The 56,099-nt window shown below is 65.2% G+C and carries 53 protein-coding genes (2 of these 53 running past the window's edge); 27 read left to right on the forward strand and 26 right to left on the reverse strand.

Translation table 11 applies throughout. The annotated features are described in order from the left end of the window. The 3 genes from FCT00_RS08620 to FCT00_RS08630 form a co-directional block, all read right to left on the reverse strand. Positions 1-309, reverse strand: partial view of a hypothetical protein gene (locus FCT00_RS08620; RefSeq protein ID WP_138422677.1) — the 5' portion only. It extends 66 nt beyond the left edge of the window; the window shows 309 of its 375 coding nt (coding positions 1-309); its start codon is at positions 307-309; the stop codon falls past the left edge of the window. A gap of 8 nt (positions 310-317) precedes the next feature. Further along, a complete protein-coding gene (locus FCT00_RS08625) occupies positions 318-815 on the reverse strand; it encodes a HugZ family pyridoxamine 5'-phosphate oxidase (RefSeq protein WP_138422678.1) in 498 nt (165 codons plus the stop codon). Between the two features lie 116 nt (positions 816-931). Further along, on the reverse strand, positions 932-1,264 hold the full coding sequence (locus FCT00_RS08630; protein ID WP_040885329.1) for a hypothetical protein: 333 nt from the start codon (positions 1,262-1,264) through the stop codon (positions 932-934). A gap of 180 nt (positions 1,265-1,444) precedes the next feature. Here FCT00_RS08630 and FCT00_RS08635 point away from each other — a divergent pair, with 180 nt between their 5' ends. Continuing rightward, positions 1,445-1,732 (forward strand): hypothetical protein, encoded by a 288-nt coding sequence (locus FCT00_RS08635; RefSeq protein ID WP_008335107.1) that lies wholly within the window; start codon positions 1,445-1,447, stop codon positions 1,730-1,732. 66 nt (positions 1,733-1,798) lie between these two features. On the opposite strand, the gene FCT00_RS08640 is transcribed toward FCT00_RS08635, so the two are convergent. The 4 genes from FCT00_RS08640 to uvrB all read right to left on the reverse strand — a co-directional run bounded on the left by FCT00_RS08640 (position 1,799) and on the right by uvrB (position 6,052). Then, positions 1,799-2,140: a hypothetical protein gene (locus tag FCT00_RS08640; RefSeq protein WP_138422679.1), complete on the reverse strand. Its 342-nt coding sequence runs from the start codon at positions 2,138-2,140 to the stop codon at positions 1,799-1,801. Between the two features lie 180 nt (positions 2,141-2,320). Further along, complete coding sequence (gene copM / locus FCT00_RS08645; protein ID WP_138422680.1) at positions 2,321-2,668, reverse strand: CopM family metallochaperone; 348 nt, start codon at positions 2,666-2,668, stop codon at positions 2,321-2,323. A 568-nt stretch (positions 2,669-3,236) separates the two neighbouring features. Then, the gene (locus FCT00_RS08650; RefSeq protein WP_138422681.1) at positions 3,237-3,887 is read right to left on the reverse strand and encodes a hypothetical protein; all 651 of its coding nucleotides are present in this window, start codon (positions 3,885-3,887) and stop codon (positions 3,237-3,239) included. Next, entirely contained in the window at positions 3,887-6,052 is a 2,166-nt protein-coding gene (uvrB, locus tag FCT00_RS08655) for an excinuclease ABC subunit UvrB (protein WP_138422682.1), read from the reverse strand. The genes FCT00_RS08650 and uvrB overlap by 1 nt, the downstream gene beginning before the upstream one ends. A 219-nt stretch (positions 6,053-6,271) precedes the next feature. Between uvrB and FCT00_RS08660 the strand changes: the two genes are divergently transcribed. The 4 genes from FCT00_RS08660 to FCT00_RS08675 all read left to right on the forward strand — a co-directional run bounded on the left by FCT00_RS08660 (position 6,272) and on the right by FCT00_RS08675 (position 9,450). Next, positions 6,272-6,784: a toxin-activating lysine-acyltransferase gene (locus FCT00_RS08660; RefSeq protein WP_138422683.1), complete on the forward strand. Its 513-nt coding sequence runs from the start codon at positions 6,272-6,274 to the stop codon at positions 6,782-6,784. Next, entirely contained in the window at positions 6,784-7,728 is a 945-nt protein-coding gene (locus FCT00_RS08665) for a Hint domain-containing protein (protein ID WP_138422684.1), read from the forward strand. Before FCT00_RS08660 ends, FCT00_RS08665 begins: the two co-directional genes overlap by 1 nt. Before the next feature lie 419 nt (positions 7,729-8,147). Further along, positions 8,148-8,459 (forward strand): ETC complex I subunit, encoded by a 312-nt coding sequence (locus tag FCT00_RS08670; RefSeq protein WP_008335118.1) that lies wholly within the window; start codon positions 8,148-8,150, stop codon positions 8,457-8,459. A 67-nt stretch (positions 8,460-8,526) separates the two neighbouring features. Continuing rightward, on the forward strand, positions 8,527-9,450 hold the full coding sequence (locus tag FCT00_RS08675) for an MYG1 family protein (RefSeq protein WP_138422685.1): 924 nt from the start codon (positions 8,527-8,529) through the stop codon (positions 9,448-9,450). On the opposite strand, the gene FCT00_RS08680 is transcribed toward FCT00_RS08675, so the two are convergent. Next, positions 9,447-10,205: an alpha/beta fold hydrolase gene (locus FCT00_RS08680; RefSeq protein ID WP_138422686.1), complete on the reverse strand. Its 759-nt coding sequence runs from the start codon at positions 10,203-10,205 to the stop codon at positions 9,447-9,449. The genes FCT00_RS08675 and FCT00_RS08680 overlap by 4 nt on opposite strands. Before the next feature lie 70 nt (positions 10,206-10,275). On the opposite strand from FCT00_RS08680, the gene FCT00_RS08685 reads away from it, so the two are divergent. Next, positions 10,276-10,638: a hypothetical protein gene (locus FCT00_RS08685; RefSeq protein ID WP_138422687.1), complete on the forward strand. Its 363-nt coding sequence runs from the start codon at positions 10,276-10,278 to the stop codon at positions 10,636-10,638. 130 nt (positions 10,639-10,768) lie between these two features. On the opposite strand, the gene glyA is transcribed toward FCT00_RS08685, so the two are convergent. Then, the gene (gene glyA / locus FCT00_RS08690; protein WP_138422688.1) at positions 10,769-12,061 is read right to left on the reverse strand and encodes a serine hydroxymethyltransferase; all 1,293 of its coding nucleotides are present in this window, start codon (positions 12,059-12,061) and stop codon (positions 10,769-10,771) included. A 180-nt stretch (positions 12,062-12,241) separates the two neighbouring features. Here glyA and FCT00_RS08695 point away from each other — a divergent pair, with 180 nt between their 5' ends. Beyond that, on the forward strand, positions 12,242-13,003 hold the full coding sequence (locus FCT00_RS08695) for an NAD kinase (protein ID WP_138422689.1): 762 nt from the start codon (positions 12,242-12,244) through the stop codon (positions 13,001-13,003). Positions 13,004-13,006: 3 nt separating this feature from the next. Here FCT00_RS08695 and FCT00_RS08700 read toward each other — a convergent pair whose 3' ends face one another. Next, positions 13,007-14,458 (reverse strand): sigma-54-dependent transcriptional regulator, encoded by a 1,452-nt coding sequence (locus tag FCT00_RS08700; protein ID WP_138422690.1) that lies wholly within the window; start codon positions 14,456-14,458, stop codon positions 13,007-13,009. A 134-nt stretch (positions 14,459-14,592) separates the two neighbouring features. Continuing rightward, positions 14,593-16,485 (reverse strand): propionyl-CoA synthetase, encoded by a 1,893-nt coding sequence (locus tag FCT00_RS08705; protein WP_138422691.1) that lies wholly within the window; start codon positions 16,483-16,485, stop codon positions 14,593-14,595. 287 nt (positions 16,486-16,772) lie between these two features. Between FCT00_RS08705 and FCT00_RS08710 the strand changes: the two genes are divergently transcribed. Further along, positions 16,773-17,693 (forward strand): hypothetical protein, encoded by a 921-nt coding sequence (locus tag FCT00_RS08710; RefSeq protein ID WP_138422692.1) that lies wholly within the window; start codon positions 16,773-16,775, stop codon positions 17,691-17,693. On the opposite strand, the gene FCT00_RS08715 is transcribed toward FCT00_RS08710, so the two are convergent. Then, complete coding sequence (locus FCT00_RS08715) at positions 17,690-18,595, reverse strand: hypothetical protein (RefSeq protein WP_138422693.1); 906 nt, start codon at positions 18,593-18,595, stop codon at positions 17,690-17,692. The genes FCT00_RS08710 and FCT00_RS08715 overlap by 4 nt on opposite strands. 538 nt (positions 18,596-19,133) lie before the next feature. Here FCT00_RS08715 and FCT00_RS08720 point away from each other — a divergent pair. Together FCT00_RS08720 and FCT00_RS08725 are read left to right on the forward strand one after the other, a co-directional pair. Further along, on the forward strand, positions 19,134-20,189 hold the full coding sequence (locus FCT00_RS08720; protein ID WP_171042946.1) for a Hint domain-containing protein: 1,056 nt from the start codon (positions 19,134-19,136) through the stop codon (positions 20,187-20,189). Positions 20,190-20,319: 130 nt separating this feature from the next. Continuing rightward, on the forward strand, positions 20,320-21,246 hold the full coding sequence (locus FCT00_RS08725; RefSeq protein WP_138422695.1) for a hypothetical protein: 927 nt from the start codon (positions 20,320-20,322) through the stop codon (positions 21,244-21,246). Positions 21,247-21,262: 16 nt separating this feature from the next. Here the strand turns inward: FCT00_RS08725 and FCT00_RS08730 are convergent, their stop codons facing one another. Then, positions 21,263-23,548, reverse strand: coding sequence for an NADP-dependent malic enzyme (locus FCT00_RS08730; RefSeq protein WP_138422696.1), 2,286 nt, complete (start codon positions 23,546-23,548; stop codon positions 21,263-21,265). Positions 23,549-23,701: 153 nt separating this feature from the next. Between FCT00_RS08730 and FCT00_RS08735 the strand changes: the two genes are divergently transcribed. The 5 genes from FCT00_RS08735 to FCT00_RS08755 all read left to right on the forward strand — a co-directional run bounded on the left by FCT00_RS08735 (position 23,702) and on the right by FCT00_RS08755 (position 28,464). Beyond that, positions 23,702-24,118, forward strand: coding sequence for a cytidine deaminase (locus tag FCT00_RS08735; protein ID WP_008335146.1), 417 nt, complete (start codon positions 23,702-23,704; stop codon positions 24,116-24,118). After that, entirely contained in the window at positions 24,115-25,326 is a 1,212-nt protein-coding gene (locus tag FCT00_RS08740) for a phosphopentomutase (RefSeq protein WP_138422697.1), read from the forward strand. Before FCT00_RS08735 ends, FCT00_RS08740 begins: the two co-directional genes overlap by 4 nt. Then, complete coding sequence (locus tag FCT00_RS08745; protein ID WP_138422698.1) at positions 25,323-26,330, forward strand: adenosine deaminase; 1,008 nt, start codon at positions 25,323-25,325, stop codon at positions 26,328-26,330. The genes FCT00_RS08740 and FCT00_RS08745 overlap by 4 nt, the downstream gene beginning before the upstream one ends. Continuing rightward, positions 26,323-26,955 carry a uracil phosphoribosyltransferase gene (gene upp / locus FCT00_RS08750; protein WP_008335151.1) on the forward strand — a complete coding sequence of 211 codons (633 nt, stop codon included), beginning with the start codon at positions 26,323-26,325 and terminating at the stop codon, positions 26,953-26,955. The genes FCT00_RS08745 and upp overlap by 8 nt, the downstream gene beginning before the upstream one ends. Before the next feature lie 102 nt (positions 26,956-27,057). Next, positions 27,058-28,464, forward strand: coding sequence for a hypothetical protein (locus FCT00_RS08755; RefSeq protein ID WP_138422699.1), 1,407 nt, complete (start codon positions 27,058-27,060; stop codon positions 28,462-28,464). Between the two features lie 48 nt (positions 28,465-28,512). Here the strand turns inward: FCT00_RS08755 and FCT00_RS08760 are convergent, their stop codons facing one another. Beyond that, positions 28,513-29,532 carry a hypothetical protein gene (locus FCT00_RS08760; protein WP_138422700.1) on the reverse strand — a complete coding sequence of 340 codons (1,020 nt, stop codon included), beginning with the start codon at positions 29,530-29,532 and terminating at the stop codon, positions 28,513-28,515. A 214-nt stretch (positions 29,533-29,746) separates the two neighbouring features. Then, entirely contained in the window at positions 29,747-30,712 is a 966-nt protein-coding gene (locus FCT00_RS08765; protein WP_138422701.1) for a hypothetical protein, read from the reverse strand. A 197-nt stretch (positions 30,713-30,909) separates the two neighbouring features. Here FCT00_RS08765 and FCT00_RS08770 point away from each other — a divergent pair, with 197 nt between their 5' ends. Both FCT00_RS08770 and FCT00_RS08775 read left to right on the forward strand, forming a co-directional pair. Beyond that, a complete protein-coding gene (locus FCT00_RS08770) occupies positions 30,910-32,187 on the forward strand; it encodes an MGH1-like glycoside hydrolase domain-containing protein (RefSeq protein WP_138422702.1) in 1,278 nt (425 codons plus the stop codon). Between the two features lie 80 nt (positions 32,188-32,267). Then, on the forward strand, positions 32,268-35,348 hold the full coding sequence (locus FCT00_RS08775) for a methyl-accepting chemotaxis protein (protein WP_138422703.1): 3,081 nt from the start codon (positions 32,268-32,270) through the stop codon (positions 35,346-35,348). 21 nt (positions 35,349-35,369) lie between these two features. Here FCT00_RS08775 and FCT00_RS08780 read toward each other — a convergent pair whose 3' ends face one another. Further along, complete coding sequence (locus FCT00_RS08780; RefSeq protein WP_138422704.1) at positions 35,370-36,335, reverse strand: zinc ABC transporter substrate-binding protein; 966 nt, start codon at positions 36,333-36,335, stop codon at positions 35,370-35,372. 71 nt (positions 36,336-36,406) lie between these two features. Here FCT00_RS08780 and FCT00_RS08785 point away from each other — a divergent pair, with 71 nt between their 5' ends. From FCT00_RS08785 to FCT00_RS08795, 3 genes are read left to right on the forward strand one after another with little or no spacing between them, the layout of a single operon-like run. Beyond that, on the forward strand, positions 36,407-36,895 hold the full coding sequence (locus FCT00_RS08785) for a transcriptional repressor (protein ID WP_138422705.1): 489 nt from the start codon (positions 36,407-36,409) through the stop codon (positions 36,893-36,895). Then, complete coding sequence (locus FCT00_RS08790) at positions 36,892-37,632, forward strand: metal ABC transporter ATP-binding protein (protein ID WP_138422706.1); 741 nt, start codon at positions 36,892-36,894, stop codon at positions 37,630-37,632. Before FCT00_RS08785 ends, FCT00_RS08790 begins: the two co-directional genes overlap by 4 nt. After that, positions 37,625-38,407: a metal ABC transporter permease gene (locus FCT00_RS08795; RefSeq protein ID WP_138422707.1), complete on the forward strand. Its 783-nt coding sequence runs from the start codon at positions 37,625-37,627 to the stop codon at positions 38,405-38,407. The genes FCT00_RS08790 and FCT00_RS08795 overlap by 8 nt, the downstream gene beginning before the upstream one ends. A 4-nt stretch (positions 38,408-38,411) precedes the next feature. Here the strand turns inward: FCT00_RS08795 and FCT00_RS08800 are convergent, their stop codons facing one another. Genes FCT00_RS08800 through FCT00_RS08820 form a run of 5 tightly spaced genes read right to left on the reverse strand, consistent with a single transcriptional unit; the run spans position 38,412 to position 42,942 of the window. Then, a complete protein-coding gene (locus FCT00_RS08800) occupies positions 38,412-39,341 on the reverse strand; it encodes an AEC family transporter (RefSeq protein WP_138422708.1) in 930 nt (309 codons plus the stop codon). Next, complete coding sequence (locus tag FCT00_RS08805; RefSeq protein WP_138422709.1) at positions 39,341-40,144, reverse strand: MBL fold metallo-hydrolase; 804 nt, start codon at positions 40,142-40,144, stop codon at positions 39,341-39,343. The genes FCT00_RS08800 and FCT00_RS08805 overlap by 1 nt, the downstream gene beginning before the upstream one ends. Next, positions 40,144-40,932, reverse strand: a complete 789-nt coding sequence (locus FCT00_RS08810) for a TatD family hydrolase (RefSeq protein ID WP_138422710.1) — start codon at positions 40,930-40,932, stop codon at positions 40,144-40,146. Before FCT00_RS08810 ends, FCT00_RS08805 begins: the two co-directional genes overlap by 1 nt. Beyond that, entirely contained in the window at positions 40,929-42,056 is a 1,128-nt protein-coding gene (locus tag FCT00_RS08815; protein ID WP_138422711.1) for a DNA polymerase III subunit delta', read from the reverse strand. Before FCT00_RS08815 ends, FCT00_RS08810 begins: the two co-directional genes overlap by 4 nt. 49 nt (positions 42,057-42,105) lie before the next feature. Continuing rightward, complete coding sequence (locus FCT00_RS08820; protein WP_138422712.1) at positions 42,106-42,942, reverse strand: class I SAM-dependent methyltransferase; 837 nt, start codon at positions 42,940-42,942, stop codon at positions 42,106-42,108. 69 nt (positions 42,943-43,011) lie between these two features. Between FCT00_RS08820 and FCT00_RS08825 the strand changes: the two genes are divergently transcribed. The 7 genes from FCT00_RS08825 (at position 43,012) to FCT00_RS08855 (ending at position 51,973) form a co-directional block, all read left to right on the forward strand. After that, positions 43,012-44,340, forward strand: coding sequence for a capsule biosynthesis protein (locus FCT00_RS08825; protein WP_171042947.1), 1,329 nt, complete (start codon positions 43,012-43,014; stop codon positions 44,338-44,340). Then, entirely contained in the window at positions 44,337-45,131 is a 795-nt protein-coding gene (locus FCT00_RS08830) for an SDR family NAD(P)-dependent oxidoreductase (protein ID WP_171042948.1), read from the forward strand. Before FCT00_RS08825 ends, FCT00_RS08830 begins: the two co-directional genes overlap by 4 nt. A 267-nt stretch (positions 45,132-45,398) precedes the next feature. Then, complete coding sequence (locus tag FCT00_RS08835) at positions 45,399-46,427, forward strand: BMP family lipoprotein (protein ID WP_008335175.1); 1,029 nt, start codon at positions 45,399-45,401, stop codon at positions 46,425-46,427. Between the two features lie 77 nt (positions 46,428-46,504). Continuing rightward, positions 46,505-48,028 (forward strand): ABC transporter ATP-binding protein, encoded by a 1,524-nt coding sequence (locus FCT00_RS08840; RefSeq protein WP_008335176.1) that lies wholly within the window; start codon positions 46,505-46,507, stop codon positions 48,026-48,028. Then, a complete protein-coding gene (locus FCT00_RS08845) occupies positions 48,025-49,176 on the forward strand; it encodes an ABC transporter permease (RefSeq protein WP_212748001.1) in 1,152 nt (383 codons plus the stop codon). Before FCT00_RS08840 ends, FCT00_RS08845 begins: the two co-directional genes overlap by 4 nt. Then, positions 49,173-50,447, forward strand: coding sequence for an ABC transporter permease (locus FCT00_RS08850; RefSeq protein WP_138422716.1), 1,275 nt, complete (start codon positions 49,173-49,175; stop codon positions 50,445-50,447). Before FCT00_RS08845 ends, FCT00_RS08850 begins: the two co-directional genes overlap by 4 nt. 257 nt (positions 50,448-50,704) lie before the next feature. Further along, positions 50,705-51,973 carry a glycerate kinase type-2 family protein gene (locus FCT00_RS08855; protein ID WP_138422717.1) on the forward strand — a complete coding sequence of 423 codons (1,269 nt, stop codon included), beginning with the start codon at positions 50,705-50,707 and terminating at the stop codon, positions 51,971-51,973. 199 nt (positions 51,974-52,172) lie between these two features. Here the strand turns inward: FCT00_RS08855 and FCT00_RS08860 are convergent, their stop codons facing one another. The 5 genes in view from FCT00_RS08860 to FCT00_RS08880 are tightly spaced (at most 55 nt apart) and all read right to left on the reverse strand, a layout consistent with a single transcriptional unit that may run on beyond the window. Further along, positions 52,173-53,117: a Gfo/Idh/MocA family oxidoreductase gene (locus FCT00_RS08860; RefSeq protein WP_138422718.1), complete on the reverse strand. Its 945-nt coding sequence runs from the start codon at positions 53,115-53,117 to the stop codon at positions 52,173-52,175. Between the two features lie 14 nt (positions 53,118-53,131). Beyond that, a complete protein-coding gene (locus FCT00_RS08865) occupies positions 53,132-53,983 on the reverse strand; it encodes a class III extradiol dioxygenase subunit beta (RefSeq protein ID WP_008335186.1) in 852 nt (283 codons plus the stop codon). Beyond that, positions 53,983-54,381, reverse strand: a complete 399-nt coding sequence (gene ligA, locus FCT00_RS08870; RefSeq protein WP_138422719.1) for a protocatechuate 4,5-dioxygenase subunit alpha — start codon at positions 54,379-54,381, stop codon at positions 53,983-53,985. Before ligA ends, FCT00_RS08865 begins: the two co-directional genes overlap by 1 nt. Then, positions 54,378-55,319 carry a DUF1932 domain-containing protein gene (locus tag FCT00_RS08875; RefSeq protein WP_138422720.1) on the reverse strand — a complete coding sequence of 314 codons (942 nt, stop codon included), beginning with the start codon at positions 55,317-55,319 and terminating at the stop codon, positions 54,378-54,380. The genes ligA and FCT00_RS08875 overlap by 4 nt, the downstream gene beginning before the upstream one ends. A 55-nt stretch (positions 55,320-55,374) precedes the next feature. Continuing rightward, positions 55,375-56,099, reverse strand: partial view of a LysR family transcriptional regulator gene (locus FCT00_RS08880; RefSeq protein ID WP_008335189.1) — the 3' portion only. Its footprint extends 514 nt past the window's final position; only the last 725 of its 1,239 coding nucleotides appear in the window; the start codon falls outside the window, past its right edge; it ends in the stop codon at positions 55,375-55,377.

The following is a 56,099-nucleotide window of genomic DNA, read 5'->3' on the forward strand; positions in this document are numbered from 1 at the left end:
CTGGGACCGCAACGCCGCGAGTTGCGCGCGCTGGTCCGCGATGTCGATGGACACGGGTTTCTCGACCGTGCGGAAATCCGTCTTGGTGCATTCATAGGGCTTGCCGTCCTTGTCGCGACATACCCCGGTATAGGTATAGGGCTCGGTCGTGCGATGGATGGCGTAGCCCCGCGCGACGTTGCCTTCGAGTTCCTGAATGCGGCTTTCCGCGGCGCGCAGATCCTGCGTGTTGCGGTAGATGCACATATCCTGCTCGGTGCAGGCGGACAGCACGACAAGGGCGGCGAGAGCGGCGAGAACTGGTTTCATGGGGCCGATCATGCGCCCGGCGCGGGGGGCTGTCCAGTGGGCGCGAGGTCGGCGGGCGTGAGGCGAAACGCTTTGCCGAAACCGCCGTTCAGATGGCCGGCCTCCACCTCGAACCCGACGAAGTTGAAGTCCGCGAAATCGATGTAGAGTTTCGCCTTGGGGTGGGTGGCCAGATAATGCGCGCGCAGGGCGTCGTCCTTGGCCAGAAACCGCGCGGTGCAGTCGAGCGTCAGGCGGGGATGGGTCAGCGGATCGCCCTTGTCGCCCGGCTCTCCGACCAGGAGCGAGGCCTGCGGTGCAGCACGCAGCGCCCGCGTGTGTGCCGAGAGGTCGGAGACGAGGGTCAGGGGCGCGCCGTCCGGGGTCGTGCCAAGGGCTACGCGGGTCACGAAGGGGCGTGCGTCTACGAGCACGGCGAGGGCCGCGAAACGGGCGCTGTCGATCAGATCGCGCGCCAGCCTGCGGGCCTCGTCATCGGTCGGGCGGATGGGATCGGTCTTTGTCATCAGGTCCTCGTGCGTGGATGCACGCGGGCGGGCGCGTCAGATCGACGTGCACTGGCTGGCGCACCAATGGTGTAGCGCGCAAGCCCCTGAAAGGAAAGCCGAAGGGTTGGTGGTGCCTACTGGCAGGACGAGATGGCGTCTTCGTGCTTTTCACCCACGCTCGCCATGTCGAGCAGCAGATCTTCGGTGGTCATGTTGTTCTGCGCGGCGACGGTCGAGAACGCGGTTTCCCAAGCCTCCGACACGTCGGACCCGCCGGATTTGGCGGACAGGAACGTGTCGCCCACCGAGTCGTAGAGCGCGCGTTCTTCCAGCGTGATGTTGCTGTTGAGCGTGGTGGTGGCACAGGAGCATTTGGACGAGCTTGCGCCCATGTCCATGCAGAGTTCCGTCGATCCGGCCTGCGCGGCGGCGGGCAGAAGAGCGATCAGGGCGATAGCGTATTTCATGGCAGCGAGACCTGTTTTCTGAGTGTCGGCGACAAGAATTGCACGGGAATCGGGTTTTTTTGTGGCGCGGGCCAGTGCGGGCCCGGCGGGGCTTTCGGCGAAGTTGGAACCTTTCAGCGGGGGATTTGGTTTGTGGGGCAGAACCATAGCAATGGAACAGAGACTGGAAGGATACGAACAATGGGTAAAGCAGGTGGAGTCATCCTGGGCCTCGTGGCCCTGGTCGCCATCGCATTCGCGGTGTTCATGGTGGATTTCGACGTGACCGAAGACGGCGCTCTGCCGGATGTCGACGTCTCGGTCGACGGCGGGGAACTGCCGGAAGTCGACGCCGAGGTGGGCGAGGTCGAAGTCGGCACCGCCACGGAAGAGGTCGAAGTGCCGGATGTCGACGTGGACGTCGACACGGAAAGCGCCGAGGTCGAAGTGCCGACCATCGACGTCAATCCGCCGGAAGACGACTCGTAAGACCGATTACGACGATTTCAGAGGCGAACCCCCGTGCCGGTCGGTGCGGGGGTTTTCCGTTTTACGTTACTTGCAGCTGTCGCCGAGCGCGCGGTGCAGATCGCCGATCCTGTCGAGCTGGCGTTTGAACGCGGTGAGTTCGATCCCGTTCTGCGCCGCGACCGACTTGACCGATGCGCGCCAGGCCGCAAGCCATGCTTGACCCGTCGAGCGGTTCCTGAGGTACCCCGTCGCGACCGCATCGTAGAGCGCGAAGTCCGAGGCCGAGGCCTGTGCCCTGAGCTTCTCGGTCGCGCAGGCGCATTGGTTGGCGTTGGTGCCGGGCAGCACCCGGCAGAACGCCGTGATGTCGGCGCTGGCGGTGAGCGGAGCGAAGGCGATGAGGGCGGCGAGCAGAAGTCGGGTCATTCCGATACGCTAGAAAAAGCGCGCCCGCGACGCCAGTCACATTCGGTAGATCGCGCGCGCTGCACAGGCGGGCTTTGGGCGGGTTTTCGCCGGGTCATTTGGCGTGGAGAGCGCGGACACGTTCGCCCTTGCGCGCCGGGTTCCCGTGGTTCGAAGAGATCTGGGGCGCGGGCGCGAGGCTCAACCACCGTTGGCGGCGAGCCAGTCGCGCATCCATAGGATTTCCGCCTCCTGCGCGGCGATGACGGCTTCGGCCAGTTTGCGGACCTCGGGATCGGTGCCGTGGGCGAGCACGGCCTGCGCCATCGCCACCGCGCCCTGATGATGCGGGATCATGCCCCGGATGAAATCCACATCGGCGTTGCCGGTGAATTCGATGGCCATGTCCCGGTGCATGGCGTCGTTCGCGGCCATATAGGCCGCCGTGGCGGGGTCGTCGGACCCGTGGGACATATGCGCGGAATGGTCCTGAGCGAAGGCCGGGACAACGGCGAGGACGAAGGCGAAGGGGGCGATCCGTGAGATCATCTGGCGGCTCGTTGCATGGGTTGAAACTGCGCCATTGGTGGTCGCGGCGGGGCGGCTGGCAAATCACGAATGCGTTTCGGGGGGGAGGCGCGAGCGGCGCCTGTCCGTCGCACCGGAGGTGCGCAGCGAGGTCGCACCGAAGGTGCGCAGCAAAAATGCGTGGGGCTTTCTGACGGTCGTGCCAGGGGCGGAGCCGTGCGCGCGCCTGTCCGTGGGGTGGCGCTTTTGTCGGTTGAGCGGGGCGCTTTATGGGGCCGTGTCATTGCCGGGGTCGGCGTGGGCGCAGGTGGTTGAGAAGCGCCAGCCCGTCACGCCATAGGGGTGCCGACTATTCTCGGCGCACCTTTGGTGCGACGGGACGGGCAGGCGCTCGCACGGCGGCCTTGCGGCCTTGATTCCGTGTGGGTGGCCTATCTCTGAAATCGGCCAAAACGTAAGACACGACTATGCCGCAGTTTACTTGGTCAACTTGGCCGGATGGAAATTGCATTAAGAAAAAACTACTTGGTCGATCTAGAATTCGGGCAGACCGTGCAGCAATCCTGTACAGCTGGTTCTAGCTCCATCACTAGGTCTTCTTAAACGCTTTCAAAGTTTTGCGGATTGAGCCGATTAAGGCTTCAATTTCAGTTTCGCTGAATCGATTGAACCTTTTGTAGGCTCGATGGCTTGAGATTTGCTCGATCTTCGAGATTGTGGTTTCAAGAATTGGAACTACGAATGCTACTTCGATTGACCAGCTCTGGGGTGGATAGTGAGTGAATTCGTCTCGCCAGCGGCTAAGGAGCGTGAGATGCTCATCCTCCTCGGATTCTGAACGTTCACCTGAATTTGCGACGTTGAAACGGACGTCATCCGGCAGACGCCTAGCAAGGTTTCTCAGGTTTGCCATCCGCGTTTCGGGGTACGCAGGCAACGGAATTGTAATGGGCTTCCCGCCGACCGCATTACGCATCGCTTCTTGAGATCTTGCTTCAAGATACTCCGAGAGTGCCTTCTCGGAATCCCTCGTCAGCGCGCCAAGACCGCGAGTGTCGGTCAGTATGCAAACGCAGGCACCCTGCAACGCACTGTGAGCCGCGAGAAAGGACCATTTCACCTCTAGCTTTGACGGATTGTCGCCCACGGCTGCTGCCAAAGCTTTCAGGGAACCAATAACGTCTTCGAACTCGTCAATTTCGTAGTATCCTTCCACTACGATGTCGTGATCCCTTTCCACTAATGCCTCTTCCCGCGTCCAGCCCGCTGCCCCGGTTTCCCAGCCGTCGACCGCCCCTTGACCGCCTTGTCGCCAGCGGCCTCCACCGCCGCCTGACGCGCCATCGGGTCGTCGGCGACGGCGAGGTCCACGGCTTCCAGACGTTTGACCTCGTCCCTCAGCCTTGCCGCTTCCTCGAACTCCAGGTTCTCCGCCGCCTTGCGCATGTCTTCCTTCAGGCCCTCCAGATGCGCCTGAAGGTTCTGGCCGATGCCGACCTTGTCGACCGTGGCCGTGACCCGGTTCATGTCGGTGTCGCCCGCGTAAAGCCCGGCGAGCACGTCTTCGACGTTCTTGCGCACGGTGGCGGGGGTGATGCCGTGTTCCTGGTTATAGGCGATCTGGCGGGCGCGGCGGCGGTCGGTTTCGGCCAGCGCGCGTTCCATCGAGCCGGTGATGCGGTCGGCGTACATGATGACGCGGCCATCGGCGTTGCGCGCGGCGCGGCCGATGGTCTGGATGAGGGAGGTTTCCGAGCGCAGGAAGCCCTCCTTATCCGCATCGAGGATCGCGACCAGCCCGCATTCTGGGATATCCAGCCCCTCGCGCAGGAGGTTGATGCCGATCAGTACGTCGAAGGCGCCCAAGCGCAGGTCGCGCAGGATTTCGATCCGTTCGATCGTGTCGATGTCCGAATGCATGTAGCGCACGCGGATGCCCTGTTCGTGCATGTATTCGGTCAGATCCTCGGCCATGCGCTTGGTCAGGGTCGTGACCAGCGTGCGATAACCGGCCTGCGCCACCTTGCGCACTTCGTCCAATAGGTCGTCGACCTGCATCTCGACGGGGCGGATTTCGACCTGCGGGTCCAGAAGCCCGGTGGGGCGGATGACCTGTTCGGTGAAGACGCCGCCGGTGCGCTCCAGCTCCCAGTTCCCCGGCGTGGCCGAGACAAAGACGGATTGCGGGCGCATGGCGTCCCATTCCTCGAACTTCAGCGGGCGGTTGTCCATGCAGGACGGCAGGCGGAACCCGTGCTCGGCTAGCGTGAACTTGCGCCGATAGTCGCCCCGATACATGCCGCCGATCTGGGGGACCGAGACGTGGGACTCGTCCGCAAAGACGATGGCGTTGTCGGGGATGTATTCGAAAAGGGTGGGGGGCGGCTCACCCGGCGCGCGGCCCGTGAGGTAGCGGGAGTAGTTTTCGATCCCGTTGCAGAACCCGGACGCTTCGAGCATTTCGAGGTCGAAACGGGTGCGCTGTTCAAGCCGCTGCGCCTCAAGCAGCTTCCCGTCCTTCTCGAATTCGGCGAGGCGGAGGGTAAGCTCCTTTTTGATGCCTTCGATGGCCTGACGGAGCGTGGGCGTCGGGGTCACGTAGTGGGAATTGGCATAGACCCGGACTTTTTCGAGGCTGTCGGTCTTGGCCCCGGTCAGGGTGTCGAATTCGGTGATCGATTCCAGTTCCTCACCGAAGAACGACAGCCGCCATCCGCGATCCTCGAGGTGCGAGGGCCAGATTTCGAGGCTGTCGCCGCGCACGCGGAAGCTGCCCCGGTCGAAGGCGTTGTCGTTGCGACGATATTGCTGCGCCACGAGGTCTTTCATCATGGCGCGCTGGTCGTATTCCTCGCCCACCGTGATGTCCTGCGTCATGGCGGTGTAGGTCTCGGGGCTCCCGATGCCGTAGATACAGGAAACCGAGGCGATGATGATGACGTCGTCGCGTTCGAGGAGCGACCGGGTGGCGGAGTGGCGCATCCGGTCGATCTGTTCGTTGATCTGGCTTTCCTTCTCGATGAAGGTGTCCGACCGCGGCACATAGGCCTCAGGCTGGTAGTAGTCGTAGTAAGAGACGAAATATTCGACCGCGTTGTCGGGGAAGAAGCCCTTGAACTCGCCATAAAGCTGCGCCGCGAGCGTCTTGTTCGGGGCGAGGATGATGGCGGGGCGCTGCGTCTCTTCGATGATCTTGGCCATCGTATAGGTCTTGCCGGTGCCGGTCGCCCCCAGAAGCACCTGATCCTGCTCGCCGTTCTTGATGCCGTCCGATAGCTCCGCGATGGCCGTGGGCTGGTCGCCCGCCGGCTTGAACTCGGTGTTCATGCGGAACCGGATGCCGCCTTCGAGCTTGGGTCGGGCGGTCGGGGCGACGGTGGGCGAGGTGAGGGGGCTGTCGGGCATGGGAGACTCCTTCGGCCCACACAGTTGTTCTCTTTTTGCCCTCATTCAAGGGCCAAGGGGGCACCGATCTGCGCCCTGCTGACGGGTTTTGTCGGGAGCGGCGTGCGCGAAAGTCACAAATCGAACAATCGAGCCGGGCAAATGAGACTGAACGGAACGGTCCGTTGACACAATACAGCCTTTGGGCGAGTCTGGGCCAAACAAAAGAGGCATCAGAAGATGTCGAGCAGACAGGCACATCCCGCGACGGCGGCCCGAACGGGTCCGCCACCGCCCAGCAATGAACAGATGCTCACCTTGGGCAAGCTGTCTTTCCTTGCGTCCTACTGCCCGCTGCATCGGACCTATCCCGGCCATGTGCTTGCGTCGATCTTCATTCCGGCGGTGAACAACGGCTGCGTGCGGTTGTTCGAGAACGAAGACGGCGCGACGGCGGCGGCGCTGATCTGGGCCCGTCTGAGCGACGAAGTTTCGGCGCGGATGCTGCGGGACGGTATCGCACCCACGACCGCCGAATGGGCGGCGGGCGATACGCTTTGGTTCATCGATCTGCTCGCGCCGTTCGGGCATGGCCGCGTCATTGCGCGCGAGATTGCGCGCCATCCGCCCGACGTGCCGTTCTATTTCGCGCGGCTCGACCGGCAGGGGCGGGTGAAGAAGGTGGTCGAGGGCGACCGAAACCGGGGCAAACGCGGGCTGGTGCGCGCGCATTTCATGGATGAGGCTGCCTGATGGGATTCCCGCGCCCTTCGACCGGATCGGTGACCGAGGATACCGGCGTCGTCGGTGGCAACCTCGTTGCGAACGGGGACATCAATTTCTTGGCGGGCAGCGATGCGGGGGCGTGGACGCCCGGCACCCTGACCGGCAGCTACGGCACGCTCGTCATCAATTCGGACGGTGTCTGGACCTATACCGCAGACAATTCGCAGCCCGCCATTCAGGCCCTCGATACCGGCGACACGCTGACCGAGGTATTCAACGTCACCTCCACTGGCGGCAATTCGACCGTCACGATCACGATCAACGGTCTGGACGAGCCGCCCTGTTTCACGCGCGGCACCCTGATCGACACGCCCCACGGGCCGCGCCCCGTCGAGGATCTGCGGGCGGGGGACGAGGTTCTGACGGTCGACATGGGGGTGCAGCGCATCCTCTGGGCCGGCTCCAAGCGGATCGACCTGACCGGGGCCGCCTCCGACGCACGGTTGCGCCCGATCCGTGTGACCGCCGGGTCCATCGCGCCGGGTGTGCCCGAACGCGACCTGCTGGTGTCGCCGATGCACCGCATCCTGATCGACGGGCCGGAGGCGCAGCTTTTCTTCGGCCAGTCCGAGGTTCTGGCCGCGGCCAAGCACCTTGTGAACGACGATACGATCTACGTCGATCCGCAGGCCGAGGTCGAATACATCCATCTGTTGTTCGCGCGGCACCAGATCCTGACCTCGGAGGGGCTGGTGAGCGAAAGCTTCTATCCCGGTGGCGTCGGATTGTCGGCCTTCGACATCGAGGCGCGCGAAGAGGTGTTGTCGCTGTTTCCCGAGTTGCGGACCCTTTCGGGCAGCTACGGAAAGACCGCGCGCGACGTGCTCAAGCGGCATGAGGCCGGTCTTCTGGGCCGCTGTCTGGTGCCGCAGCCGATCCTGCATCCCGTCCTCAGCCCGCGCGCGGCCTGAAACCGAATCATCTCCCCCGATCTGGTGAGTGGTCCGGCCCCCTGAAAGTCCCCTATTTTTCACATGACCCGATTGAAATGTGCCCCGTTCGCCCCGTCTGGCGAACGGCCCGAGAGCGGTCGTTTTCCCAACCCCAGAAGTTAAGAACTTCTTACCACCTTAGGGAGAGTTTTATGAGAATTTTGTCGCTTAGGTTGTAGATTTTCATTGCGTCCCTCTCCTCCGGGTTGTTACCTTGATCTTGCAAGCAGCAGACCGGCTGTCGGCCTCGACGAACACCCACCCCACCCCTCGCTCCCTCGTCGGGGCCGGCAGTCAACTTTCAGTTTCCCTCCCAAGGCGGGTGCCTTTGCCCTTGCGAAGGCCCCGCCTTTTGTTTGATAAAACACGCGTTCTGATAGCCAAACCGTGAGGCAGACATGCGCGCCCGCATCTACAAACCCGCCCGCAACGCGATGACATCCGGTCAGGCCCGCACGAAGCAGTGGGTTCTGGATTTCGCACAGGACGAGGCGCGCGAGATCGACCCGCTGATGGGCTGGACGAGTTCGTCGGACACGCAAAGTCAGGTGCGCATCCGCTTCGCCACGAAAGAGGCGGCGGTGGAGTATGCCAAGGAAAAGGGCATCGACGCCGTGGTGATGGAGCCTCACAAGCGCAAGGCCAACATCCGCCCCGGCGGCTATGGCGACAACTTCGCCACCAATCGTCGGCAGGTCTGGACGCACTGAGCGCGGACAGCTCCGGGCAAGGCAGGGCGGCCGGTTCGGTCGCCCGTTTCATTTTCGGGATCACCACATGACCATCACGCACCTCGTCACCCATTCGGGCGGCTTCCATGCCGATGAACTTCTGGCCTCCGTCGTGCTGACGCGGCTGTTTCCCGAGGCGGCAGTGGTGCGTTCGCGCGATGCGGCGTGGATCACGCCGATGGCGGGGCGGATCATCTACGACGTGGGGCGCGCGTATGATGCCGAGGCGGGAATTTTCGATCACCACCAGCGCCCGGCGCCGCTGCGCCCGGACGGTCGGCCCTATTCCTCGTTCGGATTGATCTGGGCGCGGTTCGGGGCCGACTATCTTGCCGCGCTCGGGGTGCCTGAGGCGGACCGCGCGGGTGTTTTCGCAGGCATGGACGAGGGTTTCGTCCTGCCCGTCGATCTCCTGGACAACGGGGCCATCGCGCCCTCGGTCGCCGGGCCGTTGGCCGGGCTGACGCTTCCGGTCCTGCTCGAAAGCCTGAAACCCGCCTTCGACGACCGCTCGCCCGAGGCCGACGATGCGGCGTTCCATGCCGCGCTTCCCGTCGCGCGGGCCTTCGTCGAGGCCGAGGTCCGGCGGCTGGCCGCCAAGGCGCGGGCCGAGGGCATGGTGCTTGCCGCCATCGCCGAGGCGGGGGCGTCACGGGTGCTGGAGCTGCCGATGGGGATGCCGTTCCGCTCGGCCGTGGAAAAGGCGGGCGCGGATCACATGCTTTTCGTCATCCATCCGCGCGACGGCGACTGGGCCCTGAACACGATCCGGGTGGGGGCGGACACGTTCGAAAGCCGCGCCGATCTGCCGGAAAGCTGGGCCGGGCTGACCGATGCGGCGCTCGAGGCGGCCTGTGGCGTGCCGGGCGCGAAATTCTGCCACAACGCGCGCTTCATCGCGGTGGCCGAGACGCGCGAAGCGGTGCTGGCGATGGCCGCGATTGCGGTGGCCGAAGCGACGCGGGTCTAGATTTCGAAGAACGCGCGCGCCGCAGCTTCGAACTCGCGCGGCTTTTCGGCGTGGAGCCAATGGCCCGCACCGGGGATCTTGGCCTGTCGGGCTTCGGGAAACAGCGCCTTGATCCGTGCGCGATGCTCAGAGCGCACGTAATCGCTGTCGGCCCCTGCAAGGAACAGCACCGGGCCGTCATAGGTGCCCGAGACCTCGGGAAACCCCGTGATCTTCTTCATCTCGCGTTCCAGAACGTCGAGATTGAGCTTCCACGCCTTGCCCCGCACGTCGAGCGACTGAAGCAGAAAGGCGCGCACCGATTTCTCTTCGACCGCTTCGGCCAGTGCCGCATCGGCATCCGACCGGGTGTCGAGCGCGGCAAGGTCGAGCGCCTGCATCGCCTCGATCAGGTGCGACTGGGTGTGCGCATAGGCGACCGGCGCGATGTCGGCCACGATCATCCGCGCGACCTTGTCCGGGTGGGCGAGGGCCAGCACCATCGACGCCTTGCCGCCCATCGAATGCCCGATCACCTGCGCCGTGCCGCCGATCTCGTCGATCACGCGGGCCAGATCATCGGCCATCGCGGGGTAATCCTGCGTCTCTTCGCGCGGGCTGTCGCCGTGGTTGCGCATGTCGACCGTCACCACGCGCCGGTCTTTAGCCAGACGCCTTGCGATCACGCCCCAGTTGCGGCCCGAGCCGAACAGGCCGTGGACGATCAGGATCGGCGGGTGGGAGTTGTCCTCCCCGAATGTTTCCATCGCGAGCATGCCTTCCCTTACCGCGCGGGCGTTGTGGCCGAAAGACCCTTCGCATAGTGTCGCGCGGAAAGGCGGGGACATGGACCTACACGAACGCGCAGAGCGGCTGGCAAAGCTGATGGAAGAGCGGCTCGACATCCGGGGCGATGGGCTTGCGACCAAGACCCGCCGAGCCGGGCGGCGTATCCCGCGCTGGGTGCGCCGGGAACTCGACGTGCTGGTCGAGGCACTGGAGCGCGTCGATCACCCCAAGCTCGCCCAACAGGTCGATTATGCGCGGATCGAGACCGGGACCAGACGCGCCGAGGGCTGGCTGGAAAATGTCGACGCTTGGGATCGGCGCAAGAGCGTTCTGATCCACTGGCTCGCAGGCAACGCGATGAACATCCTGATCGTCATCGCCATCACGCTCGCCCTCATGGGATGGCGCGGCCTGATCTGACGGTCCGTCTTCTCTGTTTTCCAAATACTTCGGGGTGCTCGAGGGGCTGGCCCCTCGATCCGCCGCGACCCGCCGGCGGCGGGGCGGGGCTGAAAATGCGCGGGCGGCCTTGGCCGCCCGCACCGCTTGATTACAGGTTCGGATAGATCGGGAAGGCGTCGCAGAGGGCGGCGACCTTGGCCTTCACCGTCGCTTCGACCTCGCCATTCCCGTCCTCGCCATTGGCGGCGAGCCCGTCGACCACTTCCACGATCAGATCCGCGATCTGGCGGAACTCGTCCTCGCCGAAGCCACGGGTTGTGCCCGCCGGGGTGCCGAGACGAATGCCCGAGGTCACCATCGGTTTCTCGGGGTCGAACGGAATGCCGTTCTTGTTGCAGGTGATATGCGCGCGGCCCAGTGCCTTTTCGGTCGCGTTGCCTTTGACGCCCTTGGGGCGCAGGTCGACGAGCATGACGTGGGTGTCGGTGCCGCCGGTCACGATGTCCAGACCGCCCTTCATCAGTTGATCGGCCAGCGCCACCGCGTTGGCGCGCACGGCTTTCTGGTAGGTCCTGAACTCCGGCTGAAGCGCCTCGCCGAACGCCACGGCCTTGGCGGCGATCACGTGCATCAGGGGGCCGCCCTGAATGCCGGGGAAAATGGCCGAGTTCACCTTCTTGGCGATCTCTTCGTTGTTGGTCAGGATCATCCCGCCGCGCGGCCCACGCAGGGTCTTGTGCGTCGTGGTGGTCGCGACATCGGCATAGGGGAAGGGCGAGGGGTGCTCGCCCGCCGCCACGAGACCGGCGAAGTGGGCCATGTCGACCATGAGGTAGGCACCGACCATATCGGCGATCTCGCGGAACTTGGCGAAGTCGATCTGACGCGGAATGGCCGAACCGCCCGCGATGATGAGCTTGGGCTGGTGCTCTTTCGCCAGCGCCTCGATCTCGTCGTAGTCGATCAGGTTGTCCTGCTTGCGCACGCCGTACTGGATCGCGTTGAACCACTTGCCCGACTGGTTCGGCGGGGCGCCGTGGGTCAGGTGACCACCGGAGGCGAGGTTCATGCCGAGGATCGTATCGCCCGGTTTGATGAGCGCGTTGAACGCGCCCTGGTTCGCCTGAGAGCCGGAATTCGGCTGGACGTTCGCGAATTCGCAGCCGAACAGTTCGCAGGCCCGCTTGATCGCCAGGTCTTCGGCCACGTCGACGTATTGGCAGCCGCCGTAATACCGTTTGCCGGGGTAGCCCTCGGCATATTTGTTGGTCATCACGCTGCCCTGCGCTTCCATCACGGCGGCGGACACGATGTTCTCGGACGCGATCAGTTCGATCTCGTCGCGCTGGCGACCAAGCTCGCCTGTGATCGAGGCCCAGATCTCGGGGTCGCGGGAGGAAAGCGGCTCGGAAAAGAAGCCGGGGGAGCGGATGTCCTTCATGGCATGTCTCCTTGGGACTGTCATCTGCCGGTCACATACGTCGATTCCGGACATGCGGAAAGGTCTCGGGCGACATGAACGGTCAAATTCGCGGCAAATCTGGCGCTGACCGGAAACTTGTGTTTCTTTCGGAAGCAAAGCGGCACCCGAGGAAACGGGCCGGGACAGGAAGGGCAGGAGATGGGACCGAAACTCGCCTTTACGGCATCGGACGGGCCGAGTGCGCAAAAGGCGCTCGCCGATCTGTCCGCGCGCTACGGCAACGCCGCGCCTGCCGAGGCCGATGTGATCGTCGCACTGGGCGGTGACGGGTTCATGCTCCACACCTTGCATACGACGCAGGAACTGGACGTGCCGGTCTATGGCATGAACCGGGGAACGGTCGGCTTTCTGATGAACGAATTCGCGCTCGAAGGGCTGGAAGAGCGGCTGGGGGATGCCGAGCTCGAGGTCATAAACCCCCTCAGGATGCGCGCGACCACGACAGCGGGTGAGGTGGTCGAGAAGCTCGCCATCAACGAGGTGTCGATGCTGCGTGCCGGGCCGCAGGCGGCGAAGATCGCGATCTCGGTCGATGGGCGGCAGCGGCTCGCGGAACTGGTCTGCGACGGGTGCCTGATCGCGACGCCCGCCGGGTCGACCGCTTACAACTACTCCGCGCACGGCCCGATCCTGCCGATCGGGGCGGATGTTCTGGCGCTGACCGCCATCGCGGCGTTCCGGCCTCGACGCTGGCGCGGGGCGCTCTTGCCCAAGGATGCGGCGGTGCGCTTCGACGTGCTCGACCCCGAAAAGCGCCCGGTCATGGCGGATGCCGACAGCCGGACCGCCGGGGTCGTCACCTCGGTCGAGGTGACGAGCGCCTCGGACATTCGTCACAAGGTGCTGTTCGATCCCGGTCACGGCCTTGAAGAACGGCTGATCCGCGAACAGTTCGTCTGAGGCTCAGGTCGGGTTCGTCCAGCTTTCGCGCTTGCGGTAGATCGTCGAGGGCGACACGTCGAGCACCTTCGCCGCGCGGGGGACCGAACCGCCCTCGGCCGCGATCGTCGCCTCGATCACCGCGCGTTCCACGTCCGCCAGCCGCTTGCCGACGAGCGAGCCCAGACCGTTGATCGCGGGCACGTCGCTGGCGCGCCCCGGCACACGGCGGGTGTTGCCGACATGGTGCCAGATCAGTTCCTGCGGCAGATCGCGCCGCCCGATCACATCGCCCGCCGTTAGCAGAACGCCGCGCAGGGTCGAGACCAGTTCGCTCAGGTTGCCGGGCCAGGGATAGGTCGACAGGACCGCCATCGCCTCGCCATCCACGCGGGGGGGCGTGCGGCCGAGTTCGCCGGAAATCTCGTCGATCTTGGCCATCAGGACGCGCCCCAGATCGCCCTCGCGTTGCCGCAGCGGGGGCAGCGGGAAGGTGATGACGTTGAGGCTGTAGAGCAGATCCTCGCGCAGCCGGTTCTCGGCCAGTGCCTGCGTCGGTGATCGGGTGAGCGTGACGATGACGCGCACGTCATGGGTGCGTTCGTCGGCATTGCGCGACACGATGGGAAGGAGCCGTCCCTGAAGGCCGCGGTCGAGTTCGTCCAGCCGGTCTACGATCAGCGTGCCGCCCTTGGCCCGGTTGAGCGCGCCGGTGCTGCCGCGCGCGAACATCGCCTCGACGAACTGGCCGCCGTCGAGCGCGGAGCAGTTGACCGTGATGCAGGGGCCTTCGGCACGATGGGAGCCGGCGTGGATCGCCTGTGCGAAACGAGTCTTTCCCGTTCCCACCTCGCCGTGGATCAGGACCGGATCGCAGGCCTTTGCGACCGCTTCGATCTTGCGAAACAGACGGCGCATATCGGGGCTGTTTCCGATCAGCCCGTGCGGCGGTGTCACCGTCGCCTGAGCCTCGGGCGGGGCGGTGACCGTCGCAGGGGCCGTCGCCGGAACCGGGTCCGGCATCATGTCTTCGGTCACGTCGAAGACGCGGTCGGACAGGCGCGGGTTCAGGGCCGCGCGCACCGTTCGGGTGAGCCGGGCCGAGGAAAACGGGTGGAATAGGCAGTCGTCGGCACCGGCGCGCATGGCTTCCGCGGCATCGTTGATCTCTTCGTTTTCCGCGATCACCACGATCCCCGGCGCGTGTTGCGCCTTGCATTGGCCGAGATAAGGGATCAGCGACTGGTTCGACAGGCGAAGCGGAAGAACGACGAGTTCCGGCTTGTGTTCGATGCATTTGGACTGCGCCTCGTCCAGCGAATGGGCGCGCACCACCCGGCATCCGGCGCGTGCGAAAGCCTCCTCGCCAAAGAACATCGCGGATTCTGGTGTGCTCAGAACGAGGGCCAGAGCCAACGGCACCCGCCCCATTGCCGACCGCGAAGGGTCGAGCGCATTATCTACACTTTCTTCCAAAATCGCCCTCAAATCCGCGCGCTAAATATGCGAAATGCGTCGCGCCATATGCAATCTGGCAAGAATCCGCAGCGGAATCCACCCTAACTAAGGCGTTAGGATGGTTAATATCGCACTGTTTTTCTGTGCTTGGGTTATACTTTCGCGTATCCCAGCGTCTCCAGCGCCTCGCGGATTTCATCGAGAATGGCAGGATCGTCGATGGTGGCGGGCATCTTGAATTCCTTGTTGTCCGCGATGGACACCATGGTCGCGCGCAGGATCTTGCCCGAACGGGTCTTGGGCAGGCGATCCACGACCACCGCCGATTTGAACGCCGCCACGGGTCCGATCTTGTCGCGCACCAGCTTGACGCATTCGGCCACGACCTCTTTCGGGTCGCGGTTGCAGCCCGCGTTGAGGCAGAGGAACCCGAGCGGCAACTGGCCCTTCAGTTCGTCCGTCACCCCGATGACAGCGCATTCGGCCACGTCGGGGTGGGAGGCCAGAACCTCTTCCATCCCGCCGGTCGAAAGCCGGTGGCCCGCCACGTTGATGACGTCATCGGTGCGCGCCATGATGTAGAGGTATCCGTCCTCGTCCATGTAGCCCGCATCGCCCGTCTCGTAATAGCCGGGGTAGGTGTTGAGATAGCTTTTGCGGAACCGCTCTTCGGCGTTCCAAAGGGTCGGCAGCGTGCCCGGCGGCAGCGGCAGTTTCGCGACGATGGCGCCAAGCTGGCCGGGGTGCAATTCGTTGCCGCCTTCGTCGAGGATCTTCATGTCGTAGCCGGGCATCGGCACGGCGGGCGAGCCGAGTTTGGTTTCGAGGAGTTCGATGCCCACGGGGTTCGCGACGGCGGGATAGCCAAGCTCGGTCTGCCACCAGTGGTCGATCACCGGAACGCCAAGCTGATCCTGCGTCCAGACGATGGTGTCGGGGTCCGCACGCTCGCCCGCCAGATAGACGGTCTTGAGGCAGGACAGGTCGTATTTCTTGACGTATTCGCCCTTGGGGTCTTCGCGTTTCACGGCGCGGAACGCGGTCGGCGCGGTGAAGAACGACTTCACGTTGTGTTCCGAGATCACGCGCCAGAAGGTGCCTGCGTCGGGGGTGCCGACCGGCTTGCCCTCGAACACGATGGTGGTGTTGCCGTGGATCAGCGGCGCGTAACAGATATAGCTGTGGCCCACGACCCAGCCCACGTCGGACGCGGCCCAGAACACATCGCCGGGGTCCACGTTGTAGACGTTCTTCATCGTCCAGTTCAGCGCGACGAGGTGCCCGCCGGTGTGGCGGATCACGCCCTTGGGCTGGCCGGTGGTGCCGGAGGTGTAGAGCACGTAGGCCGGGTGGTTGCCCTCGACCGGGACGCAATCGACCGGATCGGCGGCGCAGATGTCGTTCCAGTCGAAATCGTAGCCGTCCTTCATCTCGGCGGCGAGCGCATCGCGCTGGAGAATCACGGTGAAGTCCGGCTTGTGGGTCGAAAGCTCGATGGCGCCGTCGAGGAGCGGTTTGTATGGCACCGTGCGGTTCGGCTCGAGCCCGCAGGACCCGGCGATGATCGCCTTGGGCTGCGCGTCGTTGATCCGGGTCGCCAGTTCGTTCGACGCGAAGCCGCCGAACACGACCGAGTGGACCGCGCCGATGCGGACGGTGGCGAGCATGGCGACGATCGCCTCGGGCACCATCGGCATGTAGATGATGACCCGGTCGCCCTTGGTCACGCCCTTGGCGGCGAGGCCCCCGGCGAGTCGCGCGACCTTGTCCTGCAATTCGGCGAAGGTGATCTTGTCCTTCGCCCCGGTGATCGGGCTGTCGTAGATGATGGCGACCTGATCGCCTTTGCCCGCTTCGACGTGGCGGTCCACGGCGTTGTAGCAGGTGTTGACCATGCCGTCCGAGAACCATTCGTAGAGGTTGTTCCCAAGGTCGAAGAGCGCCTTGGAGGGGGTCTTGTCCCAGTCGATCGCCTTGGCCGCGTTCATCCAGAACCCTTCCGGGTCGGATTGCCACTGTGCGTAGACTTCCTGATAGGTCGACATGAAAACCTCCTCCGCAAACTGTCTGCCGAGGTGGTAGTGACGTCACGTCGCCGTCGCAAGCCTGTTGGCGGTAACCTGCGACCATATGGCGGGAGAATTTGCAGAAATCAGCGCAAGGGCCCTGCAAATTTTTGCAAAGACGCGGCTGTTTCGCAGTTTCGGGGCCGATGTGGCGTGAGTTTGCAAAGTCGGACTTCGCAACCGAAGAATCGCGCCCGCTTGACAGGGGCGAGACGGTGCGGCTCACATCCCCACATTGCATTTCAGGCAGTCATTCGGGGGATCACATGCAACGTCTGATCGTATTTCTGGGGGCTCTTTTCGCCATGCTGGCCGGTCCGGCGCAGGCCGATTGGGTCTCGGGCAAGGGGCAGGGGATCGAGGGGTATTACGCCACCGAATGCCCGATGAACCATCACAAGGGCACGGGCGATCCGTTTTCCGTCTGCTTCTCGCTGTCCTGCGAGGGTGGGGACGAGCTTGTCGCCAATATCTATGTCGAGAAATGGGATGCGCTTTCGCAACTCGACCGGTTCGAGGTTCTGATGATCCCCGATGGCGGGCGGGTCGGGCAATTCGACATGACACTCAGAGATGAACGGGTCTGGTCGGCGCCGTTCGAGTTTCGCCATGTCGACTGGCTCGAGGACATGAAGCGCGGGTCCGCCGCGACCCTGTCGATGATGCTTGCGCCGGATCAGGAGGATCGGAAGTTCCCGGTGACGCTGCGCGGGTCGACCAAGGCGCTGACCTATGTGATCGAACAATGCGGGTTGCCGGATTTCGCGGCCCAAAGCGTGCGCCTGCGCACCTTCGACGACCCCGAGGCGGCGGTGCGCGACGAGATCGAGCGCGATTGTCACCGCCAGCGGGGCACCGTGACCTATCAGGAGGGGTTCCGGACGGACCGAGATCTGAACGACGACGGGCTGATGGATGTCGAGTTCAACTACGGCGCGGCGGTCTGCGATGCGGCGCCCGCGTATTACTGCGGCTCGGCGGGGTGCACGGGGGCGCTCTTCGTGTCGCACCCGGACGGGCGCAAGATCCGCGTGCTTCGGACCAACTATTTCGAGGTGACCAAGGGCGAACCGGGGGCGATCCAGATCAGCTACCACGGCAGCGCCTGCGGGAAGGCCGGGGTTGAGCCGTGCTTCAAGCATTATCAGGTCGAATACTTCGACCTGATGCCGATCGATCTGGACTAAAGCGGCGGCCAGTCGACTTCACCCGCGCGGGTCAGCCCCTCGCGGGTGAAGCGGTAAAATACGGCGCAGGGGCCTTCGCTTTCCGGTGCACATTCGCTTTCGTGGCGGCGAAAGACCATGCCGCCTTCGACGGTGCGGAACCCTTCGGCGATGCCGCGGAAGGCTTGGACGAACCCGCCGCCTCGGGCGAGGTGGATGGCGACCTCGCAGCCCGCCCAGCCGCACCAGGCCGAGCCGATGGGGCCGCAGTTGGCGGTGCCGTAGTTCACGACCCAATCCATCTGGCCGTCGCCGTCGAAGTCTTCCTGCCGGGTAAAGCCGTCGTTCAGCACGGCGGCGCGGCTGTGGGTGTCGATGCAATAGGCCGTCACCTCGTCGCGGGCGGCGCGGTCGGGGTCGCGGGCCGGGGCGATGTCGGCCTGCCAGCAGGAGGCGAGCGCGTGGTCGATGGCCTCGCGGCTGCCCTTGAGGGACAGGTGGTCGTGCCAGAGGTAGGTGTCGGTGAAAAAGGTCAGCGCCCCGGACGTTCCCGCTTGCAGGGCTTCGATCCCCGCCCGCCACGTGGGGCCGGAGAGGCCCTTGACGTAACGCCCGTCGCCCGCCGCCGTAAGCCGCAGATCCCAGATCTGGCGCCCGTCCACATCGACGGCAAGGCCGATGTCGCCCGGTTCGTCGAACCCTGCGATGGAGGCCGCGATCAAAAGCGGTTCGCCCGGCACGCATTCCAGCGACAGGCAGTTGTGGACGCCCATGCCGGGGTTCTCATAGGGGCAGATCGCGGCCCCGGTGACGCGGGTGATGGGATTGTCGGGAATGACGGTCCATTCCCGCGACTCGGACAGGGCGGGCACCGCTGCGAGCGGGGCGGCGGCAAGGGTCAGAATCGAAAGCATCCTGCGCATTCGGACAGGTTAGATCGCTTGGCTCGCTCTGCAAACAGCGACAGGCACCCGCAACCGTCTACGACTTTGGTCGTATTGTTCCGCTATCTTTCGAAGGTGCGGCATATCCTTTTTGCGTTTTGCGAACGGTGAGCCTCCGGGCGGGCGGATGTCTTGAAAACGGACGCAAAAACAGGGGCTTCCTGCGGGGGCGTTAACCGGGCGGTTCAATTCCAGGTTTCTGGATTTACCAATGAAATTAGACACTTGCGCTCGAATCGGGACGTTTCGCAAACATGATCGTAAAAAGCATGAATTCTTTCGCCATCGCAGGTTGTCCCCCTGTCCTCGCCACAATCTTGCCAAATTCCTTGTCGACACTTTTTGCATTGAGCAAAGGTAGAAGCCGTTCGATCGGTCAGGTTACAGGGTCCAATTTTAATCAGTTTCGCAGCGGTCGGCGCTTCTCCAGACAGATAAATCATCGGGTTCCGCCCTTCGTCCGACGAACATGCGTTCGGCCGGCCGGGCCCGGTGCGACCGAGACCGAGGCACGAAAATGGCTGATGCGACAATTACCGCAACGCCCTATGACGGCGACCTGCTTACCATCCAACTCTTGTCCCCGGACGTGACGCATGTGCTGGCGGACTTCGGCACCCCGACCACGCAGACCCTGAGCGACGATGACGGCTGGCTTTCTGATGCGGATGACGGGATCGCGACCTTCGGGGGCGACCCGATCGACTATATCGGTTCGGGGACGGCCACGCCCGGCGTGGACGTCGGCGGCTTCATCGTGCCGCTGGGCACGTCGGTTCCGCTCGTCGCGTTCGAGGCGGGGGGACAGATCTATTTCCACTATCCCGAGGGCCCGCCGAACCTGTTGTCCGCCGTCGCGCTGGTCACCAGCCTGTCGCCCGCGCCCTATGAGGTGTTCACGCCGCTGTGCTTCGGCGCGGGCACCCTGATCGCGACCGCCGAGGGCGAGGCGCGGGTCGAGGATCTGGGCCCCGGCGACCGGGTGCTCGATGCCTTCGGCAAGGTGCACGAGGTCATCTGGCAGGGCGGCCGCGTGCTCGACATTCCCGACGCGCCGGATTTCGAGAAATGGCGGCCTGTGCGGGTGCGCGCCCATGCCTTCGGCCCCGGTTGCCCGGCGCGCGACACCTTCCTGTCTCAGCAGCACCGCGTGTATTTCGAACATCCAGGCCTGACCGTGCCCGACGGCGCGCATGGCGCGTTCGCCCCGGCCCGGCAGATGGTCAACGACCGCTCCGTGCGCATCGCGCGGGGGCGGGCACGGATGAAGTATCATCACGTCCTCTGTGCCGAGCATGTCGTCCTGCTCGCGAACGGGATGCCCGCCGAAAGCCTTTATGCGGGCGCGCTGATCTGGGAGATCGCCGAGCAGATGCCCGAGGCGGTCCGCGCCCGTCTGCCCGAACTCGCCCGCACCATGAAACCGGCCGCACCCGATATGGGCGCAACCCAGTCGGAAGACCTGAGCGATACCCTGGCCGACAGCTCCCCGCTCCTTGGGGCTGGCGGTGGTCGGTCCGAACCGGACTGGTCGCACGGGGTTCGTATCCGACAGGGATTTCAAGCGGCCTGACCCCTGGCCCGTGCGTCCTGCGCGGGCCAGGGACCTTCCCCGCCGTCACCGAGAGGGCGGGCCGCGTTGCACCCCGTGCGCCAAGCGTGCATGACTCTGGGCACTGATCCGGAGGTGCCCGATGCGATTCATGACGCTCATTCTTGGTCTGTTCGGCCTGTTTTCCATGCCCGCCATCGCGCAGGACTGGAGCTTCAACCCGGATATGCAGGGCGAGGTTCAGGCGGTGGCCTGTCCGCTCGACGATGACGAGACCGGGAATTACCTGTGCCTGATGGTCGGCTGCGAACAGGGGCAACCCCTGCGCTGGCGTCTTGTGGCGGCGGGGGGCAATCTGCCGGACCCGCTGCGCATCAATATGTTCATCGACGAAGCGCCTTCGGGGTTCCTGTCGCTCGGTCAGGTCCAGTCGGACGTCCCGTTCGACTTCGTGGCGCAGGTCGATCCCGAGCGCGACGTTCGCCTGCTCGAGGCGCTCAGGGCGGGCGGCGGGGCGATGATGATCCTCGACCCCGAAGGCGCTGCGATCGAACGCCCCCTGTCGCTGCGGGGCAGCGGCAAGGCGATCGCATCGGCGATGGAGGCCTGTCCGATGCGCGCGCCCGCGGTCGCGGACCCGGTGGCGACGGTGCTGTCGTCGCTGGAGGCGGAGTGCAAGGATCTGGGCGGCGTGCTGGAAATGGTCGGAGGGTTCGAACGGTCCGAGGATCTGGACGGCGACGGGCGCGACGATCTCATCATCGAATATGGCGGCGCGCCCTGCACCACGGCCCTGTCGCTGCACTGCGGGTCAGGGGGCTGTGTGTCCGACATCTATATGGCGCGCGACCGGGGTTACATCCGGGCCTGGTCCGACGTCGTGCGCGACGTGCTGAACGAAGAGGGGCCGGGGGTGGCGATCTCGGTCCACGGTTCGGCCTGTGATCTGGCAGGCGTGGAAAGCTGCGTGCTGCGGGTGGACCTGTCCGGGGACACGCCGCAGGTGGTCGAGACCATCGCCGGGGCCGATGCGGATGCCCTCATCGAAGCCCTCGGCGGTGTCGGCCCCGTGGAGTGAGCCGCGCGTCTGCGCCCTAGCCGTAATGCGCCACGGGCGTGCCGGCGATGGCGGACATGTTCAACAGCCCCCGCGCCGTGATCGAGGGCGTGACCACATGCGCGCGGTTGCCCATACCCATGAGGATCGGCCCGACCTCAAGCCCGCCGGCTTTCATCTTGAGCATGTTGCGCACGCCCGAGGCGGCATCCGTATTGGCGAAGACCAGCACGTTCGCGGGCCCTTCGAACCGGGCACCGGGGAACATGCGCTCGCGCACGTCGACGTCGAGCGCGCTGTCCACATGCATCTCGCCCTCATAGGCGAAGCTGCGCGCCTCGCTGTCGAGAATGTCGAGCGCACCGCGCATCCGGCGCCCCGTGTCGCAGTCGAGGTTGCCGAACTGCGAATAGGAACACAGCGCCACCTTGGGGGTCAGGCCGAAGCGTTTGACGTGCCGCGCCGCACCGCAGACGCTTTCCGCGATCTGTTCGGCGGTGGGTTCGGGGTGAACATGGGTGTCGGCGATGAAGAGCGGCCCGTCTTGAAGGATCATGAGCGAGAGCGCACCGACGGGATGGTATTTCTCGGCCCCGCCGCCAAGGATTTCCTGCACGTATTTCAGGTGCCACAGGTATTGCCCGAAGGTGCCGCAGATCAGGCTGTCGGCCTCGCCGCGATGCACCATGATGCCGCCGATGGCGGTGGTATTGGTGCGCATGACGGCGCGGGCGATATCCGGCGTGACGCCGCGCCGGGCCATGATGGCATGGTAGGTTTCCCAATAGTCGCGGTAACGCGGGTCGTTTTCGGGGTTCACCACCTCGAAATCCGTGCCGGGTTTCAGCGGCAGACCCGCGCGGGCGAGGCGGGTTTCGATGACCTCGGGGCGACCGATGAGGATCGGCGCGTCGGTCGTTTCCTCGAGCATCGCGTTGGCCGCGCGCAGCACGCGCTCGTCCTCGCCCTCGGCAAAGACGATCTTGCGCTCGGCGGTCGCGGCGGCTTCGAACACGGGCCGCATGATGAGGGCCGAACGAAACACCGAACGGTCGAGCCGATCCTTGTATTCGGCGAGGTCGGGCAAAGGGCGGGCGGCGACGCCCGATTCCATCGCGGCCTTGGCGACCGAACTTGCCACTACGCCCATAAGGCGCGGGTCGAAGGGTTTCGGGATCAGGTAATCCGCGCCGAAGGTGAGCTGTTCGCCTTTGTAGGCGGCTGCCGCCTCGGCGCTCGTCGTGGCGCGGGCCAGCGCCGCGATGCCTTCGATACAGGCGATCTGCATCTCGTCGTTGATCTCGGTCGCGCCGACGTCGAGGGCGCCCCGGAAGATGAACGGGAAGCACAGCACGTTGTTGACCTGATTGGGGTAATCCGAGCGGCCCGTGGCCATGATCGCGTCCGGGGCCACTTCGCGCACGAGGTCGGGCATGATCTCGGGCGTCGGGTTGGCCAGCGCGAAGATGATCGGGCGGTCGGCCATTGTCGTGATGTGCTCTTGCTTCAGCACGCCGGGGCCGGAAAGCCCGAGGAACAGGTCCGCGCCCTCGATCACGTCGTCGAGCGTGCGCAGGTCGGTCGTTTGCGCGTAAGCCGCCTTCTGCGGGTTCATGGAGGCTTCGCGCCCTTCGTAAACCAGCCCGTCGATATCGCAGAGCCAGACGTTCTCACGTTTGACGCCGAGTTTCAGGAGCATGTTGAGACAGGCGATGCCCGCCGCCCCGCCACCCGTTGAGACGACCTTGATATCCTCGAACGCCTTGCCGGCCACGCGCAGCGCGTTGGTGGCGGCGGCGCCGACGACGATGGCGGTGCCGTGCTGGTCGTCGTGGAAAACCGGGATGTTCATCCGCTCGCGGCACAATTGTTCAACGATGAAACAATCGGGGGCCTTGATGTCTTCGAGGTTGATCGCTCCGAAGGTGGGTTCCAGCGCGCAAACGATGTCGGCCAGCTTCTCGGGGTCGCTTTCGTTCACTTCGATATCGAAGCAGTCGATGTTGGCGAACTTCTTGAACAGAACCGCCTTGCCCTCCATCACCGGCTTCGAGGCCAGCGCGCCGATGTTGCCAAGCCCCAGAACCGCCGAGCCGTTGGAGACGACGGCGACGAGATTGCCGCGCGCGGTGTATTTCGACGCCGTGACCGGATCGTCCTTGATTTCAAGGCAGGCTTCCGCGACGCCGGGGGAATAGGCGAGCGACAGGTCCCGCCCGTTCGCCATCGGCTTGGTAGCGCGGATTTCGAGCTTTCCGGGTTTCGGATATTCGTGATAATCCAGCGCGGGGTGGCGGGCGTTCTTGGATGTATCCTCGGCCATGCGGCGTCCTCCTGAAGATGGTTTAATGTTAAACCACTTTCCGTCGCGCGGGGGATAGCCGATCACGCGGGGTCAAGGCAAGTGTCGTCGCGATTCGCCTTGCGCGTGGCGTAAATCCCCCCAAACTGGACCATACGGTCAAAGGAGGCGCCCGTGTCAGAAAATACGGTGTCGGAGAAATCCCTGTTGGACGAGGCCAAGGGTGTCTGGCCCAAGGCCTATGCGCCCTATTCCGGGTTCCGGGTGGGGGCCGCGATCCGGTCGCCCTCGGGTCGGGTGCACCTTGGCGTTAATGTCGAAAACGCGGCCTATCCGGAAGGCACCTGCGCCGAGGCGGGTGCGATCGCCGCGATGATCGCGGCGGGCGACACCGAGATCGCCGAAATCGCGGTGGTGGGCGATGCGCCCGATCCCGTGACCCCGTGCGGCGGCTGCCGCCAGAAGATCGCCGAGTTCGCGCGCAAGGGCACCAAGGTGACGATGGGCACGCTCGACGGCGGCGAAATGGTCGTCACCATCGAAGACCTGATCCCCTGGGCCTTCGCCAAGGCGCAGATGGAGGGGAAATGACCCGCGCCTTTCTCGTCGTGCTGGACAGCGTCGGGATCGGCGGCGCGCCGGATGCGGATGCGTTCTTCAACGACGGCACGCCGGATACGGGGGCGAACACGGTCGGTCATATCGCCGAAGCCTGTGCCGAGGGCCGGGCGGACGACGGGCGCGAAGGCGCGCTGATGATGCCGAACCTCGACCGGCTCGGGTTGGGTATGGCGGTCAAGCTCGCCTCGGGTCTGATCGCGCCGGGGCTGGGGGCCGAGCCGTGGGGCGCGTGGGGGGCGGCGACCGAGGTGTCCAAGGGCAAGGACACGCCATCTGGGCATTGGGAGCTTGCGGGCGTGCCGGTGCCCTTCGACTGGACCTATTTCCCGGATGAGGAACCCGCGTTCCCGTCCGAGATCACGGCGGCGATCTGCAAGGCGGCGGGTGTCGACGGCATCCTCGGCGACAAGCACGCCAGCGGCACGGTCATTCTGGACGAGTTGGGGGCCGAGCACATGCGCACCGGCCTGCCGATCTGCTATACGAGCGCGGACAGCGTGCTTCAGATCGCCACCCATGAAGAGGCGTTCGGGCTGGAACGGCTTTATGCGCTGTGTGAGGCGATTGCGCCGATGTTGCATGAGCGGCGGGTGGGGCGCGTGATCGCCCGGCCTTTCCTTGGTGACGCCGAAACGGGGTTCGAGCGCACGGTGAACCGCCGCGATTTCGCGCTGGCCGCCCCCAAGCCGACCCTTCTGGACTGGGTCTGTGACGCGGGCCGCCCGATGCACGCGGTCGGCAAGATCGGGGACATCTTCGCGCACCGGGGCGTCACGGATAACGCCAAGGGCACGGACGAGGCGTTGATGGAGGCGTTGATCGGCTTGGCCGACACCGCCGAGGATGGCAGCCTGACCTTCGCGAATTTCGTGGAGTTCGACTCGAAATACGGGCACCGGCGCAATGTGGCGGGGTACGCCCGGCACCTCGAATGGTTCGACGCGCAGTTGCATCGGTTTTTCGACAAGATGAAGCCCGGCGATCTGGTGATTTTCACCGCCGACCACGGCAACGATCCGACGTGGGTCGGCACCGACCACACGCGCGAACGGGTGCCGGTGCTGTGTCACGGGATCGGGACACGCAAGTTGGGTCAGATCGCCTTCGCCGACGTGGCGGCGAGCGTGGCGGATCACCTCGGACTGAGTGAGCGCGGGGCAGGGAGGTCGTTCTTGTGACCTTGCCCGAAGAACTTGCCGACGCGATCCGGCGGATGCCTAAGGTGGAACTGCACCACCACATCGAAGGGGCCGCGCCGCCGGCCTTTGTGCGGGGGATGGCCGCCGAGAAGGGCTTGAACATTTCGAACATTTTCGATGGGCGAGGCGCCTATGATTATGCCAATTTCTTGCAGTTTCTCGATGTCTATGAACAGGCGACCAAACCCCTGACCAGCCCGGAGGATTACGGGCGGCTGACCGTCGCGGTGCTCGAGGAAGCGGCGAAGGACAACGTGATCTACCTCGAGACCTTCATCTCGCCCGCCTTCTGCGGGGGCGGCGATGTGGCGGCGTGGAAAGAATACCTGCACGCGATCCGCGAGGCTGCGGCGACGGTGCCGGAGGTGACGCTCAGGGGCATCATCACGGTAGTCCGCCATTTCGGCCCCGACGAAGCCAAGCGCGCGGCGATCTGCGCGCAGGAGACGGTGGGGTCGTTCATCACCGGCTTCGGCATGGGCGGCGATGAGAACGCGGGCACGTTCCGCGATTTCACCTATGCCTTTGACGCCGCGCGCGAGGCGGGGCTGCGGCTTACCACCCATGCAGGCGAGTGGGGCGGACCCAAGGTGGTGCGCGAGGCGATCGAGGTGCTGAAGGTCGAACGGATCGGGCATGGCGTGCGCTCCATCGAAGATCCGAAGCTGGTGGATTATCTCGCGGCCTCCGGCGTGGTGCTGGAGGTCTGCCCGCAATCGAACGTCGCGCTGGGCGTCTATCCGTCGACCAAGGCGCACCCGATCCAGAAGCTGCGCAAGGCGGGCGTGACGGTGACGGTGTCCACGGACGATCCGCCGTTCTTTCACACCACGATGACGCGGGAATTCGAGGAATTGGCGCTGGCCTTCGGATGGGACGTTGACGATTTCCGCGCTCTTGGCATAACCGCCGCCGATGCCGCATTCTGCGACAAGGCCACGCGCGCCGCCCTGAAGTCGAAACTGGAGAAATTCGTTGCCTGACCATCTGACCGTCGTCGAACACCCGCTCGTGCAGCACAAACTGACCATCATGCGGGAGAAGGAGACGTCGACGGCGGTGTTCCGGCAGCTGCTCAGGGAAATCTCGCTTTTGCTCGCCTACGAGGTGACGGGCGATCTGGCCATGACGACCAAGGTCATCGATACGCCGATCACCGAGATGGACGCGCCGACGCTCAAGGGCCGCAAGCTGGCGCTGATTTCGATCCTGCGGGCGGGCAACGGTCTGCTCGATGGGATGCTGGAACTGATCCCTTCGGCCCGCGTGGGGTTCGTGGGGCTTTATCGCGACGAGGCGACGCTGGAGCCGGTGCAGTATTATTTCAAAGTGCCCGAATACCTCGACGAACGCGTGGTGATCGCGGTCGATCCGATGCTGGCCACCGGGAACTCGTCCGTCGCGGCGATCGACCTTCTGAAAAAGGCCGGGGCCAAGGATATCCGGTTCCTGTGTCTGCTGGCGGCACCCGAAGGCGTGGCGCGCATGAAAGAGGCGCATCCGGACGTGCCGATCATCACGGCGGCGCTGGACAAGAAGCTCAATGAAAAAGGGTATATCGTGCCCGGTCTGGGCGATGCGGGCGACCGGATGTTCGGAACGAAATAGCCTGTTTCCAATATCTTGACTGAGATTTAGGGTTTCACCCACTGGACAGGCCAAAATCCATCCGCCATGGTGAACCCTAAATCTAGTGTTGGGGGACACGGTATGAAATTTTTCAAGTATGCAAGTGCCTTGGCCATCGCTGCCACGATGTCCGCCGGAGCCGCCCAGGCCGTCACGTTGGCGCAGGGGGCCAAGCCCCGTGAAACGCCGCCAGCCGGATACAAGGGCGATGTCTATGTCGACAGCCGTGGATGCGCCTATGCCCGCGCCAATGTGGGCAGTGCGACCAACTGGGTGCCGCGCCTTTCGCCCAACCGGGGTGAGGTGGTCTGCGGTCTGAACCCGACCTTCGCGGCCGGCAATGCACGCGGTTCGGTCCCCGCGCCGATCGCGCCGCCCCCGCCGGGCGACGTGGCGACCGCCGCTGCCGCTGCCCCTGCGCCGAGCGCACCGACCACCCAGACCCTGCGCACGCCGAGCCCGGCACCGGCCCCCACCAACGTGTCCGCAGCCCCGGTCCGCCCGGTCGAGACCCAGCCGCGTCAGGCCGCGTTCCAGACGACCACCGGACTGTTCGCCAACCTGCCGACGCCCAGCCCGGCGCCCGAGCCTTCGAACCTGTCGGCGGGCCGCAACACGTCGAGCGGTGCCGATCTGGCGGTCGCGCCGTCGAACAACCGCCGGATGGAAGTGACCTGTCCCGGCACCACCGGCACGGCCCGCGTGATGATCGGCGGTCGTCAGGTGAACGTGAACTGCGGGGCGAGCGCCACGCAGCCCCGGCTTTACACGGTTCAGCACACGAACGGTTACACCACCGAACTGGTCGCGACCCCGGCGCCCGTCGTGATGGCGCAGGCCGCGCAGGTCGGCACCTATGGACAATACCGCCCGTCGGTGCGCGCCACCCCCTATGGCGCCGTCCCGGTGATCCCGAACCCGCCGTCGCCGCGCGTCACGGTGAACCATCCGACCTATCAGGTCTATGCGGCCACGCCGGACAAGCGCGCGCTGACGACCGCGCCGCGCATGACGATGCAAGACGCCAACATCACCTCGACCTACCGCGTGCCTCATGCGGGCGAGAGCTATGAGTCCTACATCGCCGACAAGGCGCGCGCCCATGCGCAGTCGGGGATCTTCTACGAATACGGGGCCGAGCTTCAGGCGCGCCCGCTGCCGTCGCCGTTCCCGCAGACCGGGGCCGATTATTCGATCAACGGCTATGCCGTGAACCCGCGCTATTCCGGTGTCGAAGTGCCGGACGTCTACAATCCGCGCGTGCGCTATCACCGGGCACCACAGGTCCAGTCGGACAACACGGTCTATTCCAACCCGCCGGTCGCGCGCGCCACGCCCGCACCCGCCGTGCCGGAAGGCTACCGCGCCGCCTGGGACGATGACCGGCTCAACCCGAACCGGGGGCCGCGCACGATCCAGGGCGAGGTGGATATGGTTCAGGTCTGGACCAACACCGTCCCGCGCAGGCTTATCACCGTCCCGCGCTGATCGGGCCGAGACACGACATCGGGAACCCCGCCCAAGTGGCGGGGTTTTTCATGTCTCGCAGATGCTTTGCAGGCTGACCCACGACGCGTCGGGGAGGAGCGGTTCCGCCGCCGTGACCGGAACCGGATCGGCCTCGATCAGGGGCAGCGTGGTCTCGCCCGACGGGTCCAGCGCATAGGCATAGGGTGTGGACCTGAGGCCCGCCGCTTCGAACGCCGTCAAGAGCGCGTCGTTGTCGAGCGGCTCGGCTTCGGCGGTCAGGAGGTGGCGGGCGTAGTCGTCGAGGACGGCGTCCGAAACCTCGCCCGTCGTCAGGAGTTTCGCGGTGGTCATCAGGCCGGCATGGTCGAGAAGCGCACGCATCGGGTCGGTCTGACGCGCGCGCAGGTTCTCGGCGAGGATGAAGCCGGCGACCACGTCGGGCTCGTTCTCGTCCACGATCAGGTCGCGGTTCACGAGGATGATGCTGCCTGGCACGACACGTGCGGTCGCGACCCCGTCGGGAACGACGAGCACGCGCGTGCGGCCCGTGCCGAGGACACGGCGCGCCAATTGGTCGAGGGCGGACTGGCCGCTCCCGTCACAAGGGGCGCCCGAGACGCGGCGGATGCGGTTCATGAGGCGGTCCCCGACCTCGGTCCGGGTGGCATCGGGAAGCAGCGCGACGGTCTGGCGGGTCAGCGTTTCCGGCACCCAGACCAGCGTGGCCGTCACCAGCGCCGCCGCGACGGCCCCGGTCAGGACGAGCCGCACGCGCCCGCTGCGCGGCCTGCGCCGCGCGATGGCTTTGCGAATGCGCTCGATCGCCGCGATCATGTCGTCATCCGAAAGCTCCAGTTCCTCGGCCTCGTCGGCGGCGTCCGAGGGCGCATAGAGGGCAGGGCGTTTCGAGGGGTTCTTGCGGTGGACGGCGGCGAGCGACCAATGGGCGAGCGCGCGTTCGGCGGTGTCGGTGAGGGTGAGCGTGGCATCCCCGATGGACACGACAACTTCCACCCGCTGCGCCGTGGGATCGGCGCGCCAGAGGCCGGAGGCTTCGAGCCTGTCGTATTCCTTGAGGGCCGTCATGGGGGCCTGCCGCTGCTCATCTTGTCTGTTTTGCGCAGGATACGCCCCGGCGGCGGTTTTGCAAAGCGGTCGCTCACAAGCGGGGTGCGCGCGGGCGCGCACGCAGGATTTGCGCCGCCCCGGCAAGGCCGGGCCGTCGCGGTGGCACGCGCCGATGGCGCGTCCGGAGGACCAGTCCTCCAGACCTCCTGAAGTATTTCGGAAACGAAGAAGATCAGGCGCGTCGGCGTGCGAAGATCAGGATGATCCCACCGATCAGGCTGACGAGAAGGTAGTCTATGAGGGGGATGCGCGCGACTTCTTCCAGCCGGGTCCAGCCGCGATCGGCATAGACGACGAGCGTCGCGGCGGTGATCGCGAGGCCGAGGATCCAGCGGGCGCGGCGCGACAGGCCCAGACCGTGCATCTGGGTGACGACGATGAGGGCCGCGAAGCCGAAGGCGAACATAGGCCAGAAATCCTGACCGCCGACCACCGCGACGATCACGCCGTGGACCAGCACCGTGCCTTCGAGCACGAAGGTCCACCAGCGGTTCGTGTGGACGCGGGTGAAGATGAAGCTCGCCTGAATGAACAGAAGGAAGGTGTAGAAAAAGCCCCAGATGTGGCCCCAGGTCGCCTCCATCGGGTGATACCAGTAGGTGAAGGTCACGGCCCAGGCGAAGTAATAGCCGTGGCTGCGGATGAGGAACGGGCGGGTCGCCGCGAACCACGATTTGCCCGCGCCGAAGAAAAGGCCGCGCCGGGGTGCTTCGATCAACAGGACGAGCACGAGGACGAGGACCACGGAGCCTTGCGAATACATGACCGGCACGTCCTGTGCGAGGCCGTCGTAGAACAGGGCGGTCTGGAGCGCGTGGAGGGTCGCGAAAAAGGCGGTTCCGCCGAGCGCCACCCAGTTCAGCGGGTGCATGGTGGTGCGGTCGCGAAGGCGATCGCGGTTGGTCTGAGCCCACCAGATGAGGCCCCAGATGAAGGCCTGATGCGCGAGGTATCCGCCCCAAGCGGTCGCGCGGCTCCAGATATCCGGGTCGGGGCGTTTCCACAGATACCAGTTGTAGCCCTGATCGGGCGGGAACCGGACCTGCGCGATGAACGGGTGCAGAAGCTGGATGGCGAGGGCCGCGAGCACGGCGAGCGCGACGGACAGCGCGAAGGGGCGGGCGATGGCGGGTGGCATTCTGTGTCCCGGTCTTTCTTGCGACTACGCCACGTCGGGCGCGGCGGATCAACCCGGATCATCGCTTTGCCCAATTTGCGGGCAGCCGGGCGCCCGGACCGTCCTGAGGGTGCGGGAAATTTGCATAGGTGGCGGGGCTTGCCTAAAACCGAGGCAACGGTCTTGCGGGCCCCGACGCCGCAGGACAGCGTGAGGCCATGGAAGGCGCGGATCCGGGCATGAACTACGACAAGATCGACAAGAAGGCCCGCAAGGTTCTGCAAAGCAACGACCGTGGGCTCTACACGGTGCCGACCAAGGGGCTCTATCCCTACCAGTGGAACTGGGACAGCGCCTTTGCAGCCTGGGGCTTTTCGGTGTTCGATGCCAAGCGCGCCTGGGCCGAGTTGGAGACCCTGTTCCAAGGCCAGTGGGACACCGGAATGGTGCCCCATATCGTCTTTCACAAACAGAGTTTCGGCTATTTCCCCGGCCCCGACGTGTGGGACATCAACCGGGTGCCGCATACCTCGGGGATCAGCCAGCCGCCGATCGCGGCGACGATGGCGCGCGCGGTCTATGAGGCCGACAAGCGGTATGGCCGCATCCACATGGAACTGCTCTACGGGCGGCTGGTGAGCTGGCATCGCTGGTGGATGAAGAACCGGGTCGAAAACGGCATGGTCTGCATCACGCATCCGTGGGAAAGCGGGCGGGACAACGCGCTCGACTGGGATGCGGCGCTCGTCGGCGTGGATACCAGCGAGGTGGGGGAATACCACCGCTCCGACACGGATCACGTCGATGCCTCGATGCGGCCCTCGAAACTCGACTACGACCGATATGTCGCGCTGTTGCAATTGTCCAAGGCGTCGGACTGGAACGAAAAGGTCATCGCCGACAAGAGCCCCTTCCGGGTAGCCGACTGCGGCATGACATTCATGTTTCTGCGCGCGTGCCGTGACCTCCTCCATATCGCGGCGGAGTTCGACATGGGCACGGACGAGATCGAGGGGTGGATCTTCGACCTCAAGCAGGGCGTGAAGAGCCACTGGAACGAGGCGCGGGGGCACTATGACAGCGTCAACGTCAAGACGGGGGCGTTCACCAACACGCTGACATCGGCCAGTTTTCTGAACTGGTATGCAGGTATTCGCGACGACCGGCAGCTAAAGCATTTGCACCGCATTCTGGATCAGGTGCAGTACGGCATTCCGTCGCTCGACCCCGACAATCCGCATTTCGACGAACTGCGGTATTGGCGCGGGCCGGTCTGGGGGATGATGAACGCGATCATCGGCATCGGGCTGGCCGAAACCGGGCATACGGTTCTGGCCGAGCGGTTGCGCAAAGATACCCAGAAACTGATCGCGGAGCACGGGTTCTACGAGTATTTCAACCCGGTCGACGGCGCGGCGGCGGGGGGTGGCGAGTTCACGTGGACGGCCGCGATCTGGCTGACCTGGGCCAGTCCCCATGCCAAGGGGCGGTTCTAGGCCGTTAGGCGAATCTTCATGCGAAGGTGCGAAGCCTGACTGGAATGGCACGGTGACGTGCGGCGTTTCAGGTCAGGCTTATGCGGTTTCTCAACAATCTGAGCATCTCGAAAAAGATGCCGATCATCATGGTCCTGCTGGTCGTTTTGTCGGCCAGCGTCTCGGGTGTGCTTCAGGGGACCGAACAGAAGGCGGCGCTGCTGGATGGGGCGACGGCGCAGTTGGAGGCGATTGTCGACACCCGGGCCGAGCTGATGGCGCAGGCGACGCTGAACGCGGTCCTGCATCTTGACGGGCTGGTCGAGGGGCCTGCGACCGCGGCACAGATCGCCGCGCTCTTGAACGGTGTCGCGATGCTTGGGGCGGACGCCGAGGCGCGGTTGACCGAGGCGTTCGTCACAGCGAACCCCTATCCCGAAGGCGAACGTGCTGAGTTGCTGGAGCCTGCGGCGGCGGGGCTTTGGGCCTATGGCGGCGCGCACAAGGTCTTTCACCCGCAGGCCCGGACCTTCGCCTCGCATTACGATTTCCTCGACGTCTTCGTGGTCGCCCCGGACGGGCGGGTGATCTACTCGATGAACAAGGGACCGGACTATGCGACCAACCTCGCGACGGGAACGCAGGCCGACAGCATTCTAGCGCAGACCTTTCAAACCGCGATTGCGGCGGGGGCGCGCGCGGCGGAGGTGCCTGTGGGCGGCCGCTTCGGCCCCTTTCACGGCGATGTCGCGACTTTCATCATGCGTGGCGTGACGGGCGAGGATGGTTCGATCCTCGCCTATCTTGCGGTCCAGCCGGATACGCAGGTGTTTTCGACCATCGCGAACGACCCGAACGGGTTGGGCGAGACCGGGATCGTCTTCGTCGTCGGCGAGGACGGGACGTTTCGCTCACGCTCGCGGTTCGACGCCGGGTTCACGGTGACCGATCCGGTGGCGGCTGGCCCGCAGATCGACGCGGTGCTGGGCGGCGCGACCGGCGCCCAACTGGGCACGGGTCAGGCCGGACAACCGGCGCTGATCGCCTATCGCCCCCTTGGCGGTGCGACGCCGGGTTGGGGCGTGGTGGCCGAAAAGGACATGGCGGAAATCCTCGCGCCGACCCGCGATCTCATGATCCAGATGGCGATCCAGCAGGGTCTTGTCATTCTCGGCGTTTCCATTGTCGCCGTCCTCTTTTCGGCGTCTCTGGCGCGCCCCCTGCGCCGGGTGACAGGGGCCATGGCCGAGATTTCCGAGGGCGCGCTGGACACCCGCGTGCCGGATGTTGCGCGGCGCGACGAAGTCGGCCAGATCGCGAACGCGCTTGAACGGTTCCGTGTCGGGCTGATCGAAAACGAAAAACGGCGGTTCGAGGGTAATTTCCGGTCGGCCGCTTTCGACAACAGCAGTTCCGCGATCATGATGACCGGGCTCGACCAGACCGTCATGCATGTGAACGCGTCGCTGTCGAACATGCTCAAGCGGTATGACACAGCGTTCCGGGCCACGGTGCCGGGCTTTTCCTCGGAAGAGATCGTAGGTCGCTCGATTCACGATTTCCACCCGCCCGCGATCGAAAACCGCGTCGAAACACTGCTGCGCGACCCCGCGAACCTGCCCTATAGCGCCGACATCGCATTCGGCGACGTGCGGATCACGCTGACGATCACGGCGGTCTACGATATCGCAGGCAAGCACATCGGGTTCGTGACCGAATGGACGGATGTGACGGAGGGCTACATGAACCGGGCGCTTCTGCGCGCGATGGAGGCCAATCAGGTCAAGGTCGAGTTTACCGCCGAGGGGCACTTGCAGCGGGCCAACGATGTCTTCGCCACGACGATGGGCGTGACCGCGCCGGTCGCCGCGCGATATCGGACGGTGGAAGACCTGTCGCCTGCGCTGGGCGAGACGCTTGAAAAAGTCCGCGCGGGCGAAGCGGTGTACGGACGGTTCGAACTCGACAGGCCCGATGGCACGCGGGCGATGATCGACGGATCCTTCGCGCCGGTCAACGACGGGAACGGGCGGCTGATGCGGATCGTGCTGGTGGGCAATGACGTGACCGAGGCGACGCTGGCGATGCGTGACAGCGAAGAAAAACGGCTGGAAATGCAGGAAAATCAGGCCCGGGTCGTGGACGCGCTGCGCGAAGGTCTGGAAGCTCTGGCCGAGGGCGATCTGATGACCCGGATCGACGAGGCCTTCACCGAGGATTACGAGCAACTGCGCAACGACTTCAACAAGGCGGCCGACAAGCTGCTGGAGGCGATGCGCGGCGTGATCGAGAACGCCGATCTCATCACCGGCGAGGCGGCCGAGATTTCCATCGCCGCCGACGACCTGTCGGCCCGGACCGAGAAACAGGCCGCGACGCTGGAGGAAACCGCCTCCGCGCTCGATCAACTCACCTCTTCGGTGCGGTCGGCGGCCGATGGCGCGACCCATGCCAACGAGATCGTCGACAAGGCCCGCGAAAACGCGGAAGCCTCGGGCGAGGTCGTGCGCGAGGCAGTGACGGCGATGGGCGAGATCGAAAACTCGTCGACCCAGATCTCCAAGATCACCGGCGTCATCGACGATATCGCGTTCCAGACCAACCTTCTGGCCCTGAACGCGGGCGTCGAGGCGGCCCGGGCCGGCGAGGCCGGGCGTGGCTTCGCCGTCGTCGCCTCGGAAGTGCGGGCGCTGGCGCAGCGGTCATCCGATGCCGCACGTGAAATCAACGAGCTGATCTCGGCTTCGGGCGGTCAGGTCAAACGCGGCGTGGACCTCGTCGGACAGGCGGGCGAGGCGCTGAAAGGGATCGTCGAAAGCGTGTCGGAAATCTCCAAACACGTCTCCGAGATCGCCGTGAGTTCACGCGAGCAAAGCTCGGGCCTTGCCGAAATCAACGCGGCGGTGAACCAGCTCGATCAGGTGACCCAGCAAAACGCGGCAATGTTCGAGCAGACGACAGCGGCGAGCCATGCGCTGACCCGCGAAGCGGAAACGCTGGCCCGGACCATGGGCCGCTTCCAAACCGGCGCCCCGGCCCGCGACGCGGCTGCCCCCGTGGCCTTCACGACCAAACGCGACACCTCACCGGCGCGGCCGCCAGCCAGCGCGGCCCGGGCGACCGCGACCTCCGCCACCGCCGTGGCGCAGGCGCCCGACGATGATGGGTGGGACGAATTCTGAGGGCGGGGGCGCGCGTTTACGTCAGCGTTCAGTGAGGCACGTGTCGATGACCGAGGCGACCCCGGTCATGAGCTCGCCATAGAGTTCGGGCCCGGGGGTCAGGGTGCTTCCCATCGGGTCGAGCACGCCCGTGCGCAGCCCGGCGCCGGCTTCGATCGCCTCGAGCAGCCCCGGATCGGACCCTGGTTCGGAAAAGGCGCAGGTCACGCCGTGGTCGTCGACAAGGTCTTTGAGGGCGGACAGGGCCGCGGCAGATGGGGCAGAGGCATCGCCCGGCTGCACACTGCCGAGAATGTCGATCCCATAGGTCGCGGCGAAGTAGCCGAATGCATCGTGGAAGGTGACGATTTCAGCGCCTGCATGCGGTTCGAGCCGGGCCGAAATCGCGGCATCCATCTGAGTGACGTCGATAATCGCTGCCTGCGCGTTCGCGAAGTATGTTTGGGCGTTTTCCGGATCGCGCGCTGCGAGTTCTTCTGCCACCGCGCCAAGCCAGGCACGGGCGTTGTCCGGCGACAACCAAGCGTGCGGGTCGGTGCCCTCGTGATCGTGCGCCTCGGAATCTTGGCCGGCCTCGTGGTCATCTTCCCCGTCTTCCGCATGTCCTTGGTTATCGTCGGGGTGACCCTCCTCTTCTTCGAGGGCGGCGTCGGAGCCGTCGAAATCGCGCAGGGACGTCGCCGGATGCTCGAGCAGCGCGATGGTCTCGGCGCGGGCAAGGCCGTCGATCGCACGGGCGAGCCACGGCGCCAGATCTTCCCCGACCCAGATCACCAGCTGCGCCCGTTCCAGCATCCGTGCCTGACTTGGCTTCAGGGTCACCGAATGCGGATCGGCGCCACCTTGCAAGAGCAGTTCAGGCTCGGCCACACCGGCCATGACCTGCGAGACGAGCGAGTGGACCGGCGCGATATCGGTGACGACCTGAGGCGGTTCGGCAAAGGCGGGCAACGGGGCGAGGGCGGCGGCGATGAAGGGCAGGCGCATGACTTGTCCGGTCTCCAATAATGTTATATCGTTACGCATCTGTAATATCATAACGCATCGGTATGCAACCCATGAGCCTCGATCCCTCCGCCGCTTTCCATGCCCATGACCACAGTGCCTGCGCCCAAACCGCTCTGGAACAGGCCGAGAAAATCTGCGCCAATGCAGGCGTCCGGTTCACACCCGTGCGGCGGCGGACCTTGGAAATCCTGCTGGCGGAACATCGGGCCCTCGGCGCCTACGACGTTTTGGACCGGCTGGCGGAGGAGGGGTTCGGAAAGCAACCGCCCGTCGCCTATCGAGCCCTCGATTTCCTTGTCGAACACGGGCTTGCCCACCGCATCAGACGCCTGAACGCTTTTGCCGCCTGCACCCATCCGCAAGACGCCCACGCCCCCGTCTTTCTCATCTGCTCGGACTGCGACGCCGTGGCCGAGGCGCCGGGGGGAACGGTGCGCGAAGCGCTGGAACAGGCCGCCGGGGACATCGGGTTCTCGGTCGCACGCGCCAGCATCGAAGCGGTCGGCCTGTGCCCGGCCTGCAACGAGGCCGCCGCATGAGCCTGATCGAGGCCAAGGGCCTGTCGCTCTCCTACGGCGCGCAACCCGTGCTCGAGAACGTGAACATCGCCATCGAACCCGGTGAAATCGTCACGCTGGTCGGACCGAACGGATCGGGAAAGTCCTCTCTCGTCAAGGTATTGACCGGCCAGTTGAAACCGGATGCGGGCAAGGTGCGTCGCAAGCCGGGCCTGCGTCTCGGCTATGTGCCGCAGAAGCTGGCCCTCGAACGGTCCCTGCCGATGACGGTCGCACGGTTTCTGAACTTGCCCGAACGGCGCGATCCCGAAGCGATCCGCAGGGCGTCAGAGGAAACCGGGATCGAGGGGTTGGAGCACCGGCAGGTCGCCGATCTGTCTGGCGGGCAGCAGCAACGGGTGCTTCTGGCCCGCGCGCTTCTGACGTCGCCGGAACTTCTGATCCTCGACGAGCCGACCCAAGGGCTCGACCAGCCGGGCGAAGCAGCCTTCTACCTGAAACTCGAACACCTGCGCGACGCGCTGGGATGCGCGGTGCTGATGGTCAGTCATGACCTTCATGTCGTGATGAGCGCGAGCGACCGGGTGATCTGCCTGAACCACCACATCTGTTGCGAGGGCACGCCGCATGTGGTGCGCGATGCGCCGGAGTATCGCGCGCTGTTCGGCTATGGCACCGGCGGGGCGCTGGCGCTGTATCAGCACGAACACGACCACCACCACCATCATCAACACGACCACGATCACGACCATGTTTGACGATTTTCTCGTGCGCGCGGGGTTCGCGGGCGTCGGGCTCGCATTTGCCACCGGGCCATTGGGCAGTTTCGTCGTCTGGCGCCGGATGGCCTATTTCGGCGACGCGACCGCACATGCGGCCATTCTCGGCGTGGCGCTTGCGCTGATCTTTTCCGTCCCGGTGACGCTGGGCACGCTGGCCGTCGCCCTCGCCATGGCGCTGGTGGTGAGCGGTCTGGCCACGCGCGGTCACGCGATGGACGCGACGCTTGGGGTCCTCAGCCACTCGGCCCTCGCGCTCGGACTGGTCGCGATCAGCTTCGTGCCGGGCGTCCGGGTGGACCTGTCCGCGTTCCTGTTCGGCGACATTCTGGCGGTGGGCCGACAGGATCTTTTGGTGATCTGGGGCGGCGCGGCCGTGGTCGTCGGGCTGCTGGTCTGGCGCTGGGCCCCGCTTCTGACGGCGACGATGTCCGAGGATCTGGCGGTCGCATCGGGCATCGACCCGCGGCGGGAGCGGCTGGTCCTGACCCTCGCCCTCGCCATCGTGGTCGCCGTCGCGCTCAAGGTGATCGGGACGCTTCTGATCGCGGCCATGCTCATCATCCCAGCGGCTGCGGCGCGGGGCTTCTCGCGCACACCCGAGGCGATGGCGGTTTCGGCCGTCGGCATCGGGGCGGCGTCGGCGCTTGCCGGTCTTGGCGCGTCTTACCTGGTCGACACGCCGGCGGGGCCGTCGATCGTGACCGCTGCGGCGGTCATCTTCGCGATCACGGCGGCGGTCACGCGGCGGTGAGCCGTCAGGGCAGGACGTGCAGCCAGAGCCAGATCGTCAGGATCGAACTGGCGGTCGCGGCAAGCACGCCCGTCGCGTTCACGCGTTTCGACACGCCATACATATTTGCGAAGAGGAAGGCGTTGACCCCCGGCGCCATCGAGGCGGTGAGGACGGCCGACCGGAACTGCGCGTCGGAGAGGCCGGTGAGCGTGCCCATGACCCATGTGACCGCAGGGTGCAGGACGAGCGAGACGAGCACGATCCACGCCACAACGCGCATGTCGCCTTCGGGTTTGTAGGCGACGAGCACCCCGCCAAGGCCGAAGAGCGCGGCGGGCAGGGCGGCGCGGGCCACGAGGTCCACGGCGTCGCGGGCGGGGCCGGGGAGCGTGAGGCCCGAGAGGTTCGTGGCGATGCCGAGCGCGATGCCGATGACGAGTGGGTTGCGCGCCATGGATTTGGCGACGCCCTTGAGCGGGGCCAAAATGCCGCCGCCCCCGGTGCGCACGATCTCCATCGCTGTGACGCCGATCAGGTAGCAGACCGGCGCATGGATCGCGATGATCGCATAGTTGGGGCCGAGCGCGTCCGAGCCGTAGGCGCGCTCCATGATCGGCAGGCCCAGAAGGACCGAGTTGGAGAAAAGCGTGGCGAAACCGATGGCGACGCTGTCGGTCCACGGACGCTTGAACAGGTAGCGCGCGCCGAACAGGCCCGCGAAGAAGCCGAGGATCGCGCCCGTGTAGAACGAAGCGAGCAGGTTCCACGCGAAGTTCTCGCCCAGTTCGAGGGTCGAGAGGGCGCGAAAAAGCAGCACCGGCACCGCGAAATTCTGAGCGAATTTCATCAGCCCCTGAACGGCGTCGTCGGAAAAGCCGAGTTTCCAGCGGGCGAGGTAGCCGAACCCGAGCACGAGGAAGACGGGCAGGATGACCTCGATCAGCGCCTGCATCAGATGTCGTAGCTGATCTGCATCCCGTCGTAGGCGGCGGTGATGTGGGCGGGCGTTTCGGCCTCGATCGTGGTGTGGTCGATGTCGATATGCATGTTGGTCAGGACGCCGCGTTTCGTGCCGGAACGTTCCAACCATTCGAGCGATTTCTCGACATGGGCATGGGTCGGGTGCGGGGTGTAGCGTAGGGCGTCGAGCACCCAACAATCAAGGTCTTGAAGCGCGTTCCAAGCCGCATCCTTCATGTCGGACACGTCGGGCAGATAAGCGAAGTCGGCGACGCGGAAGCCGAGGGCGTCGATGTTGCCATGCTCGACCTCAAACGGGGTGAAGGTGATCGGGCCACCCGCGCCGGTCAGCGTGAAATCTTCGCCGTCGCGGATCGTGTGCATGTCGAGGATGGGGGGATAGCTCGACCCCTCCGGCTGGACGAAGGCGTAGCCGAAGCGGGAAAACAACGCGTCCTGCGTGGCACCGTCGGCATAGACCGGCAGGCGCTTTCGCATGTTGTAGACGATCATGCGCAGGTCATCGATCCCGTGAACATGGTCGGCGTGGGCATGGGTGTAAATCACCGCGTCGAGCGCGCCGACATTCGCGTCGAGCAGTTGCGCGCGCAGGTCGGGCGACGTGTCGATCAGGATGCGCGTGGTGGCATCCCCTTCGGCCCGTTCGACCAGCATCGAACAGCGGCGGCGCGCGTTCTTCGGATTGGCCGGATCACAGGCGCCCCAGTTGCCGCCCAGTCGCGGGACGCCACCGGACGAGCCGCAGCCCAGAATGGTGAAGGTCAGGCGCGCCATCAGGCGGCCTTCCAGAACAGGCGGTCGAAATTGTCCTGCGTCGCGCGGGCGAAATCGGCATAGTCGAGCCCGAAAACCTCGGCGCCGACGCGGGCCGTATGCGCCGTGAAGGCGGGTTCGTTGCGCTTGCCCCGATGGGGCGGGGGCGCAAGGTAGGGGCTGTCGGTCTCGACGAGGATGCGGTCGAGCGGCGCGTCGGCGAAAATCTCACGCAGGTCCGAGGATTTCGGGAAGGTCGCGATGCCCGACATGGACAGGTAAAAGCCAAGGTCGAGCGCGGCGCGGGCCAGCTCCGGCCCCGACGAAAAGCAGTGCATGACGCAGGTGTATGCACCCGCTTTGTGCTCTTCGGTAAGTATACGTGCCATATCGTCATCCGCGTCCCGTGCGTGGATGATAAGCGGCAGCTTGGTCTGGCGGGCCGCTTCGATATGGGCGCGCAGGCTTTCCTGCTGAATCTCTTTGGAATCAGCGGTGTAATGGTAATCGAGCCCGGTTTCGCCGATGCCGACGAACTTGGGGTGATCCGCGAGCGCCACGAGCTCTTCGACGGTCGCCAGAGGCTGATCCGCCGCGCTCATCGGGTGGGTCGCGGCGGCGAAATAGACCGGATCGTGCGCCTCGGCGATGGCTTGCACTTTTGGCACATTCGCCAGTTTCGTGGCGATCGTCACCATCCGTGTCACGCCGGCTTCGGCGGCGCGGGCGACGATTTCATCGATCTGACCCTCGAAATCCGGGAAATCGAGGTGGCAATGGCTATCGGTGATGCTTGGCTGCTCGGTCATGCGGCGTAGGCTGCTGCGGTCTCGTTGATCCTGAAGGTGATATCAAGGATGAGGGCGGCAGGGTCAAGGTTGACCGCCCGCCCATGTCCGGCGCGCGAAGACACGTCTTGCGCCACCTCGGCCCAACGGCGCGCGCGCCATGCGTCGGGGGCGAGTCGGGCGAAGAGCGCGGCCTCGCCGGGGGCGGCTTCGATCAGCGGCGGGTGGCCCGCGCCGGAGCGTGCGAGGCGGGCGAGGAACTGGTCCACGAGGTCGAGGATCAACGCATAGCGCGTGGCGTTCGCGACCCCGGCCGCGCTTTGCGCCAAGGCGATGGCGCGGGGGCGGTCGTAGCGCGGGGCATGGGCGAAGATGGACACCAGATCCTCGTAGATCTTGAGCCCGCCCAACTGGCTGAGGCGCAGGGCCTCTCCCACGGACCCGCCCGCCAGTTCGCCCAAGGCTTCCGCGTCGGGGCCGGGCATGTCGCCCGCGTTTTCCAGCGCGCGGGCGAGGTCGGGGGGCGCCAAGGGCGACAGGCGCAACTCGCGGCACCGTGACCGGATCGTCGGCAGGAGGCGCGAGGGCTGATGGCTGACGAGGAGCAGCGTCGCACCCCGCGGAGGCTCCTCCAGCATCTTCAAAAGCGCGTTGGCGGCCTGCGTGTTCATCTCGTCTGCGGCATCCACGATGACCACGCGCCGGCCCCCGTCCGAGGCGGAGAGACCGAAGAATTCGCGCAGTTTGCGCACCTCGTTCACGCGGATATCGGCGGACAGCTTGTCGCCCTTGTCGTTCGGGCCGCGTCTGAGCAGGAACAGGCCGGGTTCGGCCAGTTGCATCGACCGGCGCACCACGGGGTGCTCGGGGTCGATGTCCAGCGTTTCGGGCGGCGGTGGCGCGCCGAACATGCCGCCGTCGTCGGCGGGCGTGGCCAGCAGGAACCGCGCGATCCGCCAGGCGAGCGTCGCTTTGCCCACGCCGCGCGGGCCGGAAATGAGCCATGCATGGTGCAGCCGTCCGCCGTTATAGGCGGTCAGGAACCCCTGTTCGGCCGCGTCCTGCCCGACGAGCGCACGGGTTTCGCGCGGGTGGGGCGCACCTTCGATGCGGTCGGGTTCGGGAAGCTCCATCGGATCGGCCATGCGGCCAACTTAGAGCAATCGCGGGCAGGCGAAAGGGCGATTGCGCGGCTCAGGCCGGTTTGCGGATCACGCAGGCGAAATCGGCGCGCAGGCCCTTTTCGTATTCATCGTATTCCGGGCTGCCGGGCATGTCGGCCCAGCGGCGGGCATAGATCGAGAACGGCCATGGCACGCGGGCCAGCGTGGCTTCGCGGCGGGGCAGGTCGGCCTTGAGCGAGGCAAAGGTGTGGGGCGTGATGTTGCGATAGGTCAGGACTTCGAGCCCTTCCTTGGCGGCGGCTTCGCGAATCTCGCCCTCGACCTTGGCGTGGTCGCCCTGACGGTAGCCGCCGGAAAAGCTGATGAGTCCGCCGGGTTTCACGACGCGCCCGGCCTCTTCGACGAAAAGGGTGAGACCGAAGTAGGTGGGCGATCCGACGGCGACCACCATGTCGAAACTGTCGTCGGCGAAGGCCAGCCCGCCGGAATGCCCTTGCGTGATCGTGGCATCGGTGAAGGGCTTGGTGCGCCGTTTGGCAAGCCGAACGGCGGATTGCGAGCGTTCGGTGCCGGTCAATTTCGCCTGCGGGTAGAGGCGCGACAGGTAAACGAGCCCGCCGCCCTGACCGCAGCCAACGTCGAGGATCGACGTCGGCGCAGGCCCGTGATCCTTCACCATCGTGCGGCCCGCCTGATGATACATCATGGCCGAATGATCCTCGCCCGCGAACTCCGGGTAGGAGGTGTAGTCGTCGTCGAGCGGCATGTATCCGCCGTTGAAGAACCACATCCGCCGTGCCGGAGACAGGCGATACAGCACCTCGTAGGCGACGAGGTCGAACAGGTGGAACGCGAAGCCGAAAACCCGCTTGCCAAAACTGTCATGGGCGCGGAGAAAGTCTGGCATCTTGCCTCCCGGTCGTGATTAAAGGGCCGGAGCCTTAATGCGATAGCCACAAGAAAAATGGAACAGCCAATGAGCGCCAATCAGGGACAATCGGAGACGCGCAGTTTCCTGTTCCTGCAAGGGCCGACGTCGGGGGTGTTTCGTGACCTTGGCCGGGCGCTGGCCGCGCGGGGGCACAAGGTGCTCAAGGTCAATTTCTGTCCCGGCGACTGGCTGTTCTGGCGCGGAAAGGACACGCAGATGTATCGCGGGTCGCTGGCGGGCTGGCCCGACCATCTGCGCGCGCTCATCCGCGAACGTGGCGTGACCGACATCCTCTATTTCGCGGACCGTTTTCCCTATCACAAGGCGGCGCAGCGCGTGGCGCATGAAGAGGGGGTGCGCAGCGTGTCGATGGAATACGGCTACCTGCGGCCCGACTGGCTGATCCTCGAAGAGGGCGGGCAGTCGACCTATTCCCATTTCCCGAAAGATCCCGCCAAGATCGAAGCGGTGGCAGAGACGCTGGAGCCGGTCGATCAGGCCCAGATCTATGACATCCCGAGTCTGGACGAGGCGGTGCGCGAAGCGTCGTTCCACCTGTCGAACGCCTTCTTCGGATGGCTGACCCCGCGCTATCGCCCGGATCGTTATTACCCGGTCTTGGTCGAGTTTCCGGCCTATGTGCCCCGGCTTCTGAAGCGGCGGCGCAACGCACCGAAGGCGGATGCGCTGGTCAGGCATTTCGAGGCGACGGCCGAGGTGCCGCGCTTCCTCGTGCCGCTACAGATGCAGAACGACTATCAGCTGCGCGACAACGCGCCCAAGGGGTTCCAGACCGAGTTCATCCGGCGCGTCATGGCCTCGTTCCGCGATCATGCGCCGGAGGGGGCCGAACTGATCTTCAAGATTCACCCGATGGACAACGGGCTGGAGCGATGGGACCGTGTGGTGCCGCGGCTGGCCGCCGAACACGGGTTGGCCGAGCGGGTGCATTTTCTGGACGGCGGGTTCCTGCCCGACATCTTCTCCATCGTCGCGGGCTGCGTCGTCATCAACTCGACGACCGGACTGATCGCCCTGCGCCGGAACGTGCCGACGAAACCGCTGGGCGTCGCGGTCTATGATATCGAGGGGCTGACCCATCAGGGCGATCTGGACGGGTTCTGGACCGATCCCCAGCCCCCGAAGCCCGGCATGCTGAACGCGCTCGTGCGCGCCATGGCCTATGGCATCCATGTGCGCGGCTCGGTCTATGGCGACGAGGGCCGGGCGGCGTTCATCCGCAACGCGATCGAACGGCTGGAGCAGCCGCGGATCAACCAGTTCGGGCTTTATGAGCCGCGCCCGCCGCGTGTCGACAAGGCCGTGTCGCTGGGCATCGCGGTCGATTGGCCCGTGGGCAAGATCGCGTCGTGACCGGGGCGCGCCGAATCCTGCTGACCGGGGCAAGCTCGGGTCTGGGGCGGGAATTGGCGCGCGCCTTGGCGAAACCGGGCGTGACGCTGTGCCTGTCGGGGCGACGTGAGGCGGCCTTGGCGGCGGTCGCCGACGAATTGCGCGCCAAGGGTGCCGAGGTCGAGACAGCCATCGTGGACCTGACCGACATTCAGGCGGCCGAGGATTGGGTCGATGCCGCGGCGCACGCGCCCATCGACCTTGCGCTCCTGAACGCGGGGATGTTCGACGGGCGCGGCAAGGACGGTAAGCTGGAAAGCCCGCGCCGGGCCGCGATCCAGATCGAAACGAACCTGACCGCGCCCACCGTGCTGGCGCTGCGTCTGGCCGACCACATGCGCGAGGCGGCTCAGGGCACGATCCTGTTCGTCTCGTCGCTGGGGGCTTTCGCCAATCAGGCCGATGCGCCGAGTTATTGCGCCTCGAAAGCCGGGATCACGGCATTCGCCCGCGCGCTGCGCGAAGACCTCGCCCCCGACGGGGTGCGCGTGGTGATCGCGCATCCCGGCCATATCGAGACGCCGCAGACCGAGGTGCATCGCGGCCCGCTGCCGGGGATCATGCCCGCAGAGCAAGCGGCGAAAACCATCCTCGCGGGGCTGGCGCGTGGGACCGCCGAAATCGACTTTCCCGGCCACCTCAGACTGGGGCTGAAACTCCAGTCGCTGCTGCCGTGGAAAATGCAGGCGAAGATCAATCAGGGGCTGCGGTTTCACGTCGATCACGGCGACGACCCCGACAAGGGGAAGTAACGTCAAGGGCTTGGCCGGTTCGGGCGATGCCCGAAATCCGGGCATCGCGTCGTGATAAGCGGCTTGAAAGCCCTCGGAAATTTTTGAACGTCGGGTCAAATCCGGCGAAAAAGCCAAAATCTATCAACCACCTTGAAAAAACCCGTGCTAGGCTTTCGCATGTCTGCAGGGGGAATCGCTGCCGTCCCGGTCACGCGTTGCCTGCCAAAAAAATAAACTAACCTGCCGCGCCCGAACGTCTTGGCGTGGTTCGACATGGAGGTCTTAATGACGTTTCTCAACAAAATCACGGCCCGCACCGGGCTTGCCGCCGCGCTGCTCGCCGGCACGGTGATGACGGCTTCGGCCTTCACCGCCTGTCAGGTGACCGACACGGGCGGCATCGACGACGCGGGCTTCAACCAGACCGCGTGGAAGGGCGTGCAGGATGCGATGGAGGCTTCGGACATCGAAGGCCGTTTCCTGGAATCGCAGGCCGAAACCGATTACGAGGCCAACCTGAACTCGCTGATCGAAGGCAACTGCGACATCATCGTCACCGTCGGCTTCCTCATGGGCGACGCGACCAAGGCGGCCGCCGAGGCCAACCCGGAGCAGAAATTCTCGATCGTCGACTTCGCCTATGATCCCACGATCCCGAACGTGCTGGGTCAGGTCTATGCGACCGATCAGGGTGCGTTCCTTGCCGGTTATCTGGCCGCTGGCATGTCCCAGACGGGCGTCGTCGGCACCTTCGGCGGCATCAACATCCCGCCGGTCACCGCGTTCATGGACGGCTTCTACTACGGCGTTCAGTACTACAACGAACAGAAGGGCACCGACGTGATGGTTCTGGGCTGGAACCCGGAAAGCTCGGAAGGCCTGTTCACCGGCAACTTCGACAGCCTCGACGATGGCCGCGCCTTCGCCGAGAACCTGCATCAGGAAGGCGCCGACATCGTCATGCCCGTCGCCGGTCCCGTGGGCCTTGGTTCGGCGCAGCTTGCCGACGAGATGGGCACCGACAGCCTGAAGATCATCGGTGTGGACGCCGACCAGACCCAGACCGACCCGGAAAAGGCGCATGTCTATCTGACTTCGGTCCTCAAGCGCATGGACTCGACCGTGACGCAAGTGATCGACATGGCGATGAACGACACGTTCGAAGGCGGGCTGATCGTCGGCACGCTCGAGAACGAAGGCGTGGGCCTCGCCCCCTATGGCGCCTTCGAAGATTCCATTCCGGAAGAGCTGAAAGCCGAGATCGAGGCCGTGAAAGCGGGCATCATCGACGGATCGATTCAGGTCGGCATGTAATCTGACCCTTTGCCGCCGCCGGTGAAACCCGGCGGCGGTTTTCCGTCCAAAACCTGTCCAATCGGGGAGGGCAGCCCATGGATGTCGAACTGCGCGGTCTGACCAAGCGCTTCGGCCCCGTCGTCGCCAACGACAACGTCAATCTGCACATCCGCGCGGGCGAGGTTCTGGGCCTGCTCGGCGAGAACGGTGCGGGCAAATCGACCATGATGAACATGCTCTCGGGGCTCTACACGCCCGACGAGGGCGAGATCCTGATCGACGGCAAGCCGGTCAAGTTCGAAGGCCCCGGTGACGGGATCGCCGCGGGCATCGGCATGGTGCACCAGCATTTCATGCTCGTCCCCGTGATGACGGTCGCCGAAAACGTCGTGCTGGGCGTCGAGCCGACCGGCAAGTTCGGATACCTCGACATCAAGAAGGCCCGCCGTCAGGTCGAGGAGATCAACGAGAAATACCGCCTGCACGTGCCCCCCGACGAACTGATCGAAGAGCTCCCGGTGGGCATCCAGCAGCGCGTCGAGATCCTCAAGGTGCTGTTCCGGTCTGCGGACGTGCTGATCCTCGACGAGCCGACTGCCGTGCTCACCCCGCAGGAGGTGCGCGAATTCTTCGGGATCGTGGACACCTTGAAGAAAGCCGGGAAAGCCATTGTTTTCATTACGCATAAGCTGCATGAGGTTCTGGAGATTTCGGACCGGATCAGCGTGCTTCGCCAAGGCCGGATCACCGGCGAAGGCGACCCCAAGACACTGACGGAATCGGACCTTGCCGAGATGATGGTGGGCCGCCCGGTCAGCTTCACGACCGCCAAGGGCGATGCCAAGCCGGGCCGCACCATGCTGGAATTGCACGATGTGACCATGCTGGACGAGAACGACGACAAGGTGCTCGACCGCGTGTCGATGACCGTGCGCTCGGGCGAGGTCGTGGGCGTTGCGGGGGTGCAGGGCAACGGCCAGACCGAACTGGTCGAGGCGATCACGGGGCTTGAGCGTGTTGCGTCGGGCAAAATCGACTTCGACGGCACCGACATCACCTATGCTCGCGTGCGCGAGCGTCACAAAATGGGCATGGCCCATATCCCAGAGGATCGGCACAAGTCGGGCATGGTCGACAGCTTCTCGGTCGCCGAGAACATGGTGCTGAACAACTATTACGCGCCGGAATATTCCAAAGGCTGGGCGATCGACTGGCCCAAGGTCCACGAGACGGCGGCGAAATACTGCGTCGAATTCGACGTGCGCACGCCGAGCGTGTTCCTGCCCGGCGGGGCGCTGTCGGGCGGCAACCAGCAAAAGATGGTGGTGGCGCGCGAACTGGAGCGTCAGACCAAGCTCGTGATCGCCTCGCAGCCGACACGCGGGGTCGACGTCGGGTCGATCGAGTATATCCACGAGCGGCTCATCGCCAGCCGGGACGAGGGCGACGGCGTGCTTATCGTATCGTCGGAGCTGGACGAGATCATGGGGCTCTCGGACCGCATTTACGTCATGTACGACGGCAGGATCGTCGCGGAATTCGACAACACCGGCGGCAAGGCCGACCGCAATGCCGTGGGCCTCGCGATGGCGGGGTCGTTTGAAGGAGAGGCCGCATGAGTTCGGGACCGGACCTCAAGGAAGTGAATGAACGGATGCGCGGCCTGATGGCGCGCACCACCCATGGCCGCGACGATTTCGAGGATCTCGTGATCGTGCCGCTGTTCGCCGTGGTCGTGGCGCTGATCTTCGGCGCGCTCATCATGCTCGCCACCGCCGTCGACTTGCCGACCATCGGGCGCAGCTTCGTGGCGCTCGCCGTCGGCTCGGTCGGGTCGCTGTCGGCTTGGTCCGAGACGCTGACCGCTTCGATCCCGCTGGTTCTGGCGGGTCTGGGCCTTGGCCTGGGCTTCCGGGCGGGCCTGTTCAACATCGGGGCGGAGGGTCAGCTTCTGATGGGCGGTCTGGCCGCCGTCGTCGCGGGCTTCACCTTGGCCGGTCTGCCGTGGATCATCCATCTGCCCCTGACGCTTCTGATCGGGGCGCTGGTCGGGGCGCTTTACGCCGCTATCGCTGGGTTTCTCAAGGCGACGACCGGGGCGCATGAAGTCATCTCGACCATCATGCTCAACCTCATCTCCTATCGCCTGCTCGACTGGCTCCTGCGGCAACCGTTCATCCAACGCGAAGGTCGGTCCGACCCGATCTCCAAGGACGTTCCACCCTCGGCGGAACTGCCCCGCATCCTCGATTTCATCGACGTGAACCTGCGCCTTCACGCGGGTATTTTCGTGATGCTGGCCGCCGTCGCCTTTGTCTACTGGATGCTGTTTCGCTCGAAGATCGGCTTTGCCTTCCGCGCTTCGGGCGAGAACCCGGATGCGGCGAACTACGCGGGCATGAACGCGGCCTTCATCATCGTGCTGGCGATGGCCACGGCGGGTGCGCTCGCCGGTCTTGCTGGCGCGACGCAGGTCACCGGCGTTCTGGGCCGTGCGAGCCCCGGCTTTTCGGCCGGGATCGGGTTCGACGCCATCGCCGTCGCGCTTCTGGGCCGGTCGCATCCCGTCGGCATCTTGTTCGCCGGCATCCTGTTCGGCGCGCTCGAGGCGGGCGGCCGCCAGATGCAGGTCAGTGCGGGCGTGTCCATCGATCTGATCGGGATCATTCAGGCCCTTATCATCATCTTCATCGCGGCCCCGCTTCTCGTGCGCGCGATCTTCCCGTGGGGCTTCCGGAAACGCACCAAACGCGTGGGTGACGCATGACCGACATTACCAGCCAAGCCACCCCGTCGTCCGACGAGAAACTCGACAGCGCCTCTGCCCGCCGCGCGCGGATCATGGGCGGGGTGCTGATCGCGCTCGCCCTTCTGGTGCTGTTCGGGCTGAACGTGACACCGGGCGAGGTCGCGACCTTCCGCCTGACCACGCCGCGCGATGCCATTCAGGTCGGCAACCTCGTCGTCCCCGGCGGGCCGTTCAACATGATCGCCGCGGCGCTGCTTGCCTTTCTCGGCGTGCGCCAGTTCCTGCGCGGCGGTGCGAAGTGGACGAACCTGAGCCTCGGGATCGGTCTCGCCATTCTCGTGATGGCCTTCCTCGTCTGGGCGACGGCGGGCAAATCGTTCTCGCTCACCGGCATGTTGCAGGCCACGATGGTGCGTGCCGTGCCCATCGCGCTGGGCGGACTCGCGGGCGTGTTGTCCGAACGTGTGGCGGTCGTGAACATCGCCATCGAGGGGATGCTTCTGGCGGGCGCCTTCACCGGTGCGCTCATCGGGTCGCTTCTGGGCGGGTGGGTCGGCATGTTCGCCGCGATCCTCGTCGGTGGCGGCTTCGGCATGCTCCTCGCCGCCCTCGTCGTGACCTACCGAATGGACCAGATCATCGCGGGGGTTGTCATCAATCTCTTCGTCTTGGGCGTGACGAGTTACGTGTCGTCGCAGGTGTTTTCCGAATATCGACACCTGAACAACGCGCCCACCTTCCGCGCCTTCAAGATCCCGCTCCTGGGCGACATTCCGGTCATCGGCCCGATGCTGTTCAACCAGAACCTGTTCGTCTACGGCGCGCTGATACTGGTCGCGATCTCGACCTATTACCTGTTTCACACCAAGAACGGGCTGCGCGCGCGCGCCGTGGGCGAGCATCCCCGTGCCGCCGACACGCTGGGCGTCGACGTCTATCGCACGCGCTATATCCACGTGACGCTGGGCGGCATGGTCGCGGGCTTCGGTGGCGCATGGTTCACGCTCGGCTCGGTCGGGCGGTTCGACGAAAACATGACGAACGGGCGCGGCTACATCGGGCTGGCCGCCATGATCTTCGGCCGGTGGCATCCGGTCGGGGCGCTTTCGGCTGCGCTGATCTTCGGCTTCGCGGATTCGATCCAGCAGAAACTGGCGCTTCTGAACACGCCGATCCCGTCCGAATTTCTCGCCATGGCCCCCTACATCGCGACGATCATCGTGGTCGCGGGCCTGATCGGCCGGTCGAAACCGCCAGCAGCGAACGGGACGCCCTACACCAAGGAATAAAGGGGTGGAGCGTCCCGAATTCGAACAGTGACAACTGAAAAAGGGTGTTGCGTGACCGTGGATCAGAAGACCGATTTGCCCGATCCGGGAACGCTCCATGTCGCGTTGGGTCGGTCGAACCACTCACAAGACCGAGCCATGCGTAACACCAAGGACTTTAATCTCACACTCTGGGACGTAAAATGGTGGAATTCCACCATGTTGGCGCTTACAAACTTATCTGATGGAGTCAAGTTTGGCCGGCGCGGGGCGGCCGCATGACACCGGACGACCGCGCCCTCCTGACCGACCTGTTCGACGCGGCGATCCGGGCCGCCGATGCGACGCAGGCATTGGGGCCGAACCTGCCTGCCCCCCCGAAGGGCCGGACGGTCGTGATCGGTGCGGGCAAGGGCGCGGCGCAACTCGCCGTCGCTTTCGAGGATCTGTGGGAAGCCCCATACGAAGGCGTCGTGGTCACGCGATACGGATACGGGGCCAAGACCCGAACCATTCGCGTGATGGAGGCCGCCCATCCGGTGCCGGATGCTGCCGGGATCGACGGGGCCGAGGCTCTGTTCGCGGCGGTCCAGGGGCTGACCGAAGACGACCTCGTCATCGCGTTGATTACCGGGGGCGGGTCGGCCCTGCTGCCTGCGCCCCCCGACGGCTTCACGCTCGCGGACGAGCAGGCCTTGAACGAGGCGCTCCTTGCCTCGGGCGCGCCGATTTCCGCGATGAATGCGATCCGAAAGCATTTCTCGCGCATGAAGGGCGGGCGGCTCGCGGCGGCGGCGCATCCGGCGAAGGTAGTGACGCTGATCGTATCCGATGTGCCGGGGGACGATCCGGCGCAGGTGGCGTCCGGCCCGACGGTTCCCGATGCGACCGATGCAAAGGCGGCGCTGGCCGCGATCCGGGCTTGGAATGTCGCGTTGCCCGACCGCATGTTGGCCGAAATCGAGGCCTGCGTTGCGCCCGATCCCGCCGACCCGGCGTTCGCGGACAACGAGGTCAGGGTGATTGCCTCCGCCGCCCGTTCGCTCGACGCCGCCGCCGCCCGTGCACGGGACCGCGGCCTTCCGGCGGTGATCCTCTCCGACGCCATCGAAGGCGAGGCGCGGGAGGTCGCGCGCGTCCACGCGGCGATCGCGGGCCACTCGGCCACCAAGGCCCAGCCCTTCGAAACGCCCGTCGTCGTGCTCTCGGGCGGCGAGACGACAGTGACGCTGAAAGGGCAGGGGCGCGGCGGGCGGAACACGGAATTCCTGCTCGCCTTCGCCATCGCCATCGACGGGTCCACAGGCATTGCCGCGTTGGCCGCCGACACCGATGGGATCGACGGAAGCGAGGACAACGCGGGGGCCTTCGCCGACGGCACCACCGCCGCGCGCCTGCGCGAAGCGGGCTACGACCCGTCGGCGCTTCTTGCAGAAAACGACGCCTTCACGGCCTTCGAGGTTCTGGGCGACCTGTTCACCCCCGGCCCCACAGGCACCAACGTGAACGACTTCCGCGCCATCCTCGTGCGCCCGTCGGACGGCTAGGCGCGCCACATCCCCGTCTTTCCGGTCCGAAAATATCCCCGCCGGAGGCAAGAAAGTTCTGCGAGACCTCGCCAGCCGGCGACCGGCCCGAGACCGTCTCGCCACCGCCAAATGACGCCGAGCGCAGCGAGGCGCCCCCCAAAATGAAAGGGCCGCGCGAAGCGCGGCCCCGGGTCGTCCCGCGACAGCGGGGCGAAACTTATTTGAACCCGCGCTCGATGGCGTCGAGGGTCTCCATCGCGGGCAGCACCTGAGCGACGGCACCGTTCGGCTCGCGGCCTTCGGTGATGGCAGAGACGAACTCCCGGTCGATCAATTCGATCCCGTTGTTCGACACGGCCACGCCCTCCAGATCGATCGGGTTTTCTTTCCCATCGAACAGGTCGTCATAGCGCGCGATATAGGTGCCGTTGTCGCAGATGTAGCGGAAGAAGGTCCCGAAGGGGCCGTCGTTGTTGAAAGACAGCGACAGGGTGCAGATCGCGCCCGACGGGGTCTTCATGCCGATGGCCATATCCATCGCGATGTCGAGGTCGGGGTGCTTGGGGCCTTGCAGGCCGAAGCTCTCCGACACGCTCTCGCCGGTCTGGTACTGGAACAGATCGACCGTGTGGCAGGCGTGGTGCCAGAGCAAGTGATCTGTCCACGACCGGGCCTCGCCCTTGGCGTTGGTGTTGGTGCGGCGGAAGAAATAGGTCTGCACGTCCATCTGCTGAATTTTCAGCTCGCCCGCGTCGATCTTGTTCTTGATCCACTGGTGCGACGGGTTGAAGCGGCGGACCTGCCCGGCCATGGCGACCAGCCCGGTTTCTTTCTGCTTCTCGACCACCGCGATGGAATCCTCGAGGCTGTCGGCCATCGGGATTTCCACAAGCACGTGCTTGCCCGCATCCATACAGGCGATCGCCTGTTCGGCGTGCATCTGCGTGGGGGTCGACAGGATCACCGCGTCCACGTCATCGCGCGCAAGGCATTCGTCCAGCGTCGTGGCCCAATGGCCGACGCCGCGCTCTTTCGCGAAGGCTTCGATCTTTTCGGCGGTCGGCCCCATCACCGAGGTCACTTCGACCTCGGGAATGTTGGCCAGCGCGTCCATGTGTTTGATCCCGAAGGCGCCATAGGCGCCGGCGACACAAATACGCATGAGGGTTCCCCTTCTTAGGCGTGGTTTTCGAGGATGAGGTGACCGACGGCGGTGTTCGACGCGGGCACGTGATAGTGTCGGTGCACTTCCGTCACCTTCTCGTCCAGCGCGCCGCGCATGACGAGCCACATGACCATTTCGATCCCTTCCGAGCCGGTTTCGCGCAGGAACTCGACGTGCGAGATCTTGCGGGCCTTCTCGGGTTCATTGACGAGGATGTCCATGAACTGCTGGTCCCAGGTCGCGTTGATGAGCCCGGCGCGCTGCGCCTGAAGCTGGTGGGACATGCCGCCGGTGCCGTAGATGTGGACGTTGATGTCCTCGTCCCAGCTGTCCACCGCGCGGCGGATCGCCTGACCCAGCGCGTAGCAGCGGTTGGCGGTCGGCGCGGGGTATTGCACGACGTTCACGGCGAGCGGAATCACCAGCGTGCCCCAGTCGTCCTCGGGCGTCTTGTCGCCGAACATCACCGACAGCGGCACGGTCAGGCCATGGTCCACGTCCATCTCGTTCATGATGGTGATGTCGAATTCGTCAAGGACGAGGCTCTGGGCGATGTGGCTTGCGAATTCCTGATGGTTCTTCACCACCGGCACCGGGCGCGGTCCCCAGCCTTCGTCGGCGGGCGTGAACTCGGCGGCGCATCCGAGCGCGAAGGTCGGGATCACACTCGCGTCGAAGGCGGTGCAGTGGTCGTTGTAGACGAGGAAGACCACGTCCGGCTTGTTCTTCTTGTTCCACTCGCGGCTGTATTCGAACCCTTCGAACACCGGCACCCAATAGGGTTGTTCGGTGATGTGCTGGTCCATGGCCACGCCGATGGCGGGCACGTGGCTGCACGCGATACCTGCTGTGATCTTGGCCATTATTTCTTCTCCCATTCGGATTTGTAGCGGTTGCCGTCGGGGCTGCGGCCGCCGTCGACCATCATCTTGCGATAGTCGTCCCGGCTCATGCCCGACATCATCGCGGCGAGGTCCTGAAAGACGATGCCGTCGAACGCGCCGAGTTTCGAGGTGTAGTAGATGTTTCCGCCAAGCTCGAGCAGGCGGTTCCAGTCACGGTCGCGGATCGCCTGTTTCTGGTCCTCGGTCATCTTGAACTTGGCCATATGGGCTTCGGGGTCGTCCCGAAACGCCTGCCGGTTCCCTTCTTTCGAGAGCGAGATGCAGAACTGGTTCAGCCAGTAACCCTGGCGGGAGCGGTCCGCGTCGAACACGAACGTGCCCGGAATATCGTCGTATTCCTTCGGCTTCCTGGTCATGGGGTATCCTCCATTTGCGCGTTTCCAAGGGCTGCCAGAATGGCCTCGGCCCTGTTTTGATAATCTTCCGGCGTCCCGGTCAGGCCGAGATCGCCCATGGCTTGCTGCCACGCCACGGTCGCGGGTGTCATGCGGGCCGCGATGCCGAGGTCGGCGACGGTCCGCACCACTTCGCGCATTTCGGCGGCCCGGCGGATGCCGTGGGTCGTGGTCCGTTCCATATTATAAGCCGCCCGCGCCGCCCAATCCCAGCCCGGCATGGATGCGTCGAGCGAGGCGACCACTTCCTCGGCTACCCCGGCTTCGACCGCCGACAGGATGCATTCGAGCGTCAGCGCCTCGATCCCCTTGACCATCACGGACCGGATCATCTTGATCGACGAGGCGCGGCCCACATCGCCCTCGACGACGCGGACGGTCATGGACAGCCCGTCCATCAACGCCTTGGCGCGGCGGGCATGGGGGCCGGACACCAGCATGGGTGAGGCGTGCAGCTTGGGGTGGATCGGCGACATGATCGCGGTATCGACATAGCGACCGCCCGCCGCTTCGATCACCGTGGCCGAGGCTTGCTTGGTGCCCGGCGCACAGGAATTGCAGTCGAAATAGAACGTGCCTTCGGGAATCTCCTCGGCGACGGCGCGGGCCGCGTCATGGGCGCTGTCCGCCGTTACCAGCGAAAAGACGGCGCGGGTGTCCCGCGTCGCATCGCTCACCGTGTTCGCCCCGGTCACGCCGGCGGCGCCGTATCGGTCCCACATAGCCGAGGCGAGGGCATTGTCCGCGCCGGTCGTCTTGATGTCGAAGGCGCGAAGCGCGACACCGACCCCGGCCTCACCCCAGCCTTGGGCAAGCGCGGCCCCGGCTTCACCGAAGCCGATCAGCGCGATCGGGGTCGGTTCGGCCCCGAAGCTGTCTATGTCTCGATCTGTTCGCATCTGATTGCGATGTAGGCACGCCCCGGCCCAATTGGAAATTCATTGCCCTGATTGGCTATTCGATTTGGGTAGAGGGCGGGCTTTCACGGCGCGTCGCGGCGGCCCGGATCAGGTCGAGAAACCTTGCCTGCGTGGCCGTCGGCACCCATCCGGTGCGGGTTGTGAGCCCGATGGGGCGGCGGCTGTCGGGCAGGTCCATGTCGAGCTGCACCATGTCGCCATGGGCGATTTCGACCTCGGCCTGATGCGGCGAGAGAATGGTCAGGTAATCGCCCCGCGCCAGAAGCCCCCGGACCAGCACCATGGACGAGGAAACGATGCGCACCGGCGTTTCCTGCATGTCACCGATCTGGAGCGTCCGAAACAGGTAGGACCCGCCCGGTGTTTCCTTGGGCGGGGCGATCCACGGATAGGCCAGCGTATCGGAAATGCCGATGTTCCGGCGCCCGGCGAGGGGATGGTTCGGCCCCGCGACGACCGAGAGGCGGTCCTCGAACAGCGGCTCCTGCACCACGTCGTCCACCGGCACCGGATCGCGCAGCGCCCCGATCAGAACGTCGATGTCGCCATAGCGCAGGCCGCGCAGCAATTCGGCGTAAGGCGCGTCGATGGTGCGAATCTGGACGCCGGCGGACCCCGCGAGCAGGGCGTCGATGGCTTCGGGCAGGATGCGCGTGCGCGACAGCGGCATCGAGCCGACGGTGATGCGCGTGCTGTCGCGCCCTGCGAGCCGGGTCAGATCGTCGAGCCCCTGATTGAGTTCGGCTTCGGCCAGTTTGA

The sequence above is a fragment of the Maritimibacter alexandrii genome, from assembly GCF_005871115.1.
In the GTDB taxonomy this organism is placed as follows: Bacteria; Pseudomonadota; Alphaproteobacteria; order Rhodobacterales; family Rhodobacteraceae; genus Maritimibacter; species Maritimibacter alkaliphilus.

Bases quoted from the DNA above. Each gene is read 5' to 3' on its own strand.
- FCT00_RS08625 (WP_138422678.1), bottom strand. From the start codon at position 815: ATGACAAAGACCGATCCCATCCGCCCGACCGATGACGAGGCCCGCAGG.
- FCT00_RS08630 (WP_040885329.1), bottom strand. From the start codon at position 1,264: ATGAAATACGCTATCGCCCTGATCGCTCTTCTGCCCGCCGCCGCGCAG.
- FCT00_RS08635 (WP_008335107.1), top strand. From the start codon at position 1,445: ATGGGTAAAGCAGGTGGAGTCATCCTGGGCCTCGTGGCCCTGGTCGCC.
- FCT00_RS08640 (WP_138422679.1), bottom strand. From the start codon at position 2,140: ATGACCCGACTTCTGCTCGCCGCCCTCATCGCCTTCGCTCCGCTCACC.
- copM (WP_138422680.1), bottom strand. From the start codon at position 2,668: ATGATCTCACGGATCGCCCCCTTCGCCTTCGTCCTCGCCGTTGTCCCG.
- uvrB (WP_138422682.1), bottom strand. From the start codon at position 6,052: ATGCCCGACAGCCCCCTCACCTCGCCCACCGTCGCCCCGACCGCCCGA.
- FCT00_RS08660 (WP_138422683.1), top strand. From the start codon at position 6,272: ATGTCGAGCAGACAGGCACATCCCGCGACGGCGGCCCGAACGGGTCCG.
- FCT00_RS08665 (WP_138422684.1), top strand. From the start codon at position 6,784: ATGGGATTCCCGCGCCCTTCGACCGGATCGGTGACCGAGGATACCGGC.
- FCT00_RS08670 (WP_008335118.1), top strand. From the start codon at position 8,148: ATGCGCGCCCGCATCTACAAACCCGCCCGCAACGCGATGACATCCGGT.
- FCT00_RS08675 (WP_138422685.1), top strand. From the start codon at position 8,527: ATGACCATCACGCACCTCGTCACCCATTCGGGCGGCTTCCATGCCGAT.
- FCT00_RS08680 (WP_138422686.1), bottom strand. From the start codon at position 10,205: ATGCTCGCGATGGAAACATTCGGGGAGGACAACTCCCACCCGCCGATC.
- FCT00_RS08685 (WP_138422687.1), top strand. From the start codon at position 10,276: ATGGACCTACACGAACGCGCAGAGCGGCTGGCAAAGCTGATGGAAGAG.
- glyA (WP_138422688.1), bottom strand. From the start codon at position 12,061: ATGAAGGACATCCGCTCCCCCGGCTTCTTTTCCGAGCCGCTTTCCTCC.
- FCT00_RS08695 (WP_138422689.1), top strand. From the start codon at position 12,242: ATGGGACCGAAACTCGCCTTTACGGCATCGGACGGGCCGAGTGCGCAA.
- FCT00_RS08705 (WP_138422691.1), bottom strand. From the start codon at position 16,485: ATGTCGACCTATCAGGAAGTCTACGCACAGTGGCAATCCGACCCGGAA.
- FCT00_RS08710 (WP_138422692.1), top strand. From the start codon at position 16,773: ATGCAACGTCTGATCGTATTTCTGGGGGCTCTTTTCGCCATGCTGGCC.
- FCT00_RS08715 (WP_138422693.1), bottom strand. From the start codon at position 18,595: ATGCGCAGGATGCTTTCGATTCTGACCCTTGCCGCCGCCCCGCTCGCA.
- FCT00_RS08720 (WP_171042946.1), top strand. From the start codon at position 19,134: ATGGCTGATGCGACAATTACCGCAACGCCCTATGACGGCGACCTGCTT.
- FCT00_RS08725 (WP_138422695.1), top strand. From the start codon at position 20,320: ATGACGCTCATTCTTGGTCTGTTCGGCCTGTTTTCCATGCCCGCCATC.
- FCT00_RS08730 (WP_138422696.1), bottom strand. From the start codon at position 23,548: ATGGCCGAGGATACATCCAAGAACGCCCGCCACCCCGCGCTGGATTAT.
- FCT00_RS08740 (WP_138422697.1), top strand. From the start codon at position 24,115: ATGACCCGCGCCTTTCTCGTCGTGCTGGACAGCGTCGGGATCGGCGGC.
- FCT00_RS08755 (WP_138422699.1), top strand. From the start codon at position 27,058: ATGAAATTTTTCAAGTATGCAAGTGCCTTGGCCATCGCTGCCACGATG.
- FCT00_RS08760 (WP_138422700.1), bottom strand. From the start codon at position 29,532: ATGACGGCCCTCAAGGAATACGACAGGCTCGAAGCCTCCGGCCTCTGG.
- FCT00_RS08765 (WP_138422701.1), bottom strand. From the start codon at position 30,712: ATGCCACCCGCCATCGCCCGCCCCTTCGCGCTGTCCGTCGCGCTCGCC.
- FCT00_RS08770 (WP_138422702.1), top strand. From the start codon at position 30,910: ATGGAAGGCGCGGATCCGGGCATGAACTACGACAAGATCGACAAGAAG.
- FCT00_RS08775 (WP_138422703.1), top strand. From the start codon at position 32,268: ATGCGGTTTCTCAACAATCTGAGCATCTCGAAAAAGATGCCGATCATC.
- FCT00_RS08780 (WP_138422704.1), bottom strand. From the start codon at position 36,335: ATGCGCCTGCCCTTCATCGCCGCCGCCCTCGCCCCGTTGCCCGCCTTT.
- FCT00_RS08785 (WP_138422705.1), top strand. From the start codon at position 36,407: ATGAGCCTCGATCCCTCCGCCGCTTTCCATGCCCATGACCACAGTGCC.
- FCT00_RS08790 (WP_138422706.1), top strand. From the start codon at position 36,892: ATGAGCCTGATCGAGGCCAAGGGCCTGTCGCTCTCCTACGGCGCGCAA.
- FCT00_RS08795 (WP_138422707.1), top strand. From the start codon at position 37,625: ATGTTTGACGATTTTCTCGTGCGCGCGGGGTTCGCGGGCGTCGGGCTC.
- FCT00_RS08800 (WP_138422708.1), bottom strand. From the start codon at position 39,341: ATGCAGGCGCTGATCGAGGTCATCCTGCCCGTCTTCCTCGTGCTCGGG.
- FCT00_RS08805 (WP_138422709.1), bottom strand. From the start codon at position 40,144: ATGGCGCGCCTGACCTTCACCATTCTGGGCTGCGGCTCGTCCGGTGGC.
- FCT00_RS08810 (WP_138422710.1), bottom strand. From the start codon at position 40,932: ATGACCGAGCAGCCAAGCATCACCGATAGCCATTGCCACCTCGATTTC.
- FCT00_RS08815 (WP_138422711.1), bottom strand. From the start codon at position 42,056: ATGGCCGATCCGATGGAGCTTCCCGAACCCGACCGCATCGAAGGTGCG.
- FCT00_RS08820 (WP_138422712.1), bottom strand. From the start codon at position 42,942: ATGCCAGACTTTCTCCGCGCCCATGACAGTTTTGGCAAGCGGGTTTTC.
- FCT00_RS08825 (WP_171042947.1), top strand. From the start codon at position 43,012: ATGAGCGCCAATCAGGGACAATCGGAGACGCGCAGTTTCCTGTTCCTG.
- FCT00_RS08835 (WP_008335175.1), top strand. From the start codon at position 45,399: ATGACGTTTCTCAACAAAATCACGGCCCGCACCGGGCTTGCCGCCGCG.
- FCT00_RS08840 (WP_008335176.1), top strand. From the start codon at position 46,505: ATGGATGTCGAACTGCGCGGTCTGACCAAGCGCTTCGGCCCCGTCGTC.
- FCT00_RS08845 (WP_212748001.1), top strand. From the start codon at position 48,025: ATGAGTTCGGGACCGGACCTCAAGGAAGTGAATGAACGGATGCGCGGC.
- FCT00_RS08850 (WP_138422716.1), top strand. From the start codon at position 49,173: ATGACCGACATTACCAGCCAAGCCACCCCGTCGTCCGACGAGAAACTC.
- FCT00_RS08855 (WP_138422717.1), top strand. From the start codon at position 50,705: ATGACACCGGACGACCGCGCCCTCCTGACCGACCTGTTCGACGCGGCG.
- FCT00_RS08860 (WP_138422718.1), bottom strand. From the start codon at position 53,117: ATGCGTATTTGTGTCGCCGGCGCCTATGGCGCCTTCGGGATCAAACAC.
- FCT00_RS08865 (WP_008335186.1), bottom strand. From the start codon at position 53,983: ATGGCCAAGATCACAGCAGGTATCGCGTGCAGCCACGTGCCCGCCATC.
- ligA (WP_138422719.1), bottom strand. From the start codon at position 54,381: ATGACCAGGAAGCCGAAGGAATACGACGATATTCCGGGCACGTTCGTG.
- FCT00_RS08875 (WP_138422720.1), bottom strand. From the start codon at position 55,319: ATGCGAACAGATCGAGACATAGACAGCTTCGGGGCCGAACCGACCCCG.